The organism is Streptomyces sp. ME19-01-6, assembly GCF_033793745.1.
In the GTDB taxonomy this organism is placed as follows: Bacteria; Actinomycetota; Actinomycetes; order Streptomycetales; family Streptomycetaceae; genus Streptomyces.
Map to the genome: position 1 here is coordinate 1 of NZ_JARAXF010000022.1, position 57,473 is coordinate 57,473.

The following is a 57,473-nucleotide window of genomic DNA, read 5'->3' on the forward strand; positions in this document are numbered from 1 at the left end:
GTCTTTCGCGTGACTCTTCTTCGAGTAGTCCAGGTGATTGGAGATATGGGCGCACATCTGCAGCATGGTGTTCACCTGGGAAGTCCAGACGGACACCGTGATGCTCAGCTCATCGCCCATGGTGAGGTTGTGGTCGCTCAGCGCCTTGGCCGACTGCATGGACGACCCCACGCCGTCCTTGCCCGCCCCGGCTCCGGCGATGTCGGCCGTCTTCTGCAGCTTCCCGTGCAGGACGAAGGCCTCGTGCCCCACGGCGCCCAAGTCGTCCTGGTGAACGATGAGATCGGAGGTCTTGCCGCCGTCCTCGTCCCCGCCGCCACCGCCGGCGGCGGCAAGCTGGTTGAGCCGCGTTCGGGCGCTCTGCTGCCCGACCGCGTCGGCCTTGAGCTGAGACCACTCGCTGTCGAACGACATTTCCCCGTTACCTCCCGAAAGGAGCATCAGCGCGTTCGGTGCCGCGGCCGTCCGTCCCTTGGCCCGCCGCACCACATCGCGAACAAAAACGCATGCTAGCTGAATCGGATGACATCACTCCGGCTGCGGCCGGGCAAAGTCAGCCTCAATTCGTCAGCGGGGTTCGATTGCTGATCGATCCGGCGGTTCGCCCGCAATGGGCGCCTATGTGCTGGCCGAAGCGCTGGGCCGGGCGGAGGGTGACCACCGCGCGGCGTTCGATGACTACGAGCGGCGTATGCGGCCGTTCGTCGCGCGCAACCAGGCGCTGGCCACGGAGAATCCCGGCGGACCGGCCTCCGAGGAGTCGGTCGAGCGGGCCAAGGGCGCGATCTCGCTCGACGATTGAAGCCGCCACGCCGCCGTGTTCGGCCCCGCCGCCGTGTCACTCGGCCGCCGGGGCGGCCGTCGAGCCGCGGCGGCCGTCGCCGTCGCGCAGGCGGGTCAGGGTCTGCTCCAGCTCGGCCTGGAGCACACGGCCCGCCGTATCCGCGTCGCCGCGCTCGACGGCCCGGACCAGGGCGGTGTGGGCCTCGTCGCCCGGGTTCGGCGTCCCGGTCGCCCCGGTGCGCAGGGCGAGCAGGTCCACCAGGTCGATCAGGGCCTGCCGCAGCCGGGGAGCGAACTCGGCGTAAAGGTCGATGAGCACGGGGTTGTGCGCGGCGCCGACCACCGCCGTGTGCAGCGCGATGTCCGCGTCGACGAACGCGGCGTCGTCGCCCGCGGCGGCGGCGCTCCGGGCGTCCAGGGCCGCGTTCAGGGTGGTGAGGTCGGCGTCGGTGCGGCGCAGCGCGGCCAGGCGGGCGGCCTGGACCTCGACCAGCATGCGCACTTCGAAGACGTCGGTGACGGCCGCGCGGCGGAGCCGGGCGGGCCAGTCCTCGGCGGGTTCGGTGGCGATGACGAAGACGCCGGAGCCCTGGCGGGCCTGCACCAGCCCCGCTCCGGCCAGGACGCGGACCGCCTCGCGCACGGTGGAGCGGCCCACGCCCAGGGTCTTGGCCAGGGTGGTCTCCCCGGGGAGCCTGGTGCCGACCGGCCAGTGGCCTGCGGTGATCTCCTCGCGCAGCCGCGCGGCCGCCTGTTCGATCAGGGGAGTGGGGCGGAGGGCGCCCAGCGGCATCCGGTTCACCTTTCGGGGAGCGTCAATCTCGTTCGTTTGAGAAGGCTCATAGCTCCTCAGGTTCTCAGCTTGTCTGAGGAGCTGACCTGTGGCTAGTCTAGCTCGCATGTCGCTGCGCGGACTCCTTCTTCTCGGCTGCCGCGGCGGGGCCTGACCGGACCGGCACCCCGCCGCGGGGTGCCGTGTTTGCCGGTCGTCTCCGATCGAGTGAAGGAAATCCCGGCCTCATGGCTGTTCAGTACGACGAACCCTCCTGGAACCCGCAGCGCCCCAGCGCCATGCCGTACCACCGCTACCGGTCCGTCTACGACCGGGTCGCGGTGCCGCTGACCGACGACCGCGCCTGGCCGGCCCGCCGGATCGAGCGGGCGCCGCTGTGGGTGCCGGTGGATCTGCGCGACGGCAACCAGGCCCTGGCCGAGCCGATGGACACCCCGCGCAAGCGCCGGATGTTCGACCTCCTGGTCGCCATGGGCTTCAAGGAGATCGAGGTCGGCTATCCCTCCGCGAGCCAGACCGACTTCGACTTCGTACGCCACCTCGCGGAGAGCGACGCGGTCCCCGCGGATGTGACCGTGGTGGTCTTCACCCCGGCCCGCCGCGATCTGATCGAGCGGACGTTCGCCGCCATCGAGGGCCTGCCCCGCTCGGTGGTGCACCTGTACACCGCCACCGCCCCCGTCTGGCGCGAGGTGGTGCTCGGCCGCGGCCGCGCCGAGGTGTACGGGATGATCCGGGACGCCGCCGGGCACCTGGCCCGGCTCGCCGAGGCGCGCCCCGAGGACATCCGGTTCCAGTTCTCCCCGGAGGTCTTCAATCTCACCGAGCCCGACTTCGTACTGGAGGTCTGCAACGGCCTCACCGCGCTGTGGGACGCCTGCCCCGAGCGGCCGGTGATCCACAACCTGCCCGCCACGGTCGAGTGCGCCACCCCCAATGTGTACGCCGACCAGATCGAGTACATGCACCGCCACCTGGAGCGGCGCTCGGACGTCATCCTCTCCGTGCACCCGCACAACGACCGGGGCACCGGGGTCGCCTGCGCGGAGCTGGCCGTCCTGGCGGGCGCCCAGCGCGTCGAGGGCTGTCTGTTCGGCAACGGCGAGCGAACGGGCAATGTCGACCTGGTCACGCTCGCCCTGAACCTCTACGCCCAGGGCGTGGACCCGATGATCGACTTCTCCGACATCGACGCGATCCGCGACACCGTCGAGCACTGCAACCGGCTGCCGGTCCACCCCCGCCACCCCTACGGCGGCGAGCTGGTCTACACGGCCTTCTCCGGCACCCACCAGGACGCCATCAGCAAGGGGCTGGCCCGGCACGCCCGGCAGGCCGCCGAGTCCGGAGTACCCGAGGGGCAGGCGCCGTGGGCGGTGCCGTATCTGCCGATCGACCCGGCCGACGTGGGACGCACCTACGAGGCGGTCATCCGCGTCAACAGCCAGTCAGGCAAGGGCGGCATCGCCCACCTGCTCCAGGCGCACTACGGCCTGGACCTGCCGAAGCGGCTGCGCGCCGACTTCTCCCGCGTCGTGCAGGCCGCCACCGACGACAGCGGCCGGGAGGCCGCGGCGAAGGACCTGTGGGAGCTGTTCCGCGCGTCGTATCTCGCCCCCGGCCACGACGGCCCGGTCACCCTCGCGTCGTGGACCACCGAGGAGACCCGCCCCGGTCGGCACCGCTTCGTCTGCGAGCTGCACACGGGCGACGACAAGCGTGCGTACGAGGGCACGGGCAACGGCCCGCTGTCCGCCTTCGCCGACGCCCTGGCCGGCGCCGGGATCGCCGTGGACATCCTCCACTTCGCCGAGCACGCGACCGCCGCCGGGCCCGGCAGCCCCGCCATGGCCTACGTCGAATGCCGCGTCGGCGGAACCACCCGGTGGGGCGCGGGTCAGGACACCTCCGTGCTCACCGCCTCGGTGCACGCCGTCCTGGCCGCGGTGAACCGGGCGCGGTGACCGCCGTCAGGTAGGGGCGGTGAGGTGAGGGTGGTGAGGTGAGGGTGGTGAGGGGAGGGTGGTGAGGTGAGGGAGGCGGTGTGCTGACGCTCTGCCGGACGCTGAGCCAGATGCCGAGCTAGATCCCGAGCTTGGCGGTGTGGAGCGTGGCCACCGCCTCCTTGTCGCCCTCCAACTCGACCCGGGCGGCGTCCTGGCGGCCGAACAGGAAGACCGCCAGCTCGCCCGGGTCCGCGGTGGCCGTGACCACCGGGGTGCCGCGGTGCGCCACCACCGTACGGCCGTCCGGGCGGCGCAGCACCAGACCGACCGGGGACTTGCGGCCGACCGCCTTGGCGATCCGCTCGATCCGGGACCACAGCGCGTCGGCGAAGACCGGGTCGATCTCGCGCGGCTGCCAGTCCGGTTGGGCCCGGCGGATGTCCTCGGCGTGGACGTAGAACTCGATGGTGTTGGCCGCCTCGTCCACCTGCTTGACGGCGAACGGCGACATCCGCGGCGGGCCCTCACGGAAGAGCTGGATCAGCTCCGCGTACGGCTTCGCGGCGAACTCGGCCTGGACCCGCTCCAGCCGCCCGGCCAGCGGCTTGAGCAGCAGGCCGGCGGCCGCGTCCGCGCGGCGCTCACGGACCACCAGATGGGCGGCCAGGTCATGGGTGGTCCAGCCCTCGCACAGCGTCGGGGCCTCGGAGCCGGCGGTCTCCAACAGGTCGGCCAGAAGCAGCCGTTCGCGCCTCGCGTGAGTGGACATACCGCCCACCCTACGACCGCCGTCCGGCCCCCGCCACCGGCGCGCGCCGGGCCACCCCGACCACCACGCGGCCGGGGGCGGCCCGGATGAGGCCCCGTCACCCCGGAAGCGGCTTGCTCAGCTTCTTGCCGTTCGGGCCCGAGCTGAGCGTCAGGGCGCAGGAGACCTGATCCTCGCCCCGGATCCGGTAGGTGCCCAGTGCCGGGTAGAGGGCGTAGTAGTAATACAGTCGGCCGTCGTTCGGTATGGACTTCAGCCGCTTCTTGGCGTCCGTCTCGCACAGCGTGAGCGCCTTGTCCTGAATGGCCTTCTCGGTGGAGAAGTCCCCGGTCAGCGTCTCGTTGGCGACCACCTCACCGTCGTGCGGACCGTTGCACCCCCGCTTCTCGACCTTCGTCACGCTGCTGTCGAGCGAGGGGTGGTCGAAGCACTCGCCGGGCTTGAGCACCACATACGGCACCAGGTCGCCGGGGTCCCCGGACTCGGAGGCCGAGGGGGTCGTACCGCCGTCGGGGACGTCGCTGCCGCCACCCAGCGGCGCGCCCTGCCCGGGGTCCGCCGAGTCGGACGCTCCGTCGGAAGGAGACCCGGACTCCGCCGCCGCCGACGCGGAGGCCGAGGGGGAGCCCGACGACTTCGCGTCGGCCGACGCGTGTGCCGTCTCGTCGCCGGAGGCCTCGCTCTTGCCGCCGTCGTCGCGCGTGCCGATGAGGATTCCGCCGATGACCAGCGCGCCCGCCACCACCGCGGCGATGGCGATCGCCGCGACCTTGGCCCCGCCCGAGCCGGGGCGCGGCGGTGGCGGGGGCGGCAGGTGACCGGAGGGAAAGGCGCCGGGCGGGAGCGCGCCGGGAGGCAGTGCGCCGGGAGGCAGTGCGCCGGTGGGCGGTCCGAAGCCGCCCGACGGCGGCAGCTGGCCCTGCGGCGCGGGCGGGCCGGGCTGCGCGGGCGGCCCGAAGCCCTGCTCCGGAGGCGGCCCGAAGCCCTGCTCCTGGCCCTGCTGAGGCGGCGGTCCGAAACCTTGCTCCGGCGGCGGCCCGAACCCCCCGCCGATTCCAGGCCGGTTGGAGTCGTTCGGCGACGGCGGAAACGTCATGCCCGAAGCATGCCCCATCCCACCGACAACCGAGCCATCGGGCTCCGCGGCGGCCCCGGTCCCGGCCCCGGGGAGCGCGGAATCACCTCGCGGTCCCGGGGAGTGCAGAATGGTCGCATGACCGGCTCCGATCGCCCCTCCGCCCTCGACCCGGCCCTCGCCGTCCGCCTCAAGCGCAACGCCGACGGCCTTGTCCCCGCCATCGCCCAGCAGTACGACACCGGTGAGGTGCTGATGCTCGGCTGGATGGACGACGAGGCGCTGCACCGCACGCTCACCACCGGCCGGTGCACCTACTGGAGCCGCAGCCGCCAGGAGTACTGGGCCAAGGGCGACACCTCCGGGCACGTACAGCTGGTCAAGTCCGTCGCCCTCGACTGCGACGCCGACACCATCCTGGTCAAGGTCGACCAGGTCGGCGCGGCCTGCCACACCGGCGACCGCACCTGCTTCGATTCCGACGTCCTGCCGCTCGGCCAGTAGGCTCGCCGGCCATGACCCAGGGTGTGCACACGATGGATCTCGAGACGTTCCGCAAGCTGGCGGTCGACCGCCGCGTCATCCCCGTCAGCCGGCGGCTGCTCGCCGACGGCGACACCCCGGTCGGGCTGTACCGCAAGCTCGCCGCCGAGCGCCCCGGCACCTTCCTCCTGGAGTCCGCCGAGAACGGCCGGTCCTGGTCCCGCTACTCCTTCGTCGGCGTACGCAGCGCCGCCACCCTCACCGAGCGTGACGGCCATGCGCACTGGCTGGGCACCCCGCCCGTCGGCGTGCCCACCGAGGGCGACCCGCTGCGGGCGCTGCGCGCGACCATCGAGACCCTGCACACCCCCCGCGACCTCGCGGGACTGGTGCATCTGCCGCCCTTCACCGGTGGCATGGTCGGCTACCTCGGCTACGACATCGTGCGCCGTCTGGAGAAGATCGGCGAGAGCGGCCGGGACGATCTGCGGCTGCCGGAGCTGACCATGCTGCTCACCTCGGATCTCGCCGTGCTCGACCACTGGGACGGCACCGTCCTGCTGATCGCCAACGCGATCAACCACAACGACCTCGACACGGGCGTCGACGAGGCGTACGCGGACGCCGTGGCGCGGCTCGACGCGATGGCCGCCGACCTGGCCCGCCCCGTCCCCACGGACCCCACCGCCCTGCCGGCCTCCGAGCTCCCCGAGTACACCGCCCTGTGGGGCGGGCCGGACTTCATGGCGGCCGTGGAGGACGTCAAGGAGCGCATCCGTGCGGGCGAGGCCTTCCAGGTCGTGCCCTCCCAGCGGTTCGAGACGCCCTGCGCGGCGAGCGCCCTGGACGTCTACCGCGTGCTGCGGGCCACCAACCCGAGCCCGTATATGTACCTCTTCCGCTTCGACGGGTTCGACGTCGTGGGCTCCAGCCCGGAGGCGCTGGTCAAGGTCGAGGGCGGGCGGGCGATGGTGCACCCGATCGCCGGTACGCGCCCCCGCGGCGCCACCCCGCAGGAGGACGCCGCCCTCGCGGACGAGCTCCTCGCCGACCCCAAGGAGCGCGCTGAGCACCTCATGCTGGTCGACCTGGGGCGCAACGACCTCGGCCGGGTCTGCGAGCCCGGCAGCGTCGAGGTCGTCGACTTCATGAAGATCGAGCGCTACAGCCACGTCATGCACATCGTCTCCACCGTGACCGGCCGGCTCGCCGGGGGCCGTACGGCCTTCGACGTGCTCACCGCCTGTTTCCCCGCGGGCACCCTCTCCGGCGCCCCCAAGCCGCGCGCCATGCAGATCATCGAGGAGCTGGAGCCGAGCCGCCGCGGCCTGTACGGGGGATGCGTCGGGTATCTCGACTTCGCCGGCGACTCCGACACCGCCATCGCCATCCGTACGGCGCTGCTGCGGGACGGGACGGCGTACGTCCAGGCCGGGGCGGGGATCGTCGCCGACTCCGACCCGGCGGCGGAGGACGCGGAGTGCCGGAACAAGGCGGCGGCGGTGCTGCGGGCCGTGCACACGGCGGGGCGGCTGGAGCGGGGCTGACGCTCCGGGCCGCAGTCCCGTGTCCCCGTATCCCCGTATTCCTGCGTTCCTGTATCCCCGGGGCGGGGTTGTCCGACCCGTGGGGGATAGTGGTAGGCGTGAGTGCAGCAGCAGTACCCCAGCCCCGGGCCCACCACGAGCCCACCGACTCAGTCGCGCGCGGCCACAGACGCAGCCTCGGCGTCGCCCTGCTGTCCGGCGCGCTCGGCGCCGCGCTCGTGCTGCTGGCCACCAGCCGCACCTGGGCCAAGGGCACGGCCGCGGTCGCCAAAGGCACCCTGCCGCAGCATGCGAACGGCGACGACATCACCGGGCTGCCCGGAGCGCTGGCGGTCGTCGGCCTCGCCGCGCTCGTCGCGGTGTTCGCCGTCAACCGCCTCGGGCGCTGGGTCGTCTCCGGGCTGCTGGCCCTCAGCGGGGCGGGGATCGTGGTCAGCTCGGTGCTGGGCGCGTCCGACAAGGCGGCGCTCGAGGCGAAGGCGTCCCAGGCGACCGGCCTGGCCGACAGCGCCATCCACGACGTCGCGTACACCCCGTGGCCCTGGATCGCCATGGCGGGCGGGCTGCTGCTGCTGCTCGCCGGGGTGCTCGCGCTGGGCTACGGCCGCCACTGGCCCGCCATGTCCGGCCGGTACGAGCGCGCGGGGGGCGGCAGCGGGGAGAGCCGCGGAGCGGCCCGTGCGCGGCGCGGTGGGTCCGCGGGGGGTGCGGGGGATCCGGAGCGGCCCGAGGAGCTGTGGAAGGCCCTCGACCGCGGGGAGGACCCGACGGAGCGGTCCGGTCCGGCCTAAGCGCACCCCCGCTCAAGGCGCCTTCGCGCGTCGGGGACAATGACGTGGGAGCGTTCGCCCCGCGCGCCCGGAACCCGGGCAGTAGAGCAACGAGGAGTATTCATGGCGGGTAACAACCACGGACACACCCCGGCCGCCTGGACCGGCGTCACCATCGCCTTCATCGGCTTCTGTGTCTCCGGTGCGTTCGTCGTGCTGGCCAACCCGGTCGGCTTCTGGGCGGGCATGGTCGTGGTGGCCCTCGGTGGCGTCGTCGGCATGGCGATGCGCGCGGCCGGTCTCGGGCAGACGCCGAAGCGGCAGCCGCAGGTGCAGCGGGCCCAGCCGCAGGCGCAGACCCAGCAGTGATCCGGGGGCGGCGCTGAGGCGATCCGCCTCACCCGCCTGACCCGCGCGACCCGTCTGATCAGTTGATCTGCCTCAAGGCGCGGCGAGGGGCGGGGCGTACGGCCGTACGGGGGCGGGTACGCGGACTCTGAGCTGCGCCTTCGTGTGTCCGCGGGGAGACTCGGCGATGTGACCGAGGAAACATCCGTGCCGTCGGCCGTCCCCGAGGCCCGTGGGGCCTGTGCGTCCCGCTGGGTCCGTGGAACCGGGCTCATGCGTCGGCTGGCGGCACCCGTGGGCGCGCTCGCGGCGGTCGTGGCCGCCTTCGCCTTCGTAGGGCTCGTCAATCCGAACGAGCCGGGCCACTATCCCGCCTGCCCGCTGCTGAGGCTCACCGGCGTGTACTGCCCCGGCTGCGGCGGGCTGCGCAGTGCGTACGCGGTCGCCCACGGGGAGCCGCTCACCGCGCTCGGGGCCAATGCGCTCGCCGTCCTCGGCTACCTCGGTTTCGCCGTGGTGTGGCTGCGGTGGTGCGTGGAGTGCGCGCGAGGACGGATGGCGGTGCCGGCGGGGGCGGTGGGCCCGGTGGTGCCGCTGCGGGCCGTGCACGGGTGGGTGCTCGGCGGGATGGTTCTGGGCTTCACCGTTATCCGGAACCTCCCCTTCGGAAGTTTTCTCACGCCGTGACCGTTGAACATATGGGGTACCCGTAGGTTCCGTATCGGCCTTGGGACGGTCGAGGGCGCAGGTCCGCGTCAACCGGATGCGAGACCTCGGTCCTCCGGCAGATACCATCGCAGTGCCTGGTGAAGTGCTCGCCTCCGAGTGGAGGCCGCTGCGCCAGTAGTGATCAGAAGCTCCATCCCCGTCTGGAAGGGGGCCGCTCGCGTGAGTGTGCTCGACGAGATCATCGACGGAGTCCGTGCCGACCTCGCGGAGCGGCAGGCGCGCGTCACCCTCGACGAGCTCAAGGAGCGGGCCGCCAAGGCACGCCAGGCCAAGGACGGGGTCGCCGCGCTCAAGGGCGACAGCGTCAAGGTGATCTGCGAGGTCAAGCGGTCCAGCCCGTCCAAGGGCGCGCTTGCCGCGATCGCCGACCCGGCCGGGCTCGCCGCCGACTACGAGGCGGGCGGCGCGGCGGTCATCAGCGTGCTCACGGAGCAGCGGCGGTTCGGCGGGTCGCTGGCCGACCTGGAGGCCGTTCGGGCGAAGGTCGACATCCCGGTGCTGCGCAAGGACTTCATCGTCACCTCGTACCAGCTGTGGGAGGCACGGGCGTACGGCGCCGATCTCGCGCTGCTCATCGTCGCCGCGCTGGACCAGGAAGCGCTGGTCTCGCTCATCGAGCGCGCCCAGTCGATCGGGCTGACGCCGCTGGTCGAGGTGCACGACGAGGAAGAGGCCGCCCGAGCGGTGGACGCGGGGGCGCGGGTGATCGGCATCAACGCGCGGAACCTGAAGACGCTCGAGGTGGACCGCGGGAACTTCGCGCGCGTCGCGCCGGAGATCCCGGACCACATCGTGAAGATCGCGGAGTCGGGTGTGCGCGGCCCGCACGACCTGATCGCATACGCGAACGACGGCGCGGACGCCGTGCTGGTGGGCGAGTCCCTGGTCACCGGCCGGGACCCGAAGGGCGCGGTCGCGGACCTGGTCGCGGCGGGCGCGCACCCGGCACTGCGGCACGGGCGGGACTGACGCCCTCATGGACACGTACGCGCGCTTGGCCCGGGGGTGCCGCCCCCGTGGCTGCCGTGCGCCCGCGAGGCGGGTGCGGGGGCGGCGCGTGCGGTACCACATCGGGTGCGAGCCTGGGCAGGTCAACGGGCGTCGATGGCGTCGTGTGCTCATGTTGCGCGGGGTGCGCTGAGCGCTGCGTGGTGTGCGTCGCGCGGGTGCGCTGAGCGGTCGTGGGTGGTGCCGGGGGCGGAGCCTTAAGGGGCTGTCACCCTGGACCGCATATTTACGGCGCCGTTGACCCGAAACGTGGGGTTGCTCGGAACTTGGCGCCACACATATGCGTAAGCGTCCAGGGCGCCGCCCCTGCACCCCCGCCCCCTCCCGTCTCGTCGGCGGCTTCCCGCCGGTGATCCCTGTCGATCTTGACGTTTCGGGTGAGCCGCTGCGCGCGATCATCATGGTCATTTGTCCGTTATGAGTTGTGGGGCGTCCGCCCCGGCTGAGGAGTACGTCAGATGCCGTCTGACTTCTTTGTCCCGGACCCGGAGGGTCAGGTCCCCAGCGCCGAGGGGTATTTCGGCGCGTTCGGTGGCACATTCATCCCCGAGGCGCTGGTCGCCGCGGTGGAGGAGGTCGCCGCCGAGTACGACAAGGCGAAGGCCGACCCGGCGTTCGCCGCCGAGCTCGAGGATCTGCTGGTCAACTACACGGGGCGGCCCAGCGCCCTGACCGAGGTGCCGCGGTTCGCGGAGCACGCGGGGGGCGCGCGGATCTTCCTGAAGCGCGAGGACCTCAACCACACCGGGTCCCACAAGATCAACAACGTGCTGGGCCAGGCGCTGCTCGCCAAGCGCATGGGCAAGACCCGGGTGGTCGCCGAGACCGGCGCCGGGCAGCACGGCGTGGCCACGGCCACCGCGTGTGCCCTGTTCGGGCTCGAGTGTGTCGTTTACATGGGTGAGATCGACACCGAGCGCCAGGCGCTGAATGTCGCGCGCATGCGGATGCTGGGCGCCGAGGTCATCGCCGTGAAGACGGGCAGCCGGACGCTGAAGGACGCGATCAACGAGGCGTTCCGCGACTGGGTGGCCCATGTGGACCGTACGCACTATCTCTTCGGGACCGTCGCCGGCCCGCACCCGTTCCCGGCGCTGGTGCGCGACTTCCACCGGGTGATCGGTGTGGAGGCGCGGCGGCAGATCCTGGAGCGGGTCGGGCGGCTGCCTGACGCGGTCGCGGCGTGTGTCGGGGGCGGCTCCAACGCCATTGGGCTTTTTCACGCGTTTCTGCCGGACGAGTCCGTGCGGCTGGTCGGCTTCGAGCCGGCCGGGCACGGCGTGGAGACCGGGGAGCACGCGGCCACGCTGACCGAGGGGGAGCCGGGCATTCTGCACGGTTCCCGGTCGTATGTGCTGCAGGACGAGGACGGGCAGATCCTGGAGCCGTACTCGATCTCGGCCGGTCTGGACTACCCGGGGGTCGGCCCCGAGCACGCGTATCTGAAGGACACGGGGCGGGCCGAGTACCGGGCGGTCACCGACGATGCCGCGATGCAGGCGTTGCGGTTGCTGTCGCGCACCGAGGGGATCATCCCGGCGATCGAGAGCGCGCACGCCCTGGCGGGGGCGCTCGAGCTGGGGCGTGAGCTGGGGAGCGACGGGCTGGTGCTGGTCAATCTGTCGGGCCGTGGCGACAAGGACATGGACACGGCGGCGCGGTATTTCGGGCTCTACGAGGGAGAGAAGTGATGAGCGCAGAGCTGCTGGAATCCGTGCTGGCCAAGGCCAAGGACGAGGGGCGCGCCGCGCTCCTCGGCTATTGGCCGGCCGGTTATCCGACCGTCGACGACGCGGTGCGGGCGGCGACGGCGATGGTCGAGGGCGGCTGCGATGTGATCGAGGTCGGCCTGCCGTACAGCGATCCGGTGCTGGACGGCCCGGTCATCCAGACCGCGGACGACATCGCGCTGCGGGGCGGTGTTCGCATTCGCGATGTGATCCGTACGGTTGGTGAGGTGCATGAGCGGACCGGGGCGCCCGTTCTGTGCATGACGTACTGGAACCCGGTGGACCGGTACGGCGTCGAGCGGTTCGCCGCCGATCTGGCCGCGGCGGGCGGGGCGGGCTGCATCCTGCCCGATCTGCCGGTCCAGGAGTCGGAGGGGTGGCGGAAGGCCGCCGAGCAGCACGGTCTCGCCACGGTCTTCGTGGTGGCGCCGAGCAGCGGCGACGAGCGGCTGGCGAAGATCACCGCGGCGGGCAGCGGCTTTGTGTACGCGGCTTCGATCATGGGCGTCACCGGCACCCGCGAATCGGTGGGGCAGGGGGCGCGGGAGCTGGTGGCGCGCACCCGGGCGACGACCTCGCTGCCGGTGTGCGTGGGGCTCGGGGTGTCCGATGCCGGGCAGGCCGCCGAGGTGGCCGAGTACGCGGACGGCGTCATCGTCGGGACGGCGTTCGTACGGCGGCTGATGGACGCCGAGGACCGGGAGACCGGTCTGTCGGCCGTCCGGGAACTGGCGGGTGAGCTGGCGGAGGGCGTGCGCGTCCCCCGTTAGAGCGAATACGGGGCGGAGGAGCCCAGCTAAGGCTCCTCCGCCTCGTTGTCGAGGGCGTGAGCGAGAAAAACCGTGTGGGGAAGCGCAGCGCCCGGGAGCGGCTGCGGGAACAGCGAGAGAAGGACCAGGCCCGCGCCAAGCGCAGGCGCGCCCTGGGGATGGCCGGGGCGGTCGTGGCCGTGCTCGGGGTGGCCGCCGGGGTGGGGATGGTCGCCTCCAAGAGCGGCGGGGACTCGGGGAAGTCCGGCAGCCGGGCGGTCGCCCCCAAGGGTGCGACCGGCACGATGATCCCGACGGGGAAGGCGGGCGCGAAGAAGACGCTGACCGTGTACGAGGACTTCCGCTGCCCCGGCTGCAAGCAGTTCGAGGACGTCTTCCGCAAGACCGTGCACCAGCTGCAGGACAAGGGGCGGATGAAGATCCGCTACCACCTGGTGACGATCATCGACGGCAACATGGGCGGCACCGGCTCGCTGTACGCGGCGAATGCGGCGGCGTGCGCACAGGACGCCGGGAAGTATGTCGCATACCACGATGTGCTCTACAAGAACCAGCCGCCGGAGACCAAGGACTCGTACGCGGACAAGGCGAAGCTGATCAAGCTGGCGGGCAAGGTGCCGGGGCTGGACACCAAGACCTTCCGCAGGTGTGTGGAGGACGGCCGCCACGATGGGTGGGTGCGGAAGTCCAACGGCGTCTTCAACCGCTCGGGCTACAGCTCGACGCCGACCGTTCTGCTGGATGGGAAGCCGATCTACGGCGACCCGAACAAACCGCTCAGCCCGCGGAAGCTCAAGCGGATGGTCACAGAGAAGGGCTAGCCGTGCTCGTTATGCAGCCGTTGCGCCGGGTGGGTTGCCGCATCCGCCGCCCGGCACGGTAGCGTCGACTCCGACATGAACCTCGCATACATTCCCAGCCCGTCGTCCGGTGTGGTCTACCTCGGCCCGATCCCGCTGCGCGGCTATGCCTTCTGCATCATCATCGGTGTCTTCGTGGCGGTCTGGCTCGGCGGCCGACGCTGGGTCGCCCGGGGCGGCCGGGTCGGCACGGTCGCCGACATCGCCGTGTGGGCGGTGCCCTTCGGCCTGGTCGGCGGTCGGCTGTACCACGTCATCACCGACTATGAGCTGTACTTCACCGCCGGTCGAGACTGGGTGGACGCCTTCAAGATCTGGGAGGGCGGCCTCGGCATCTGGGGTGCGATCGCGATGGGCGCCCTCGGCGCCTGGATCGGCTGCCGGCGCCGGGGGATCCCGCTCCCGGCGTGGGCGGACGCGGTCGCGCCGGGGATCGCCTTCGCCCAGGCGATCGGCCGTTGGGGCAACTGGTTCAACCAGGAGCTGTACGGCAAGAAGACCGATGTGCCGTGGGCGCTGAAGATCGACGCGGACCCCGCCATAGGCCGCGTCGCCGGTACGTACCACCCGACGTTTTTGTACGAGTCGCTGTGGTGTGTGGGTGTGGCGCTGCTGGTGATCTGGGCGGACCGGCGGTTCAAGCTCGGGCACGGCCGGGCGTTCGCGCTGTATGTCGCCGCGTACACGGTGGGCCGCTTCTGGTGGGAGGCCCTGCGGGTGGACACCGCCCACCATGTGCTGGGCATGCGGCTGAACCAGTGGACGGCGATCGTCGTCTTCCTGGCGGCGGTGGCCTACTTCGTGATCTCCGCGAAGAAGGCCCCCGGGCGGGAGGAGGTCGTGGAGCCCGCCGCGGTGGCCGAGGCGGAGCAGGCCGAGGGCGGCGAGCCGGGCCGTGAGGACAGTGGCGAGGCGGAGCCCGAGGCGAAAGAAGCGGGGGAGGCCGCGGCGGAGTCCAAGCCGGAGGCCGAACCGGCCGAACCGGCTGAGCCGGCCAAGTAGTAACGCGCCGCTGAAGGCCGCCGGACCGCAAGGGTTCGGCGGCCTTCAGCGTTTCCGCAGGTCAGCGAGGTAAGTTCGGCCTTCCTTGCTGGCGGCGGCGGGGAATTCGCGCGTACCTTCGAACTGTTGGGTTGAGGGCGGCCGCGCCCGCACCCCCCGAAGGGAGCGCTACATCCGTCATGGGGTCTGTCATCACGAGCACCGAACCACCGCACATCGCGCACCGCGACAATCACACCCACCGCGATGTGAACGGCGGCTGGCTGCGCCCGGCCGTGTTCGGTGCCATGGACGGTCTTGTCTCCAACCTCGCGCTGATGACCGGTGTCGCGGGCGGCGCCGTGGACCGCCAGACGATCGTGATCACCGGCCTGGCGGGTCTTGCCGCCGGTGCGTTCTCGATGGCGGCCGGGGAGTACACCTCCGTCGCCTCCCAGCGTGAGCTGGTGGAGGCCGAGCTGGAGGTCGAGCGGCGCGAGCTGCGCAAGCACCCCGTGGACGAGCTGGAGGAGCTGGCGGCGCTGTACGAGTCGCGGGGTGTGGAGCCCCGTCTGGCGCGTCAGGTGGCCGAGCAGCTGTCGAAGGACCCGGAGCAGGCGCTGGAGATACACGCCCGCGAGGAGCTGGGCATCGACCCGGACGATCTGCCGTCGCCGCTGGTCGCGGCGGTGTCCTCGTTCGGCTCGTTCGCGCTGGGCGCGCTGCTGCCGGTGCTGCCGTATCTGCTGGGTGCGACGGTGCTGTGGCCGGCCGTGGTGCTGGCGCTGATCGGGCTGTTCGGGTGCGGTGCGGTGGTGGCGCGGGTGACCGCTCGTACCTGGTGGTTCAGCGGGCTGCGGCAGCTGGCGCTGGGTGGCGCGGCGGCCGGTGTGACATATGCCTTGGGCACGCTCTTTGGTACGGCCGTGGGTTGATTTACCATACGGCGAGCCGCAAGATTACGCCGTTACCCGACGGTTTCAATCCGTTTACCGACGGGCATAAGGCCGTAGCGCCGTGGGCAGCGTCGCCCGCTTCGCGCCGCGGCAGGGTGGTCGTTTGATCCCCCCTTGCCTCACTTCACACCTCGTGCCTGGTGTCCGCATGTTGGAACGAACTATCCGCTTCTCGAGAAGCATCCCATCATGTAACCTGCACGAAAATTTCTTGGCGGAGGGCCAGCGTCGTCCCTCGGCACACCCAAATGCCGTAGACGACGACGGGAGAGCCGATGCGTTCCGCGTCCCACCCCGCCCGACAGGGAATGTACGACCCGCGCGATGAGCACGACGCCTGTGGTGTCGGCTTCGTGGCGACCCTTACCGGCGAGGCCAGCCATGAGCTCGTGGAGCAGGCTCTCACCGTCCTGAGGAACCTCGAACACCGCGGGGCCACTGGTTCCGAGCCCGACTCCGGGGACGGCGCCGGCGTTCTAATCCAGGTCCCGGACGCCTTTCTGCGCACGAGCGTCAGCGGCTTCGAGCTTCCGGAGGCCGGCTCGTACGCCGTGGGCATCGCGTTCCTCCCGGATGGGGAGGCCGACGGCGCCGCAGCCGTCGACCACATCGAGCGGATCGCCGCCGAGGAGGGCCTGACCGTCCTCGGCTGGCGCGAGGTGCCGGTCGCCCCCGAACTGCTGGGCAACGGTGCGCGCGCCACCATGCCCGCCTTCTCCCAGCTCTTCGTCGCCGACGGCGCCAGCAGCGGGCTGGCCCTGGACCGCAAGGCGTTTGTGCTGCGCAAGCGTGCCGAGCGGGAGGCCGGGGTCTACTTCCCGTCGCTGTCCTCGCGCACCCTGGTCTACAAGGGAATGCTGACCACCGGACAGCTCGAGCCGTTCTTCCCCGACCTGTCCGACCGCCGCTTCGCCACCGCCATCGCGCTGGTCCACTCGCGGTTCTCCACCAACACCTTCCCGAGCTGGCCGCTGGCCCACCCGTACCGCTTCGTCGCCCACAACGGCGAGATCAACACGGTCAAGGGCAACCGCAACTGGATGCGCGCCCGGGAATCGCAGCTGGTCAGCGACCTGTTCGGAGACAAGGCCCTGGAGCGGATCTTCCCGATCTGCACCCCCGACGCCTCCGACTCCGCCACCTTCGACGAGGTCCTGGAACTGCTCCACCTCGGCGGCCGCTCGCTGCCGCACAGCGTGCTGATGATGGTCCCCGAGGCGTGGGAGAACCACCCCTCCATGGACCCGGCGCGGCGCGCCTTCTACCAGTACCACTCCACGCTGATGGAGCCCTGGGACGGCCCGGCCTGCGTCACCTTCACCGACGGCACCCAGGTCGGCGCGGTCCTCGACCGCAACGGTCTGCGGCCCGGGCGCTACTGGGTCACCGACGACGGCCTGGTCGTGCTGGCCTCCGAGGTCGGCGTCCTGGACATCGACCCGGCCAAGGTGGTGCGCAAGGGACGGCTGCAGCCGGGCCGGATGTTCCTGGTCGACACCGCCGAGCACCGCATCATCGAGGACGACGAGATCAAGGCCGAGCTCGCCGCCGAGCAGCCGTACGGCGACTGGCTGGAGGCCGGCCTGATCGACCTGGCCGACCTCCCCGAGCGTGAGCACATCGTGCACACCCACGCCTCGGTCACCCGCCGCCAGCAGACCTTCGGCTACACCGAGGAGGAGCTGCGCGTCCTCCTGGCCCCCATGGCCAAGACCGGCGCCGAGCCGATCGGCTCGATGGGCACCGACTCCCCGATCGCCGCCCTCTCCGAGCGGCCGCGGCTGCTGTTCGACTACTTCACCCAGCTCTTCGCACAGGTCACCAACCCGCCGCTGGACGCCATCCGCGAGGAGCTGGTCACCTCGCTGATCTCCTCGCTGGGTCCGCAGGGCAATCTGCTGGAGCCGACCCCGGCCTCCTGTCGCAGCGTCACCCTGCCCTTCCCGGTGATCGACAACGATGAGCTGGCCAAGCTCATCCACATCAACGCCGACGGCGACATGGCGGGCCTGAAGGCCGCGACCCTCTCGGGCCTGTACCGGGTCGGCGGGGGCGGCGAGGCGCTGGCCGCGCGCCTGGCGGAGATCTGCGCCGAGGCCGACGCCGCCATCGAGGACGGCGCCCGGCTGATCGTGCTCTCCGACCGCCACTCGGACGCCGAGCACGCCCCGATCCCCTCCCTGCTGCTCACCTCCGCCGTCCACCACCACCTCATCGGCACCAAGCAGCGCACCCAGGTGGGCCTGCTGGTCGAGGCGGGCGACGTCCGCGAGGTGCACCATGTCGCGCTGCTCATCGGCTACGGAGCCGCGGCCGTCAACCCGTACCTGGCGATGGAGTCGGTCGAGGACCTGGTCCGCGCCGGGACGTTCCTGCCGGGCGTCGAGGCCGAGACCGCGATCCGCAACCTGATCAAGGCGCTCGGCAAGGGTGTGCTGAAGGTGATGTCCAAGATGGGCATCTCGACCGTGGCCTCCTACCGCGGCGCGCAGGTCTTCGAGGCCGTCGGCCTGGACGAGTCCTTCGTGGACAGCTACTTCCACGGCACCGCCACCAAGATCGGCGGCGCGGGCCTGGACGTCGTCGCCCAGGAGGTCGCCGCCCGGCACGTCAAGGCGTACCCCGTCTCCGGCATCCCCTCCGCCCACCGGGCGCTGGAGATCGGCGGCGAGTACCAGTGGCGCCGCGAGGGCGAGCCGCACCTCTTCGACCCCGAGACGGTCTTCCGGCTGCAGCACTCCACGCGCTCCCGCCGCTACGACATCTTCAAGAAGTACACCGAGCGGGTGAACGAGCAGTCCCAGCGGCTGATGACGCTGCGCGGTCTGTTCGCCTTCAAGAGCGACCGGCCCTCGATCCCGATCGAGGAGGTCGAGTCCGCGGCTGAGATCGTCAAGCGCTTCTCCACCGGCGCCATGTCGTACGGCTCCATCTCCATGGAGGCGCACGAGACCCTGGCGATCGCCATGAACCAGCTGGGCGCCAAGTCCAACACCGGCGAGGGCGGCGAGGACCCGGAGCGCCTGTACGACCCGGCGCGCCGCTCCGCGATCAAGCAGGTCGCCTCCGGCCGCTTCGGCGTCACCAGCGAGTACCTGGTCAACGCCGACGACATCCAGATCAAGATGGCGCAGGGCGCCAAGCCCGGTGAGGGCGGCCAGCTGCCCGGCCACAAGGTCTACCCCTGGGTCGCCAAGACCCGGCACTCCACCCCGGGTGTCGGCCTGATCTCCCCGCCGCCGCACCACGACATCTACTCCATCGAGGACCTCGCCCAGCTGATCCACGACCTGAAGAACGCCAACCCGAAGGCGCGCATTCACGTCAAGCTGGTCTCCGAGGTCGGCGTCGGCACCGTGGCCGCGGGCGTCAGCAAGGCGCACGCCGATGTGGTGCTGATCTCCGGCCACGACGGCGGCACCGGCGCCTCGCCGCTCACCTCGCTCAAGCACGCGGGCGGCCCCTGGGAGCTCGGCCTGGCCGAGACCCAGCAGACGCTGCTGCTCAACGGCCTGCGCGACCGCATCGTGGTGCAGACCGACGGCCAGCTGAAGACCGGCCGCGACGTCGTGATCGCCGCGCTGCTCGGCGCCGAGGAGTTCGGCTTCGCGACCGCCCCGCTGGTGGTCTCCGGCTGTGTGATGATGCGCGTCTGCCACCTGGACACCTGCCCGGTCGGCATCGCCACCCAGAACCCGGTGCTGCGCGAGCGGTTCAGCGGCAAGCCGGAGTTCGTGGTGAACTTCTTCGAGTTCATCGCCGAGGAGGTCCGCGAGCTCCTGGCCGAGCTGGGCTTCCGCAGCCTGGACGAGGCCGTCGGCCACGCCGAGCTGCTGGACACCGCCCGGGCCGTGGCGCACTGGAAGGCGCAGGGTCTGGACCTCGCCCCGCTGCTGCACGTCCCGGACCTGCCCGAGGGCGCGGTACGCCACCAGGTGGTGGGCCAGGACCACGGCCTGGAGAAGGCGCTGGACAACGAGCTGATCAAGCTCGCGGCCGACGCGCTGAACGCGGAGAGCGCCGAGGCGGCCCAGCCGGTCCGCGCCCAGGTCACCATCCGCAACATCAACCGCACCGTGGGCACCATGCTCGGCCACGAGGTGACGAAGAAGTTCGGCGGCGCGGGCCTGCCCGAGGACGCCATCGACATCACCTTCACCGGCTCGGCCGGCCAGTCCTTCGGCGCCTTCCTGCCGCACGGCGTCACCCTGCGGCTGGAGGGCGACGGCAACGACTACGTCGGCAAGGGCCTGTCCGGCGGCCGGGTGATCGTCCGGCCGGACCGGGGCGCCGACCACCTCACCGAGTACTCCACCATCGCGGGCAACACCCTCGCGTACGGCGCCACCGGCGGCGAGATGTTCCTGCGCGGCAGCGTCGGCGAGCGGTTCTGCGTCCGTAACTCGGGCGCGACCGTCGTCTCCGAGGGCGTGGGCGATCACGGCTGTGAGTACATGACCGGCGGCCGGGCCGTGGTGCTCGGTCCGACCGGCCGCAACTTCGCGGCGGGTATGTCCGGTGGCATCGCCTACGTCGTCGACCTGGACCGGGACAACGTCAACGTCGGCAACATCGACGCGATCGAGGCGCTCGATGAGGCCGACCAGCGGTGGCTGCACGATGTGGTGCGCCGCCACCACGAGGAGACCGGCTCCACCGTCGCGGGCACGCTGCTCGCCGACTGGGAGGCGGCCCTGGCCCGCTTCAGCAAGATCATCCCCACCACGTACAAGGCAGTGCTCGCCGCCAAGGACGCCGCCGAGCGAGCCGGGCTCTCCGAGTCCGAGACCACCGAGAAGATGATGGAGGCGGCGACCAATGGCTGATCCCAAGGGCTTTCTGAGCACGGACCGCGAGGTCGCCAAGACCCGCCCGGTGGCCGAGCGCGTCCAGGACTGGAACGAGGTCTACGTCCCCGGCTCGCTGCTCCCGATCATCAGCAAGCAGGCCGGCCGCTGCATGGACTGCGGCATCCCGTTCTGTCACAACGGCTGTCCGCTCGGAAACCTGATCCCCGAGTGGAACGACTACGCCTACCGCGAGGACTGGCGGGAGGCCAGCGAGCGGCTGCACGCGACCAACAACTTCCCGGAGTTCACCGGGCGGCTGTGCCCCGCCCCGTGCGAGGCCGCGTGTGTGCTGGGCATCAACCAGCCCGCGGTGACCATTAAGAACGTCGAGGTCACCATCATCGACAAGGCCTGGGAGACCGGCGACGTCACCCCGCAGCCGCCTGAGCGGCTGTCCGGCAAGACCGTCGCCGTCATCGGCTCCGGGCCGGCCGGGCTGGCCGCCGCCCAGCAGCTGACCCGGGCCGGCCACACGGTCGCGGTGTACGAGCGCGCCGACCGCATCGGCGGGCTGCTGCGCTACGGCATCCCCGAGTTCAAGATGGAAAAGCGCCACATCAACCGCCGGATCGAGCAGATGCGCGCGGAGGGCACCAAGTTCCGCACCGGCGTGGAGATCGGCCGCGACATGGACGCCGCCAAGCTGCGCAAGCGGTACGACGCGGTGGTCATCGCGGCCGGCGCCACCACCGCCCGTGACCTGCCGGTGCCCGGGCGCGAGCTGGGGGGCGTCTACCAGGCCATGGAGTTTCTGCCGCTGGCCAACAAGGTGCAGGAGGGCGACTACGTCACCGCCCCGATCAGCGCCGAGGGCAAGCACGTCGTGGTGATCGGCGGCGGCGACACCGGCGCCGACTGCGTCGGCACCGCCCACCGCCAGGGCGCCGCCTCGGTCACCCAGCTGGAGATCATGCCCCGGCCGGGCGACGAGCGCGCCGCGGGCCAGCCCTGGCCGACCTTCCCGATGCTCTACAAGGTCACCTCGGCGCACGAGGAGGGCGGCGAGCGGGTCTACTCCGTCTCCACCACCCACTTCGAGGGCGATGAGGACGGCAATGTGCAGTGGCTCCACCTGATCGAGGTGGAGTTCAAGGACGGCAAGCTGGAGCAGAAGCCGGGCACGGAGCGGAAGATCCCGGCCCAGCTGGTCACCCTGGCCATGGGCTTCACCGGCACCGACCAGGAGAACGGCCTGGTCCAGCAGTTCGGCCTGGAGCTGGACGCGCGCGGCAACATCGCCCGCGACGCGGACTTCGCCACCAACGTCGACGGCGTCTTCGTGGCCGGCGACGCGGGCCGCGGCCAGTCGCTGATCGTCTGGGCCATCGCCGAGGGCCGCTCGGCCGCCCGCGGCGTGGACCGCTATCTGGCGGGGACCAGCGCCCTGCCCGCCCCGATCCGCCCGACCGACCGCGCGCTGACCGTCTGACCCCTTCCACACCTCCAGGCACTTCCTGGACTCCGCCCGTACAACGGCGTACGGACCGGCCGCACGGCGCCTGCCCCCATCCCTGACCGGGGGCAGGCGCCGCGTGGTTTCCGCGCCCTTTTCATACCCTTTTTTGTAGCTATTGCCGCCAGCCTGCCTTGACAATGCCCGGGGATCGTCACACCATCATTCCACTAACTGATTAGTGAAAGGGTGGTGCGGGGGTGGTGGAATACCGCATCGACCGCCGCAGCGGCATCGCCACCTATCTGCAGATCGTCCAGCAGACCAAGCAGGCGCTGCGCCTGGGCCTGCTCCAGCCGGGGGACCGGCTGCCCACGGCCAAGGAGGTCGTCGCGGCCACCGCGATCAACCCCAACACCGTCCTGAAGGCCTACCGCGAACTGGAGCGGGAGGGCCTGGTCGAGCCGCGGCCCGGCCTCGGCACCTTCGTACGGCGCTCCCTGGCCCGGCCCGGCGCGGCCGCCGACTCTCCGCTGCGCGCCGAGCTGGCCGCCTGGGCGGACCGGGCGCGCGCCGAGGGGCTCGAGCGCGAGGACGTCGCGGCGCTGATCGCCTCGGTCCTCGACGAGCGCTTCCCCGACGGCCCGACCGCCCCCCAAGCCGACACCAGCGAGAGCACAGCCCCGAACAGGGAGCACGGGTGACCGACCGACACGAACCCTCCACCGCCCTGCAGGCCACCGGGCTGGGCAGGAAGCACCGGCGCGGCTGGGCCCTGCGGGACCTCACCTTCCGGTTGCCCGCCGGGCGCATCTGCGCCCTGGTCGGCCCCAACGGTTCGGGCAAGAGCACCCTGCTGTCCCTGGCCGCCGACCTGCTCGCGCCGACCACCGGGACCGTACGGGTCTTCGGCGCCGATCCGCGGTCCCCCGAGGCACGGCGGCGCATCGCCTTCGTCGCCCAGGACAAGCCGCTCTACCCGCGCTTCACCGTCGCCGAGACCCTGCGCCTGGGCCGCGAACTCAACCCCGGCTGGGACCAGTCCGCCGCCGAGCGCGTCGTGGCCGAGGCGGAGGTACCGCTGACCGCCCGGGTCGGCTCCCTCTCCGGCGGCCAGCGCACCTGTGTGGCCCTGGCCCTCGCCCTCGGCAAACGCGCCGACCTGCTGCTGCTCGACGAGCCGATGGCCGATCAGGACCCGCTGCGGCGGCACCGGATGATGGGCGCCCTGATGGCGGAGGCCGCCGAGCACGGCACCAGCGTGGTCATCTCCACGCATGTGCTCGCCGAACTCGACGGCGTCTGCGACTTCCTGCTGCTGATCGGCGGCGGCCGGCTCCGCCTGGCGGGCGAGACCGACGCCGTCCAGGCCGCCCACCGCCTGATCACCGGCCCGCGCGGCACCGACGACGGAACAGACGGAACACCGGACGAGGTCGCCCGCCACACCGTGGTCGAGACCCGGACGACGGGCCGTCAGCTCACCGCGCTGATACGCCCGTCAGCCGTACCGACCGAGGAAGGCTGGATCGTCAGGGAACCCTCCCTGGAGGAGGTCCTGCTCGGCTATCTGCGCGCGCCCGACGCCCCGCCGCTGATCACGGCCGGCGCGCGCCCGCCCGCCACGGAGGAGCGAGCAGTGACGAGGGAAGCCCGCGCGTGGGAGCGCGCCGAGACTGAGCGAGGGGAAGGCGCGTGAGCACGGCCGCTGTCAGGCTCGCCGGGCCCGGTGAGCGGCCGCGCACACGAGGACTGGTCTGGCTGGTGTGGCGGCAGCACCGGGCGGCGCTCTGGGCGGGCCTGGCCCTGGTCGCGGCGGTCGCCGTGTACATCGTGTGGCAGCGCGCCCAGATGGTCGGCTATATGCGCACGCACGGCATCGAGGGCTGCGCCGACTGGCAGACGTCCTGCCACGGCAGGCGGACGGCCCTCCGCGGCGCAACCGAGCCGGTCACCGACGCGTTCTTCCACCTCCGGGACGTCTACCGGACGCCGCTGCTCAACACGGGACGGCTGCTCATCGCGCTGCCCGCGCTGATCGGCGTCTTCGTGGGCGCGCCGCTGTTCGCCCGGGAGCTGGAGACGGGCACCCACCAGGTGGTGTGGACCCAGTCCGTCAGCAGGACCCGCTGGCTCCTCGCCAAGCTCGCGCTTCCCCTCGCCGCCGTCCTGGCCGGCACCACGGTCCTCGCGGTCCTCTACACCTGGTGGTGGCGGGCGGCCCGTACCCAGTTCTCGGACATCTCCTGGGGCACCGCCGTGCCCTTCGACGCGACCGGCCCGGCGGCGGTCGCCCTCGCCCCGCTGTCCTTCCTCCTCGGCGCGGCGGCCGGACTGCTGCTGCGGCGCATCCTGCCCGCCATGGCGGCCACCTTGGGCATCACCGCCGGCGTCCAGTACGGACTCGACGCCCTGCGCCCCCACCTGATGACCCCGCGGACCATCGTCTCCGACGCCACCGGCGACTACGGGGGCACCCCCGCCCAGGTCTTCTACACCTCGTGGCGCGGCATGGGCGAAGGCAATCTGACCCCCGCCGGGGAGAAAGTCCCCTCAAACCGCTGCTCGTCCGCGGTCGGTGAGGACGCCTGGAACCGCTGCCTCGCCCGGCTCGGCGCCACCACGAGACAGTACGAGGAACTGCATCCGGCGAGCCACTACTGGCCCATGCAGGGGATCCAGACCGGGATCTGCCTGGCCACGGCCGCCGCGCTCGCCGCGTTCTGCGTGTGGTGGATCCGGCGCCGGCCCACCCTGAGGGAGACGGCGTGAGCATCGTGAGCACGGGCCGGCCCAAGCCCGGGGGCCCGAGCGTCGGCCGGCGGTCCACCGCCGGCCGCCTTGGCCCGCGCGGCCCGCTCTGGCCTGCGTGGCGTCAGCAGCGCGCCGTCATCTGGGCGGGCGCGGCGCTGCTGGTCGTAGCCGCCGGGTACATCCTGTGGTGGCGCGCCGATATGGCCGCGTACATCGAAGCCCATCCCCTCAGCGCATGCGATCCGACACAGACGTGCGACGTCGTCGGCGACCCCGCGCACCAGGGACCGGCCCCGTTCCTGCGGCGGTACGGGACGGCCCTGGAGGACACCGCCGGGCTGCTCGTCGTCGTACCGGCCCTCATCGGCGTGTTCCTGGGCGCGCCGCTGGTCGCACGCGACGCGGAGGCCGGCACCCACAAGCTGTTGTGGACCCAGTCGGTGAGCCGGTCCCGCCTGCTGGCGGTCAAGCTCGGCCTGGCCGCTTCGGCCACCGCCGCAGGCACCGGGGCTCTCTCCGCCGTCTTCGCCCGGTGGTGGTCACCCGCCCTCCCCGAACTCGCCAAGGCGCGCACCTACGGCCTGGCCGAGAACTACGTGTGGTACGAAGCGGTGCCCTTCCACTCCACCGGGCCCGTCTTCGTCGCCCTCTCGCTGCTCGCGCTGACGGTCGGCGTGACGGCCGGGCTACTGCTCAGGCGCACCCTGGTCGCCATGGCGGCCACCCTGGCCGTCGTCGCAGCCGGGCAGTGGGGCCTGGGACACCTGCTGCCGCGGCTGGCCCGTCTGATGCCGGTCCGGACCGGGACCGCGCGGGTGGCCGACCCCGCGAGCCCCGCGGCGGACCCCATCGGTATCAAGGCGCCGGTGCCCGGCGACGGCTGGATGGTGCGGGACGGGTTCCTCACCGGCTCCGGCGACAAGCTCTCCGACCAGGAGTGGGGCCGCGTCCTCGACGCGTGCCCGGTCGGCCGCGAAGGACCCTGCGCGGCCCGGCACGGCGTGGTCGGAAGGTTCGCCGAATACCACCCGGTGGGCCAGTACTGGCCGCTGCAGTGGATCGAGGCCGGGATCTGCCTGGCCGCGGCCGCCGCGCTCGCCGCCTTCTGCCTGTGGCGGATCCGGCGCAGACGGGACTGACCGGCGGGCGCGCCCGCCGGCGCCCCCTCATGTTCCGCTTACCGACTTCCCGTTCTGCTCCGCACTTCCCGCTCCGAACTCTCCGCTCCGATCGGAGTCCCTTTCCCATGGCCGTTTCGCCCGCCCTCGACGCCCCCCGGGCCGCCCCGGACACCCGCCCCGCACCCGCGCCTCCGGTACCCCGCCGCCCCGGGCGGCGCGCCGCCGTCGCGCTCGTCCCGGCCGGGCTGACGCTGGCGCTCGGCCTGTGGGGGATCCGCCGCGAGAACAGCATGTGGCGCGACGAGTCGACGACGTATCAGGTCGCGCACCGCAGCGTCGCCGAGATCTGGCATCTGCTCGGCGCCGCCGATGTCGCCCACGGCCTGTACTACCTGCTCATGCACGGCGTCTTCGCCCTCTGGGACGGCGGGCTGCTCGCCCTGCGGCTCCCCTCGACGCTGGCCATGGCGGCGGCGGCCGCCGGAGTGGCGCTGCTCGGGCTCCGGCTCGCGGGGCCCCGGGCCGGGCTGGCCGCGGGGGTCGTCTTCTCGCTCGCCCCGGCGGTGCAGCGGTACGCGCAGGAAGGGCGCTCGTACGCCCTGGTCTGCGCCGCGGTCGTATGGTGCACCCACCTGCTGCTCTCGGCCGTCGCCCATCCCCGCAAGCGGACTTGGGCCGGGTACGCCGCTGCCGCGTCGGCGACCTGTCTGCTGCACGAGTTCGCGGTCCTGGCGGTGCTGGCGCACGGCCTCACGCTGCTCCTGACCCGGGTCCCCGTGCCGGTCCGCTGGGCCTGGGCCCGGGCGGCGTCCGCCGCGGCCGTGGTCCTGGCGCCACTGGCGATAGTCAGCCAGCAGCAGGCGGCCCTGGTGGGGTGGATAGGCTCTCCGGGCCCGCCCGAACTGCTGGGCTTCGCGGTACCGGCTCTGGTGGGGCTCGGCTGCGCCACGGTCCCGTCGGCCGTGGCCGGTCCGGTCCCGCTGCGCGCGCTCGCGCTGCCCCTGCTGGTCCTGCCGGGGGCCACGCTGCTGGCGGTCTCCTTCGTCCACCCGATCTACGTCGACCGGTATGTCCTCTACTCCTACGCCGGATTCGCCCTGCTGGCGGGCGCGGCGCTGGAGGCCGCGCTGCGCGCCACCCCCTACCCGAGGGCCGCGGCCGTCGCGCTGGCCGCCGTCGCGGTGGCCGCCCTGCTGCCCTACTCCATCCATCTGCGGACGCCGCAGAGCCGCCTGGACGACCCGATGGCCGCGGCGCGCGCCGTGCGGGAGCTGACCCGGCCCGGGGACGGGGTGCTGTTCATGCCCGCGCGGCGGCGCGAGCCCATCATGTCGAGCCCGGGGGAGTTCCGCGGCCTCAAGGAGCTGGCCCTGGCCCGGCACGCGGTGCCCTCCGGCACCCTGCACGGCATCGAGCTGCCCGCGCCCCGCATCCGCGCCCGGATGCTGGCCGCCCAGCGGATCGCCGCGGTGACCGACCCGCCCGGCAAGCCGCCGGCCGGCACCCCGCAGGAGCGGGTGAAGCGCGAGGTGCTCGACCGGCACTTCCGCCGGTGCGCGGAGCGGGAGGTCCAGGGAATGGTGGTCGTCCTGTACACCCGCCCCGGCGCCTGCTGACCCGGGCGCGGCAGGGCGCCCCTTTCGAAGACGGGCCCTGCCGCGCCCGGGTCGGCATCCCTACCCTTCGTCCTCGGCCAGGCGGGCGGGGAAGCCGCCGGTGGCGATCGGGCCCCAGCGCTCGGGCGTGATCCGGATCAGCGACTTGCCCTGCTTGACCATGGCGGCCCGGTACTCGTCCCAGTCCGGGTGCTCGCCCGCGATGTTGCGGTAGTACTCGACCAGCGGCTCCACGGACTCGGGGGTGTCGATCACCTCGGCGGTGCCGTCGATCTGCACCCACGGCCCGTTCCACTCGTCGGAGAGCACGAGGACGCTGACGGCCGGGTCGCGCCGCGCGTTGCGGACCTTGGCGCGCTCGGGGTAGGTCGACACGACGACGCGCCCCGCGTCGTCGACGCCGCACGTCAGCGGCGAGGCCTGGGGCGAGCCGTCGGCGCGGCGGGTCAACAGGATGGCGCGGTGGCGCGGCCTGACGAACTCCAGCAGTTCGTCGCGGCCCACCCGGGTGTTGGTGGCGATGGAGGGGCTCATGCGGCCGAGCCTACGACGTCGGACGCGCGGCGCGGCATGGACGGTTCAGGTGTCGCACTCCAGCACCGTGCGGCACAGCCCGCAGCGGGCCCGCATCCTGCCGCTCACCGGGACCCGGATGCGCTGCCGGCAGGTCGGGCAGGGGAAGGAGACGCGCAGCGGGGAGCCGCTTTCGAAGGCGTAACCGGCCGGGCCGGCCGGCGGCGGCGCCTCGGGATCGACCTGCGCGAACCGGCGGTCCCGCGCATACCGGCGGCGGCCCGCCCAGCCGCACGCGGCCAGCGGCGGCTGCTGCTCGTCGCGCCGCGCCACGTCCAGGCCCTTGGCGTACGCCTCGTACGCCTGCGGGCTGGTGAACCAGATGGCGGGGTCCTCGCCGAACGCCAGCGCCCGCTTGGCCAGGACGTACCCGAACTCCTCCGGGGTCAGATAGCCGAGCTTCTGGCTGGAGACGGAGTCCTGGCGGTACGCGTCGAGCAGCAGCCAGCCCGCGCCGAGGTAGGCGGCGGTGGTGTCGGTGAGGATCTCGTTGGCGCGGGTGCCGGGGAACGCCAGGTCGAGCCGGTGCAGATACACATGGGTGACCTCGTGGGCGAGGGCCGCGCCGATGTCCCGGCGGTGGGTCTTGAAGCGGGAGTTGAGCTCGATGAAGTACTCCGGTCCCGCGGCCAGCTCGATGTTCCCCGCGTGCCGCATCTCGCGGAAGCTCACGATCATGCGCGCGTCGGGGAGGCGCAGCTGCCGCACCATGACCCGGGCGACGCGCTGGACGCCGAGGTAGAGGTCGTCCTGGTCGCAGAAGGCCACATCGCCCGGGGCCACGCTGAGCTCGTAGGTCCGCACCCCTTCGTACGACAGGCGCTTGTAGAGCGCGGTGAGCGCCGCCCGGACGGTGTCCAGGTGCGGGAAGCCGTGCTCGATGTCGCTGCCAGGTGCCGCCACGCCGTCACCCCGTACCCGTTGTCCGCCGTGTCCCCTGTCTCCACCTTACGGGCGCCGGACCCGGCCATGGCGCAGGCCGATCCGGTCGGTGTGGCTGGAAACCGACCCTTGTCACGCCGATCGGCTCATCCAGATAATCGCAACGCTGCTTGGCATGAGCCTGGCAAGCAGCCCAACCCCCCACGAAAGGAACTCCGTTGCGGAATCTCCGGAAGCCCGTCAAGAGATCGGCCGCCGTCGGAGCTGTCGCTCTCGCCGCGTTCAGTCTGATGCCCGGCACCTCCCTGGCCCAAGCCAAGAGCGCCGAGCCCCGCCCCTCCGTGGCCCAGGCCAAGAGCGCCGAACCCCGCCCCTCCGTCGTCGGCGGCACCCGGGCCGCCCAGGGCGAATTCCCCTTCATGGTGCGGCTGTCCATGGGTTGTGGCGGCGCCCTCTACACCCAGGACATCGTGCTCACCGCCGCCCACTGCGTCTCCGGCAGCGGCGCCAACACCTCCATCACCGCCACCGCCGGCGTGGTGGACCTCCAGAGCTCCAGCGCCGTCAAGGTCAAGTCCACCCGGGTCCTGCAGGCCCCGGGCTACAACGGCACCGGCAAGGACTGGGCCCTGATCAAGCTCGCCAAGCCCATCAACCAGCCCACCCTGAAGATCGCCGAGACCACCGCCTACAACAAGGGCGACTTCACCGTCGCGGGCTGGGGCGCCGCCGTCGAGGGCGGCGGCCAGCAGCGCTACCTGCTCAAGGCCACCGTGCCGTTCGTCGACGACACCACCTGCAAGAGGGCGTACAGCGACCTCGTCGCCGGCGAGGAGATCTGCGCCGGCCTCATGGACACCGGCGGCATCGACACCTGCCAGGGCGACTCCGGCGGCCCGATGTTCCGCAAGGACGACTCCGGCGCGTGGATCCAGGTCGGCATCGTCAGCTGGGGCGACGGCTGCGCCCGCCCCGGCAAGCCCGGTGTCTACACCGAGGTGAGCACCTTCGCCAAGGACATCAAGGCGGGCGCCACCCAGCTCGGCGGCTGACCCACCGCACCGGGGCCGGCTCCCCGCCGGCCCCCGCGTTCGCCCCTGGCGTGTCCGCCAGGGGCACAAACGCCCCGGCACGCCGTGCCCCGCTCCCTACCGTCTGCGGCATGGAGATCACAGACATCACCCCGGACATCCGGATGCTGCGCTTCCCGGTCGGACAGGCCTACGCCGTACGGCTCCCCGACGGCTACGCGCTCGTCGACTGCGGCTGGGCGGGCCACGAGCGCCGGATCCTCGACGCACTGCGCGGACTCGGCGAGCTGCGCGAGATCCTGATCACCCACGGCCACGCCGACCACTACGGTGCGGCCGCCGGCCTGGCCGAGGCCCGCTGGGAGGTGCCCCCGCCAGGGCGCCTCAGCCCCTGCCGACGGTCGACCGTGCTCGGCCCTTCGCGCGGCGGAGCCGCATATCGATCGCAGCCTCAGGGCCACCGCGCGCTCTCCCTTTCACGGCGCACATCAGCGCCTCCGGCGCGGGCGGCCGCGCCCCTTCGGCTCACTCGCCAGGGGCGTACTCGCCGACTGGGAGAGGCCCCTCTTCGAGGCCCACCCCCCCAGGTCCCGCCGGCCCGCCCGGTCCCGGTCGAGGGGCCAGGAGGGCGGATCGTGCAGGTGCCCGGCCATACGGCGGGCAGCGTCGCCCTGCATCTGCCGTCCTCCCGCGTCCTGTTCACGGGCGACCCGCTCCTCTCCGGCGCGGGAGCGGCGCTGCGCGCGGCCGCGGCTCAGCCCTGTCCGTAACAGAGACAGAAAGGATGCCCCGCGGGGTCGCTGAAGACCCGGAACCCCGACCGCTCGCCGCCGCTGTCGTGCAGGAACGTCGCGCCCAGAGCGATCACCTCCCGCTGCGCGCGCTCCACGTCCTCGATCGTGTCCACGTCGAAGTCCAGATGGAACTGTTGCGGATGGTCCGGGTCCGGCCAGCGCGGCGGCTTGTGGTCGGGGGCCGCCTGGAAGGCGAACCGCCGGCCCTCCGCAGAGGTGAGCCACACCCACTCCGGATCGCCCGCGTCCACCCGCCAGCCCAGGATCTCGGCGTAGAAACCGGCCAGCGCGACGGGGTCGGGGCAGTCGATGACGGTGCACTGGAGCTTCGCAATCATGCCCCCGACGATAGGCCGGGGCGCACCCAGAAAAACCGAGCACAGAGGGAACCCTCGAATCCATAAGCCACTCCTTCACGGTGGAGGCGCTCGACCGGGGAGAGCACTCCAAGGGGAACGACCGCCTTCGGCCCCTCACCAACCCCCCACAGGGGCCGAGGGCGGTCTCCGTGACCGAGCCCCGGCCCACCCACTGGTCACCGGAGCCCGCCGGGCCGCATAGGGTCACTGGTCATGACGCACACCGAGACCGAGGGGACCGACGGGACCGCCACCATGAGCACCAACGACGAGATCGACGAGTCAGTCCGCGCCGAGCTGATCCGGCTGCGCGACTCCATCGACAACATCGACGCGGCCGTGGTCCACATGCTGGCCGAGCGCTTCAAGTGCACCCAGCAGGTCGGCTACCTCAAGGCCGCCCACAAGCTCCCCCCGGCCGACCCGGCCCGGGAGGCCCGCCAGATCAAGCGGCTCCGTGACCTCGCGGAGAGCGCCAAGCTCGACCCGGCCTTCGCGGAGAAGCTCCTCAACTTCATCATCGCGGAGGTCATCCGCCACCACGAGACGATCGCGCGCTCCTGAGCCGTGGGTGCCTGAACGAGAGGGCCTGAAGCAACGACCGCCGACGAGGAGCCGCTGCCCGGCGGGTTCGTCACCGAGGTCGTCCGGGTCGGGAACACGGTCCGGCGCCGCCCGGCCGAGCGGGCCGGCTGCGTACGCGCCCTCCTCACCCATTTCGCCCGGCGCGGCCGGCCCGGCGCGCCCCGCCACCTCGGCACCGACGAACACGGCCGCGAGGTGCTCTCGTATCTCGACGGTCATGTGGCGTGGGAGCCGGTCCAGCCGGCGTCCATCGGCGACGACGACAGCCTGGCCGCGATGGCACGCCTGGTGCGCGAGTTCCACGACCTGACCGCCGGGACGCCGCTCGCCGAGGGCGCCGAGGTGGTGTGCCACAACGACCTGTCCCCGAAGAACACGGTCTACCGCGGCCCCCGCCCGGCCCCGGTCGCCTTCATCGACTGGGACACCGCCGCCCCGGGCCGGCACGTCCACGACGTGGCACACGCCTGCTGGCAGTTCTGCGGCACCGGCCCCGACGGGCCGGGCCCGGACGAGACGGGCCGCCGCATGGCCGTGGTCCGCGACGCGTACGGGCTCGCCGCCCCCGACCGGGCCCGGCTCGTCGAGACGGTCCTGTGGTGGCAGGACCGCTGCCGGCGCGGCATCGAGGCACAGGCGGCGGCCGGCGACCCGGCCGTGGCGCGGCTGCGCGACCTCGGCGCGTCCGCGACCGTACGCGCCGCCCACGCCTGGACCACGGCCCACCGCCCCGCGCTGGAGCGACGCCTGGCCGCGCCCTGACGCCCCCGGTGGGCCCAGCCGCAGCCCCGGCGCACGACCCCCAAACCCGCACAAAGTCCCTCCGCTCCGGGGAACCTCCTCCCGTGCGTGTGACGCCCAGAGGCAGTAGGGCAGCATGTCTCCATGTCCGTACTGACGCGCGACGAAGCGCAGACCCGAGCTCGCCTCATCGAGGTCCACCGCTACACCCTCGACCTCGACCTGACCCGTGGCGACGAGATCTTCGGCTCCACCACCACCATCCGCTTCAGCGCGCGCCAATCGGACGTGGACACCTTCGCCGAACTCAGCCCGGCCGCCCTGCACCGCGTCGTGCTCGACGGCCAGGAGCTCCCCCTCGACGACGCCGACGACGTGATCGCCGACGGGCGGCTGCCGCTCACCGGACTCGCCGAGGGCGAGCACGAGCTGCGCGTCGAGACGGACATGAGCTACTCCCGCACCGGCGAGGGCATGCACCGCTTCACCGACCCCGCCGACGGTGAGACGTACCTCTACACCATGTGCTGTATGTCCGACGCGGGCGGCGTCTTCGTGGGCTTCGACCAGCCCGACCTCAAGGCCGTCTTCGAGGTGCACGTCACCGCCCCGCCCGAGTGGACCGTCCTCGGGAACGGCATCGCCACCCGCGTCGGTGAGCCGCACGAGGGCCGCTGGCGGCTCGCGCCGACCCCGCCCATCAGCACCTACCTGGTGGCGCTGGCCGCCGGTCCGTACCACTCGGTGCGCACCGAGCACGCCGGGCTGCCGTTCGGCCTGCATGTGCGCCGCTCCCTCGCGCAGTATCTCGACGCCGACGCCGACGAGCTCTTCGACATCACCCGCCGCTGCTTCGACCGCTACCACGAGATCTTCGACGAGCCGTACCCCTTCGACTCCTACGACCAGGCGTTCGTCCCGGAGTTCAACTCCGGCGCCATGGAGAACCCCGGCCTCGTAACCTTCCGCGACGAATTCGTCTACCGCTCCGCCGTCACCGACGCCGAACGGCAGACCCGCGCCATGGTCATCGCCCACGAGATGGCCCATATGTGGTTCGGCGACCTGGTCACCATGGAGTGGTGGGACGACATCTGGCTCAACGAGTCCTTCGCCGAGTACATGGGCTACCAGACGCTCACCGAGACCACCCGCTACACCGACACCTGGGCCGACTTCGGCGTCCGCCGCAAGAACTGGGGCTACGACGCCGACCAGCGCCCCTCCACCCACCCCGTGGCCCCCGAGCCCGAGCAGGTCCCCGACACCGCCGCCGCCCGCCTCAACTTCGACGGCATTTCCTACGCCAAGGGTGCCTCCGCGCTGCGCCAGCTCGTCGCCTGGCTCGGCGAGAAGAACTTCCTCGACGGCATCAACACCCACTTCGCCCGGCACCGCTTCGCCAACGCCACCCTCGCCGACTTCATCGACTCCCTCGCCGAGGCCTCCGGCCGGGATGTGCACGCCTGGGCCGACCGATGGCTGCGCACCACCGGCGTGGACACCCTCACGCCCGTGGTCACCGCGAGCGGCGGCCAGTGGACCGCGGAGATCCACTACAAGGGAAGCCACGCCGGGAGCGACGGCGGCAGCGGCACCAGCCGCCCGCACCGCGTCGCCATCGGCCTGTACGACCACGAGCCCGCCGCCCCGCACAAGCTGGTGCTGCGCGACCGGGTCGAGGCCGAGCTGACCGACGGCGGCTCCCCGCTGACCCTCCCGTTCACCGGACCCCGCCCCGACCTGCTGCTCCTCAACGACAGCGACCTCACCTACGCCAAGATCCGCCTCGACCCCGGATCCTGGAAGACCGCCCTGCGCTCCCTGTCCGGCCTCCCCGACGCCCTCAGCCGCGCCGTCGTATGGAACGCCGCGCGCGACATGGTGCGCGACGGCGAACTGGCGCCCGGCGCCTACCTCGACGCCGCCCGCGCCCACCTCCCGCACGAGACCGACATAGCCGTCGTCCAGGGCGTCCTCGCCTTCGCCCGCACCCAGATCGCCGACCGCTACCTGCCCGCCCACCGGCGTGCCGCCGCCCTCGCCACCATCACCGCCACCTGCCGCGACCTGCTGCGCCGCACCGAGGACGGCTCGGGACCCGGGCTGCGGCTCGCCGCCGTGCGCACCTTCGTCGACAGCGCCACCTCGGCCGCCGAGCTGAGCGACTGGCTCGACGGCGACACCGTCCCCGGCGGCCCGGCCCTCGACCCCGAGCTGCGCTGGCAGATCCTCCGGCGCCTCGCCGTCCTGGGCGCCGTCACCCCCGGCGACATCGACGCCGAACTCGCCCGGGACTCCAGCGCCACCGGCCAGGAGGGCGCCGCCCGCTGCCGCGCCGCGCTCCCCGAGCCCAGCTCCAAGCGCGCCGCCTGGGCCGCGCTCTTCGACGCCGACGGCGGCCCCGAGCTGTCCAACTACCTCGTCACCGCCACGGCCCTGGGCTTCTGGCAGCCCGAGCAGCACACCCTCCTCAACGAGTACGTCCCCGCGTACTTCCCGGCCGCCGTCGCCCTGGCCGCCCGCCGCGGCCCCGCCATCGCCGACGCCGTCGCCCGCTGGTGCTTCCCGACAACGGTGGACGAGACGACCCTGCGGCTGGGGGAGGAGTGCCTGAGCGCCGACGACGGGTCCGTGTCCCCGGCGCTGCGCCGCCGCTTCGCCGACCAGATCGACGACCTGCGCCGGGCGCTGCACGTCCAGCAGGTCCAGGAGGCCCAGGAGGCGGTGGCCGCCGCGGGGGGCGAGGTGTAGAAGATCGGGTCACGCCCCCTTCCGAGGGGGCGTTCACCTGTTCGCGGCCCCGTTCGCGACAGCCGTTCGGGCCGCCCGGTGTGCCCGGGGCGGCCCGGCGGCCCGCCGGGTATCGCGTAGCTCTGCATAGCGCCAAGCAATCACCAAGACGCCATGGCCAGATCATGGGATGTCTTTGGCCGAACACACCCTCGCCGACGGTCTGCCCGGCCGAGCCCCGGCGTCGGCGGGCCGGGCCGGTGGCAGCCTCCTGGCGTGATGTGGATGAAATGTGTGCGGATGGACCGGGAGCTGCCGCCGGGCGGCTTCGCACCGGTGATGGCGACCGGGATCGTCTCGCAGGGGGTCGGCGCGGCGGGTGCGCGTTGGATGTCGGACGGGCTGCTGGCGGTGGCCCTGGCGCTGTACGGACTGCTGCTGGCGGCCTGGGCGCGGCGCGTGACCAGGCACCGGCACGAGGTGGCGGCGCAGCTGAGAGACCCGGCGAAGGTGTTCGGCTTCTTCACCTTCGTCGCGGGCTCCGATGTGCTCGCCACCCGGCTGGCGGCCGGTCCGTGGCGGCCGGTGGCGGCGATTCTGCTGGCCGTGGCCCTGCCCGTATGGCCGGCGCTGATGTGGTGTGCGGCGCGGGTGGTGCGGGGACTCGGGCCCGGGGGTGTGCTGCGGCACGTCGACGGCAGCTGGTTTCTGTGTGTGGTGGGCCTGCAGTCCCTGGTGCTGGCGGGCGCCGCGCTGGAACCGCACCGGGCCCTGGCGGCGAAGGCGGCCGGATGGGCCCTCGGAGTGGCGCTGTACGCCGTGGTGGCCGTGGCGGTGGCGGGCCGGCTGGTGCGCCTCGGCGTACGGCCGCGGGAGCTGTCACCGCCGTACTGGGTCACCATGGGCGCCTGCGCGATCAGCCTGCTGGCCGGTGCCCGGCTCGTCCCGCAGGGGCTCGACGACTCGCCCCACGGGGGCGTTGTCGCGAAGTTTCTCCTGGTCATGTGGGGCTGGGCCACTTTTCTGCTGCCGGTGCTGCTGGCCGCCGGGGTCTGGCGGCACGGGGTGCGCCGGGTGCCGGCGGCCTATGAGCCGACGTGGTGGACGATCGTCTTCCCGTTGGGCATGTACGCCGTGTCCACGGCCGCTCTGGGCGGCGTCGAGGGGCCGCGCCGCCTGGTGGCCGTGGGGCATGCGATGGCCTGGGCTGCCTCCGGGGCATGGGCGTTGGTCGCGCTCGGCGCGGTGTGCGGTCGAGGAATCGGCCAGAAGAACCAGAAAAAGAGGTCAAGAGACGGCAAGGTCCGCCGTCCGGCGCCGCGCGGGCGGTGAGGAGGGCCGCGCCGGACCGATCAGCCAGGCAGGTTTGATGCCTCGTCAACTCCCGTTAACTTTTGCCCAAGGGGCAAGTCATACGCCTGAGGCAAGCATTGCAAAGTGCAAGAAAAAACAGTTTCAGGTGATGCTAAATGGCCGAATGCGGTCAGACGGTGTGGCTGAGACGCGAGCGATGCTGTGGCGCGAACCCAAGGAGGTCACGTCCGCTGCCGGGGGAAGCGGCACGGGGCCCGCCCCCCTTCCAGAGGAGTTGTTGGTCCGTGGCGCGTCGCACAACACGATCGGAGGCCGAGGCAGCCGCGTCAGCGGTGACCGAGCGCCTCCTGCGGGCCGGGGCGTCCCTGAGGCGCACCCCGACCACCCGGGACCTGCGGGCCGTGTACCGGACCGACCAGGCCGTGGAGGACTCCCCCTACCGGGAGCGCTGGGCACACGACAAGGTGGTGCGCTCCACACACGGCGTGAACTGCACCGGCTCCTGCTCCTGGAAGGTGTACGTCAAGGACGGGCTGATCACCTGGGAGACGCAGCAGACCGACTACCCCTCGGTGGGCCCCGACCGGCCGGAGTACGAGCCCCGGGGCTGCCCGCGCGGCGCCTCCTTCTCCTGGTACACCTACTCGCCCACCCGGGTGCGCTACCCGCACGCCCGCGGCGTCCTGGTCGAGCTCTACCGGGAGGCCAAGGCGCGGCTGGGGGACCCGGTGGCCGCCTGGGCGGAGATCACCGGCGACCCCGACAAGCGCCACCGCTACCAGTCGGCCCGCGGCAAGGGCGGGCTGGTCCGCATCGGCTGGGACGAGGCGCTGGAGATCGCGGCGGCCGCCCATGTGCACACCCTGAAGGCCTACGGCCCGGACCGGATCGCCGGCTTCTCCCCCATCCCCGCCATGTCCATGGCCTCGCACGCCGTCGGCGCCCGCTTCATGTCGCTGATCGGCGCGCCGATGATCTCCTTCTACGACTGGTACGCCGATCTGCCCATCGCCTCCCCCCAGGTGTTCGGCGACCAGACCGACGTCCCCGAGTCGGGCGACTGGTGGGACGCCGCCTATCTGATGCTGTGGGGATCGAACGTCCCGGTCACCCGGACCCCCGACGCCCACTGGATGGCCGAGGCCCGCTACCGGGGGCAGAAGGTGGTGGTGGTCTCGCCGGACTACGCGGACGCCACCAAGTTCGCCGACGAGTGGCTGCACCCCCACCCCGGCACCGACGGCGCGGTCGCCATGGCGATGGGACACGTCATCCTCAAGGAGTTCTTCGCCGAGCGCGAGGTCCCCTACTTCACCGACTACATCAGGCGCTTCACCGACCTGCCCTTCCTGGTGGAGCTCGTGGAACGGCCGGGGCGGGAGCCGTCCGGGGACCGCGTGCCCGGCAAGTTCCTCACCGCCGCCGACCTGGAGGCGACCGATCCGGGCCTGGCCGCCCACGCCGACGAGGCGGCCCGGCGCTGGATGCCGGTGCTCTACGACACGGAGAGCGACCGCCCGGTCGTCCCGGGCGGCACCCTGGGCGACCGGTGGAGCAAGAGCGGCGAGGGCCGCTGGAACCTGGACCTGGCCGGCATCACCCCCCGGCTGACCCTCCATGAGGCCACCGGCGCCGAGACCGCCCTGGTCGAACTGCCCCGCTTCGATACGCCCGGCGCCACCGTCCGGCGCGCCGTCCCCGTGCGGCGGCTCGGCGGACGGCTGGTCACCACGGTCTTCGACCTGCTCATGGCCCAGTACGCGGTGGGCCGCCCCGGCCTCGCCGGCGGGTGGCCGACCGGCTACGACGACGCCTCGGTGCCCGGCACCCCCGCCTGGCAGGAGGCCATCACCTCGGTGCCGGCCGCCGCCGTGATCCGCGCGGCACGCGAGTTCGCGGGCACCGCCGAGAAGAGCAACGGGCGCTGCATGATCGTGATGGGGGCGGGCACCAACCACTGGTTCCACTCCGACACCATCTACCGCTCCTTCCTCACCCTGCTGCTCCTCACCGGCTGCCAGGGCGTCAACGGCGGAGGCTGGGCGCACTACGTGGGCCAGGAGAAGGTGCGGCCCTTCACCGGCTGGCAGCAACTGGCCACCGCCGCCGACTGGGTACGGCCCTCCCGGCAGATGGCCGGCACCCCGTACTGGTATCTGCACACCGACCAGTGGCGCTACGAGCGGTACGGCGCCGACGCGCTGGCGTCCCCCACCGGCCGCGGCCTGTTCGCCGGCCGGCACACCGCGGACCTGGTCGCCCAGTCCATGCGGCTCGGCTGGATGCCCTCGTACCCCACCTTCTCCGCCAACCCGCTCGACCTGGGCCGCCGGGCGAAGGAGAGCGGGCAGCCGGCGGGGGAGTGGGTCGCCGGACAACTGGCCACCGGCGGACTGGACTTCGCCTGCGAGGACCCGGACGCGCCGGAGAACTGGCCGCGCGTGCTGACCGTCTGGCGGGCCAACCTCATCGGCTCCTCGGCCAAGGGGAACGAGTACTTCCTGCGCCATCTGCTCGGCGCCCGCGACAACGCCACCGCCGAACAGGCCCCGCCCGGCAACCGCCCGGCGGAGGTGACCTGGCGCGATACGGCGCCGCGCGGAAAGCTCGACCTGCTGATGGCGCTGGACTTCCGGATGACCTCCACCACGCTCTTCGCCGACCTCGTCCTGCCCGCCGCCACCTGGTACGAGAAGCACGACCTGTCCAGCACCGACATGCACCCCTACGTCCACGCCTTCACCCCGGCGATCATCCCGCCCTGGCAGGCCCGCACCGACTTCGAGATCTTCCACGGCCTCGCCCGCAAACTGAGCGAACTCGCCGCCGGCCGACTGGAGGTCGCCCACGACCTGGTGGCCAGTGCCCTGATGCACGACACCCCCGGCGAAACCGCCCAGCCCGGCGGCACCGTACCGGACTGGCGCGAGCCGACGACCGGCTCCGTGACGGGCGCCGTGCCCGGCGTGAACCTGCCGGACTTCGCCCTCGTCGAGCGCGACTACACCGCCGTCGCCGACCGGCTCGCCGCCTTCGGCCCCCTCGCCGAACGGCAGGGGCTGCGGGTCAAGGGCATCAGCGTCGACCCCACGCCGGAGGCCGCCTGGCTGGCGGACCGCTGCGGCACCGCCGCGCGGGGCGCCGCGAAGGGGCGGCCGCTGCTGGACACCGACACCAAGATGTGCGAGGCGATCCTCGCCCTCTCCGGCACCACCAACGGTCGCGTCGCCGCCGAAGGGTTCAGGCGGCTCGCAGACCGCTGCGGCCCGGGCTCGGGCCTCACCGAGCTGGGCGCCTCGGTGGCCGAGCGCCGCGTGGTGTTCTCCGACACCCAGACCCGCCCGGTGCAGGTCGGCGCCAGCTTCGAATGGTCCGGCAAGGAGGCCCCCGACCGCCGCTACGCGCCGTTCACCATCAACACCGAACACCGCAAGCCCTGGCACACCCTCACCGGCCGCCAGCACTTCTACCTGGACCACGACTGGATGGCCGAACTCGGCGAGCAACTGCCCGTCTACCGGCCCCCGCTGGACATGGCCGCCCTCGGCGAGGCCCCGCCGCCCGGCACCGGCGGCACCGGCACCGGCCACACCGGCCGCTCGGTCACCGTCCGCTATGTCACCCCGCACTCCAAGTGGTCCATCCACTCCGAGTACCAGGAAAACCTGATCATGCAGACCCTGGCCCGCGGTGGCCCCGTCATCTGGCTCAGCGTGCCCGACGCCCAGGCCATCGACGTGGCCGACAACGACTGGATCGAGGCGGTCAACGCCAACGGCGTCGTCGTCGCCCGGGCCGTGGTCTCCCACCGCATGCCCGAAGGCACCGTGTTCATGTACCACGTGCAGGAACGCATGGTGAACGTGCCCAAGTCCGAGGCCACCGGCGGCCGCGGCGGCGCCCACAACGCCCTCACCAAGCTGCTCATCAAGCCCACCCACCTCATCGGCGGCTACGCCCAGCTCTCCTTCGCCCCCAACTACTACGGACCGACCGGCAACCAGCGCGACGCGATCACCGTCATCCGGCGCCGGTCCCAGAACGTGGAGTACTGACATGCCCCGCCGCCAGCCGCCCCGGCCCAGGGTGATGGCCCAGGTCGCCATGGTCATGAACCTCGACAAGTGCATCGGCTGCCACACCTGCTCGGTCACCTGCAAACAGACCTGGACCAACCGGTCCGGCACCGAGTACGTCTGGTTCAACAATGTCGAGACCCGCCCCGGCCAGGGCTATCCCCGCGGCCACGAGGACCAGGACAAGTGGAAGGGCGGCTGGCAGCTGAAGGGCGGCCGGCTCGTGCCGCGCACCGGCGGCCGCGCCCGCCGCCTGGCCCGCCTGTTCGCCAACCCCGAACTCCCCTCCCTCGACGACTACTACCAGCCCTGGACCTACGACTACGACAACCTCACCACCGCCCCCCTCGGCGAGGACCTGCCCACCGCCCCGCCCCGCTCCCTCATCGACGGCCGGCCCACGGCCGTCACCTGGGGCCCCAACTGGGACGACGACCTCGGCGGCGGCCCCGAGCACCTCGCCGGCGACCCCGTCCTCGCCAAGATGACCGAGAAGGTCCGCCTGGAGTACGAGCAGGCGTTCATGTTCTACCTGCCGCGCATCTGCGAACACTGCCTCAACCCCTCCTGCGTCGCCGTCTGCCCCTCCGGAGCCATGTACAAGCGGATCGAGGACGGCATCGTCCTCGTCGACCAGGACCGCTGCCGCGGCTGGCGGATGTGCGTCAGCGGCTGCCCGTACAAGAAGGTCTACTTCAACCACCGCAGCGGCAAGGCCGAGAAGTGCACCTTCTGCTACCCGCGGATCGAGGCCGGAGAGCCCACCGTGTGCTCCGAGACCTGCGTGGGCCGGCTGCGCTACCTCGGCGTACTGCTCTACGACCCGGACAAGGTCGGCGAGGCCGCCGCCGTCCCCGACGAGAAGGACCTGTACGAGGCGCAGCTCGGCTGCTTCCTCGACCCCGAGGACCCGGCCGTGGCCCGCGCCGCCGAGGAGTCCGGCATCCCGCACGACTGGATCGAGGCCGCCCGCCGCTCCCCGGTCCACGCGCTGATCACCCAGTACAAGGTGGCACTGCCGCTGCACCCCGAATACCGCACCATGCCCATGGTCTGGTACATCCCCCCGCTCTCCCCGGTCGTGGACGCGCTCACCGCCACCGGCCACGACGGCGAGGAACCGGCCAACCTCTTCGGCGCCATCGACACCCTGCGGATCCCCGTCTCCTACCTCGCCGAACTCTTCACCGCGGGCGACCCGGAACCGGTCGAGGCGGCCCTGTGCCGGCTCGCCGCCATGCGCAGCCATATGCGGCGGATCAACCTCGGCGAGGAACGGGACCCCGCGATCGCCCGCGCGGTCGGCATGGACCAGGATGCCATCGAGGCCATGTACCGGCTGCTGGCCCTGGCCAAGTACGAGGAGCGGTACGTCATCCCCACCGGCTACGCCGCCGGCTCGGGCGGCGACGGCCCCACCGACACCTGCAGCCTCGACGGCGACGGGCTGCCCGGCATGATGCCGGACGGCTTCCCCGGCGCCGACGACTTCCACGCCCCACCGGTGCCCGCACCCGCCGGAGCCGGAGCCGGTGCAGGAACGGGGCTCGCCGGCCGGCTCAACCTGCTCAACTGGAACGGTCGCGGACGCCCCAGCGGACTGTTCCCGCACCGTGGCGAGGAGCAGCGGTGAGCTCAATGAACCCGCTGAGCCCGGCGAACCCGGCGGCCCCCGTCGTACACCAGGCCGCCGCCCTCCTCCTCGGCTACCCCAACCGGCACTGGCCCGCACGCCTGACCCTGGTACGGGACGCCCTCGGCGAGGTGACCGGCCCCGGCACGGCACCGCTGCTGCGGTTCTGCGCCGCCGTACGGGACATCCCCGTGCTCGACCTGGCCGCCCGCTACGTCGTCACCTTCGACCGCAGCCGACGGCGCACCCTGCACCTCACCTACTACACCGACGGCGACACCCGGCGCCGGGGCGGCTCGCTCGCCGACTGGAAGGCCCGCTACCGCGCCCATGGCTGGGAGCCCCCCGAGGACGAACTGCCCGACCATCTGCCCCTGGCCCTGGAGTTCGCCGCCCGCTGCCCCGCGCCGGGGGCGCGGCTGCTGCGGGACCACCGTCCCGCGATCGAGCTGCTGAGGATGGCCCTGGCCGACCACGACAGCCCCTACGCCGACGTCCTGCGCGCCGTCTGCGACACCCTGCCCGGCCCCTCGCCCGCCGACCGCGCCACGGCCCTGGCGCTCGCCCGCAGCGGCCCGCCCGCCGAGGCGGTCGGCCTGGCCCCCTTCTCCGCCGCCGCCCCCGAGCGCGCCGGCCACCTTCCGGGAGGAACCGGCCGATGAAGCACCTGAACATCGCCCTGTGGGGCGTACTGCCCTACCTCGTGCTCGTCCTCTTCGCCGCCGGCGCCGCCTGGCGCTACCACTACGACCGCTTCGGCTTCACCACCCGCTCCAGCCAACTGCACGAACACCGCCTGCTGAGCATCGGCGGGCCGCTCTTCCACTTCGGGCTGCTGTTCGTGGCCGCGGGCCACGTCGTCGGCCTCGTCGTCCCCGAATCGCTGACCGAGCGGCTGCGCGTCAGCGAAGGGTTCTACCACGCCAACGCGCTGCTGGTGGGCGGCACCGCGGGCCTGGCCACCGCCGCCGGCCTGGGGCTACTGCTCTACCGGCGGCTGCGGGTGCCGGCCGTACGGGCGGCGACCAGCCGAAGCGACCGGGCCGTGTACCCGGTGCTCGCCGCCGTCCTGCTGGCCGGGCTCACCGCGACCGCCACGGGCGTGAGCAACGACGCCTACGACTACCGGCGGGGCGTCTCCGTGTGGTTCCGCAGCCTGTTCACCCTCGACCCCGACGTCCCGGCCATGACCCACGCGCCCCTCGTCTACCGGCTGCACGCCCTGCTGGGCCTGGCGCTGTTCGCGCTGTGGCCCTTCAGCCGGCTCGTGCACGCCTTCGCCGCCCCCCTCGGCTACCTGGCCAGGCCGTACGTGGTCTACCGCTCCCGCACCCCGGCCCGGCCGTACCGCCACCCGGCGCTCACCGGGCCGGACGAGGCGGACGGACCTCTCCGGAAGCGGCGGCGAGCACATCGCTGACCCGGGCGGGCCCGGCCCCGGCCGGGCCCGCCGCGCGCAGGTCCGGCTCGTCCGCGACCGCGCTCAGCGCCCGCAGGCCACGGGCCAGCCCGGCCCGCACCTCGGCGGGCAGCCGCTCCACCAGGACGGAGATCTCGCCGCGCCGGTACTCCAACACCTGCGCCACCACCTCCGCGCCCCGGTCGGACACCCGCAGCACCACCTCCCGGCGGCTGTCCGGATTGACCCGCCGGTCCACCAGGCCCAGGGACTCCAGCCGGTCCACCGTCCGCATGGCGGTGGACGGGTTGACCCCCAACCCGGACGCCAGCGCCGCCAGCTTCGTGGGGCCACAGCTGTCCAGCACCACCAGGGTGCGCAGTTGGGTCACCGTCAGTGTCTCGTCGATCGAGGCGAGCGCCCGCGCGGAGATCGCCGCCAGCAGTCGCGTCGCGGTCAGCAACGAGGCGATGAGCTCTTCGGTCAGACCGCTGTCGTCCGGCTGCCGGTCCATGGCGCCCCTGCTCCCTCGTCGTCCCAGTCCCCGGCCCGGTCCCGTCCCCGGCCCGGTCCCGTCCCCGGGCATCCTACGGAGACGTACTTCCAGACGCCCCCACTCTCCGTCCCACTCCGTGGCGTTACCACGTACGAGTGGACCTGCCGCGACCCCCGGCCGAACGGCTTGCGCCCGAAGTACTTTTAGGCCACTTCCACCCGCCCGACCCCGAGACAAGGGGCACATCCATGCCTGTGCCCGCTTCCGCGACCGCCCGCCTCCTGGCCGGTGGTATCGAAGGCCCGCGCGCGCTCCGCCCGATGCTCGACACCGTCCTCCACGCCCTCGCCACCGGCGCCGCCGACCGCGGCGGCCCCCTCCCGCCCGGCGGCCCTGGGGCCGTCGCCCGCCGCGTACGGGCCGCCGCCGAGCCCGTCCTCCCCGCCGTCGGCATCGGCGCCCACCAGGCCCTGCACACCCTCGTCCGGACCCTCGCCGCGGGCGCCGCCGACCCCGCCGAGCCACACTGCACCGCCCATCTGCACTGCCCGCCCCTCGCCGTCGCGGCCGCCGCCGACCTCGCCGCCAGCGCCCTCAACCCCTCCCTCGACTCCTGGGACCAGGCCCCCGCCGCCGGTGAACTCGAGACGCTCACCTGCCGCGCCCTGGCCCGGCTCGTCCACCCCCACCGCCCGGCCCCCGACGCCCTCGCCACCACCGGCGGCACCGAGGCCAACCAACTCGCCCTGCTGCTCGCCCGCGAGGCCGCCCGCACCGCGGGTGCCACCACCCCCCTCCAGATCGTCTGCGGCGCCAACGCCCACCACAGCGTCCACCGCGCCGCCTGGCTCCTCGGCCTCCCCGCGCCCCGCACCATCCCCACCCCCACCGGCGTCCTCGACCCGGCCCGCCTCCACGACACCCTCGTCGAACCGCCGGGCCCGACACACCCCCTGCTCGTCGTCGCCACCGCGGGCACCACCGACACCGGCGCGATCGACCCCCTGCCGCGCATCGCCGACCTCTGCGACCGCCACGCGGCCACCCTCCACATCGACGCCGCCTACGGCGGGCCGCTCCTGTTCAGCGACACCCTCCGAACCCGGCTCGACGGCCTCGACCGGGCCCGCACCGCCGCCCTCGACCTGCACAAACTCGGCTGGCAGCCCGCCGCGGCCGGCCTCCTCGCCGTCCCCGACAGCGCCACCCTCGCCCCGCTCGCCCACCGCGCCGACTACCTCAACGCCGACGACGACACCGCCGCCGGCCTCCCCGACCTCCTCGGCCGCTCCCTGCGCACCACCCGCCGCCCCGACATCCTCAAAATCGCCGTCACCCTGCGCGCCCTCGGCCGCCGCGGCCTCGGCGACCTCGTCGAACGAGCCTGCGCGGCCGCCCAGCACCTCGCCGACCTCATCGACACCCGCCCCGGCCTCGATCTCTACGCCCGCCCCACCATCAGCACCGTCCTCTTCCGGCCCGCCGGAGCCGACCCGGCCGCCGTCGCCGCCGTACGACGCCGCCTCCTGCGCGAGGGCCGGGCCGTCCTCGGCCGCGCCACCACAAGCGAAGGGCTATGGCTCAAGGCCACCGTTCTCAACCCGCACACCCAGCCCAGCGACCTGCGGGCGCTGGTCGAACTCGTGGAAGGCAGCACCCCATGAGCACCGCCCCACCCCCCACCCCCGCCGCCGGACCCGAACAGCCCCTGGACCTCGCCGGCATCGGCATCGGACCGTTCAACCTCTCCCTGGCCGCCCTCGCCCACCGCGTCCCCTGCCTGCGCACCGCCTTCTACGAACAGCGCCCCGCCTTCCAGTGGCACCCCGGCCTCCTCATCGAGGGCGCCAAGGTCCAGGTCCCGTTCCTCGCCGACCTCGTCACCCTCGCCGACCCGGCCAGCCCCTGGTCCTTCCTGAACTACCTCAAGGCCCACGAACGGCTCTTCCCCTTCTACATCGCCGAGCGCTTCCACATGGAACGCGCCGAGTACGACGCCTACTGCCGCTGGGTCAGCCGCCACCTCCCCGGCCTCCACTTCGGCCACCAGATCGACGCCGTCCGCTGGAACCACGACCACCTGCTCTTCGAAATCGACTTCACCGAACTCGACGCCACGGGCGAGGCCCGGCACATGGGCCGCAGCTACGCCCGCGCCCTGGTACTCGGCGTCGGCACCGAGCCCCACGTCCCCGCGCCCCTGTGCCCCCTCGTCGACACCCCCGGCGTGCCCGTCATCCACTCCGCCGACTACCTCGAACACCGCGAAGCGCTGCTGGCCACCGGCCATGTCACCGTCGTCGGCTCCGGCCAGTCCGGCGCCGAGGTCTTCCTGGACCTGCTCCGCAACCGGCCCCCGGGCGCCGAAGGCCTCCACTGGCTCACCCGCACCCCCGCCTTCGCCCCCATGGAGTACAGCAAGCTCGGCCTCGAACACTTCACCCCCGACTACGCCCGCTACTTCCACGCCCTGCCCGAATGCGTACGCGACCAACTGCTGCCCCGCCAATGGCAGCTCTACAAGGGCATCGCCCACGACACCATGACGGAGATCCACGACGAGCTCTACCGCCGCACCCGGCACGGCGGCTGGCCCGACACCGTGCTCACCCCCGGCGTCACCGTCCGCACCGCCGGCCGCATCGCCGCCGCCCGCCTCGAACTCCACCTCGAACACGCCCAGCAGGGCACCCGCAGCCGCCACACCACCGAAGCCGTCGTCCTCGCCACCGGCTACCGCGAACGGCGCATCGACACCCTCATCGCCGCCCTCGACCCCTACATCCGCCGGGACTCCCGCGAGCGCCCGCGCATCGACGAACACCACCGCATCGTCCTCGACCCCATCGTCAAGGGCCCCATCTACGTCCAGAACGCCCAGCGCCACGCCCACGGCGTGGGCGCCCCCGACCTCGGCCTCGCCGCCTGGCGCTCCGCCACCATCCTCAACTCGCTGACCACCGAACCCGTCTACGCCCTCCCGCCGCGCACCGCCTTCACCACCTTCGGCCTCCAGCCCGCCCACCCCGGCAGCACCGGCGGCGGACACCTCCCCGAGCAGCGCGACAGCTTTCGATCATCCGACACCCGGGCCATGCTTGGGCGATGACCAACAGACAGCTCCGAGTCGCCGCCTACGCCGTGTGCATCCAGGACGGCAGAATCCTCCTCGCCCGATGGGTCGGCCCCGACGCCAAACAGTGGACGATGCCCGGCGGCGGCATCCGGCACGGCGAAGACCCGTACGACGCCGCCATCCGCGAGGTCGAGGAGGAGACCGGCTACACCGTCGAGATAGACGACCTCCTCGGCATCGACTCCGTCCACCACCGCTACGCCCGCCGCCGCGGCCGCGACGCCGACTTCCACGGCCTCCGCGTCATCTACACCGCGCATGTCATCGGCGGGCACCTGCGCCACGAGACCAACGGCTCCACCGACCAGGCCGCCTGGGTCGAACTCGACCGCGTCGCCGAGCTGCCGCGGGTCCCGCTCGTGGACATCGCCCTGTCGCTGCACCACACCCGCCCCGCCCAGGGCCGGGCCCAGACGCCCGCCTGACGCGGCGGCCGCGACCGCCTCGCACACGATCCGCCACCAGCTCGCCGCACATCACCCCACCCGCACAGCCCCTCATCACGCACATCCCCTCACCAGCGCGCAAGGAGCCACCCCATGGACCACGCCTCCCCCGAGCCCACGACCGCCGTGCCCTACGGCACCCCCGAAACCCCGCGCGTCGCCGTCCGCGGCGAGGCCCGCCTCGAAGTCGACCCCGAGATCGCCCGCCTCGGCATCACCGTCAGCGCGCGCGGCAGCGACCGCCGCACCGCCCTCGAAGACCTCACCCGCCGCAACGCCCAGGTCCTCGACCTCGTGAAGTCCTACGGCCAGGCGGTCGAGAAACTGGAGACCGGCGCCTTCGCCATCACCCCGCAGCTCACCGCCAAGGGCCGTCACGAGCGCATACACGCCTACCACGGCCGCGTCCACCTCTCCATCACCGTCGCCGACTTCACCGCCCTGGGCGAGCTCACCACCCGTCTCGCCAACCTCGAGCTCACCCAGGTCAACGGCCCCGCATGGGCCCTGCGCCCCGACTCGCCCGCCCACGCCGAGGCGCGCCGCCAGGCCGTACGGGAAGCGGTCCAGCGCGCCCGCGAGTACGCGGGCGCGCTCGACGCCCGGCTCACCGCCCTCGTCGAGCTCGCCGACCTCGACTCGGAGGGCGCCCAGCAGCCCTACCCGGTCGCGTACGGGGCCTCGCGCAGCGCCGCCGGCTACGGCGGCGCGCCCGAGGCCGCCCCCGCCCTGGACCTCGAACCCCAGCGCCAGACCGTGTACGCCCAGGTCAACGCCCGTTTTACGATGTCGCCCCCGCGGCTCTGAGCGACCCGCGCACCGACGTGCGCGGGTCCGATAAACCGCTCATCGGAGCACACCCGCGCACGTTTCATTAGTTGTCGACGACCGGCCACCCAAAGGCCATGGGGGAGTGGCTGGTTCCCGGTTCTTTACCCGCCGGTAAGTCATAGGCTCGCCGCATGCGCCGAGCAAAAATCGTCTGTACTTTGGGACCCGCAACCGACTCGTACGAGCAGATCAAGGCGCTCGTCGAAGCCGGAATGGACGTGGCCCGCTTCAACCTCAGCCACGGCACGTACGCCGAGCACGAGGAGCGTTACCGGCGAGTCCGAAAGGCCTCGCTCGAAACCGGTCGCAGCGTCGGCATCCTCGCCGACCTTCAAGGCCCGAAGATTCGTCTCGGCCGCTTCCACGAAGGCCCCGTACTCCTTGAACGCGGCGATGAATTCACCATCACCGTCGAACCCATCGAAGGCGACCGCCTGCGCTGCGGCACCACCTACAAGGGCCTGGCCACCGACGTCAGCCGGGGCGAGCGCATCCTCGTCGACGACGGCCGGGTCACCCTTGAAGTTGTGGACGTCGAAGGCCCCCGCGTGCACACCATCGTCATCGAAGGCGGCATGGTCTCCGACCACAAGGGCCTCAACCTCCCCGGAGTCGCCGTCTCCGTCCCGGCGCTCTCCGACAAGGACATCGAAGACCTCCGCTGGGCGCTGCGCACCGGCGCCGACATCATCGCCCTGTCCTTCGTCCGCAACGCCAACGACGTCGTGGACGTCCACCGGGTCATGCGGGAGGAGGGCATCCGGCTCCCGGTCATCGCGAAGGTCGAGAAGCCGCAGGCGGTCGAGAACCTGGAAGGCATCGTCGACGCCTTCGACGGCATCATGGTCGCGCGCGGCGACCTGGGCGTCGAGATGCCGCTGGAGCAGGTGCCGATCGTCCAGAAGCGCGCGATCAAGCTCGCCAAGCGGAACGCGAAGCCGGTCATCGTCGCGACCCAGATGCTGGACTCCATGATCGACAACTCCCGCCCGACCCGCGCCGAGGCCTCCGACGTCGCCAACGCGGTCATCGACGGCACGGACGCGGTGATGCTCTCCGGAGAGACCAGCGTCGGCAAGTACCCCATCGAGACGGTCAAGACCATGGGCCGCATCGTCGCGGCGGCCGAAGAGGACATCCTCGCCAAGGGCCTCCCCCCACTCACCGAACACAACAAGCCCCGCACCCAAGGTGGCGCCGTCGCCCGCGCGGCCGCCGAGATGGGCGACTTCCTCGGCGCGAAGTTCCTGGTCGCCTTCACCCAGAGCGGCGACACCGTCCGCCGCCTCTCCCGCTACCGCTCACCCATCCCCCTCCTCGCCTTCACCCCCGAACCCGCGACCCGCTCCCAGCTGAACCTCACCTGGGGCGTGGAGACCTTCCTCGGCCCGATGGTCGACTCCACGGACGAGATGGTCGCCCAGGTCGACGAGGAGCTTCTGCGGATCGGCCGCTGCCAGAAGGGCGACCTCGTCGTCATCACCGCCGGCTCCCCGCCCGGCGTCTCCGGCTCGACAAACCTGGTGCGCGTGCACCACATCGGTGAGGACGATTTGCGGTAGGGCTCTGATGCGGGCCGGAGTGCGGGGCGCTGGGCGCGCTCAGTACTTCGGCCCGATGTGGGTGTCCATGAGGGCGACGGAGGCGCGCTTGGCGATGGAGATGTTCCAGGCATTCGACCGTTTCCACTCAACGCCCAGCCGGTCGAGAGTGTCGGTGTAGAGCTTCCGGATGTCGTCCGACTTGTTGGTGAAGAAGTACCTCGGGTACTCGTACCGCTTCCGCACTCCGCCGACGTCCTTCGCCGTCCAGTTGGTGATTCGGCAGCCGTCGGAATGCACGAGCCCTCGGACGAACTCCCACGGATTCGCCTCCACGATCTCAAGTTGCCAGGGTTCGAGAACGATCGGCCTCTCGTGCTTCTTCCCTGGCCCGTGCTGAGGGAACAGACACGGCCAGTGCTTGCTGTAGCCGGTCACCATGACGCATCCCTGTTGCTGAACGCGGCACACACTGTTGTCGGGCCGCACGGCCCGCACAGCCGTCGCACAGGCATCAATGAGGCCCGGCCAGACATCCGCGCACGCGATGCGCAGGAAGTACGCGCCTTTCTTGAGTCGGCTTATGCAGCCGTCGCCGAGGTACAGGCCGAGTAGATAGGCATAAGCGGCGGGCTTTTCCGGCAGCCGTGGCTCGGGTGCGCATCTGAGACATGTGTCGCCCCGGGAGAGAGGTTCGATCCGGATCTGCCACGCACTGATCGCGGCTCGGGATATCCCGGTCTGCTTGCTTACGGAATTGAGGCTGCGGCCTTGGCCGACGAGAGCGAGGGCTCGCTTGCGCGTTTCGAGGTCGTACACACCGTCGAGCCTGGCTAGTGCTGGGTCGCCTGTTGCCCGTTCGAAGCGATGTTCACTTCATCGAGTGAAGAGCAGCGATTCTGCTGTGACCTTGGAATCGAAGGAAAAGTGCCCCGGGTCGGACTCGAACCGACACTGTATGGGTTTTGAATCCATTGCCTGCTGCCAATTGGGCTACCGGGGCCTGCAGTTTCGAAGGTCACCAACGACCCGCTGCGCGTCTACCTTACCGCAGCTAGGTAGGCTCATGGTGCCCGACCTGTTAAGGAGCGAGGAGCACGGTGAGCACCACTGACGCCCCCGACGCGCAGTCGCACGTCCCCCCGCACACCACCCGCGTGGTCATCGCCGAGGATGAGGCCCTCATCCGCCTCGACCTCAAGGAGATGCTCGAGGAGGAGGGGTACTCCGTCGTCGGCGAGGCGGGCGATGGCGAGACGGCCGTCGCGCTCGCTCAGGAGCACCGGCCCGACCTGGTGATTCTCGATGTGAAGATGCCGGTCCTCGACGGGATCTCCGCCGCCGAGCGGATCGCCGCCGACCGTATCGCCCCGGTCCTCATGCTCACCGCGTTCTCGCAGCGCGAACTGGTCGAGCGGGCCCGGGACGCGGGGGCCATGGCCTACCTCGTGAAGCCGTTCAGCAAGAGCGATGTGGTCCCGGCCATCGAGATGGCCGTCTCCCGCTTCACGGAGCTGAAGACGCTGGAGCAGGAGGTCGCCGACCTCGCCCAGCGCCTGGAGACCCGCAAGCTCGTCGACCGCGCCAAGAGCGTTCTGCAGACGCAGTACGGGCTGACCGAGCCCGCCGCCTTCCGCTGGATCCAGAAGACCTCGATGGACCGCCGGCTGTCGATGCAGCAGGTGGCCGAGGCCGTCATCGAGGACGCGGCGGAGAAGAAGCAGCAGCAGTCGGAGTAGCGGGAGCAGCAAGGGCGGGCTCGCCGAGCAGCGCCCGTACGTCCTCGGCCTCCGCCGCGCCCAGCAGCTCGTGGATGGCGAGCGCCTCGCGCCAGCAGGCGTGGGCCCGGACGGCATGGCCGATCTCCATCAGTGCCCTGCCGAGCACGGTCAGGACGGTGGCGCGCCGCCATTCGCCGCCGATGCCGCCCCGGATGAGGGCCTGCTCCGCGTGCGTGGCGGCCTGCGCCGGGCGGCCCATGGCCAACCATGCCTCCGCCAGCCGCTGATGGGCCATTCCCTCCCATAGCTGCTGGCGGTTCGCCACAAAGCGGTCGAGCGCGCCCGCGAGCTGTGCGACCGCTTCCGGGCCCTGCCCGGTCCGGGTCAGCGCGACCCCGAGGGCGTACTGTCCGTTGGCGAGGCGCAGGGTGAGTCCCAGGCTCTCGTACAGGGCGACTCCCCGCCGGGCCAGCTCGACGGCGCCGGCCGTACGGCCCAGCGCGAGGTGGACCTGGGACAGGACGCACAGCGCGTCCGCTTCGCCCGGCCGGTCGTGGGCGGCGCGGAAGGCCTCGATCGCCTGGCGCAGATGACCCTCCGCCTCGTCGACCCGCCCCAGGCTGAGCGCGGTGGTGCCGCGCTGGTTCAGGACGTGGCCGGCGATGCCGGCGTCCGGTGCCCGCAGGCCCGCGTTCCTGGCGAGCCGTGCCTGCTCGTCCGCCTGCTCGTACGCTCCCCGCAGGCTGAGTGCGAGGGACAAGGCGATCCGGGCACGGCCCTCGGCCTGGTGGTCCCCGGCGGCCTCGGCGGCTGTGCTGAGGGTGTCGGCGACGGCTTCGTACTGGCCGGGGTTGGCTCCGGACTCCACGAGGTCGGAGACGGTCAGGAGCAGATCGGCGGCGCGGCGCGGCATGGTGCCGGGGGCGGGGCCGGACGCGGCCTGGGCGACGCACGCGAGCAGGCAGCTCGCTTCGCCGTAGAGCCAGTCGAGTGCGGCGGTCCGGTCCGGGAAGTCGAGGCCCGGGTGGTCGGTGGGCGTCAGGTGGTCGACGAGGCGGTCACCGGGCCGCCCCAGGGCGTAGGCCCGGGCCGCCGTCGCGAGGTAGAAGTCGAGGAGGCGGGACAGGGCCGCGTCCCGCTCCTGCGGTGGCTCGTCGCGCTCGGCGCAGGCGCGCGCGTAGAGGCGTACGAGGTGGTGGTACCGGTAGCGGCCGGGGGCTGCGGAGTCCAGCAGTGAGGCATCGACCAGTGACTCCAGCAGATCCTCCGTGTCGAGCACGTCCATGTCGAGCAGGGCGGCCGCTGCCGGGAGGGAGAGATCCGGCCCGTCGGCCAGTCCCAGCAGCCGGAACGCCCGGGCCTGCCGGGGCTCCAACTGTTCGTAGCCCAGCTCGAAGGTGGCCTTGACCGCCAGGTCGCCCGCCCGTAGCTCGTCGAGCTGCCGTCGCCCGTCGGCGAGCTTGGCCGCCAGGACGGACACGGTCCAGGTGCGGCGCGCGGCGAGCCGGGAGGCGGCGATGCGGATGGCCAGGGGCAGGAAGCCGCAGGCTGCCACCACGTCCAGGGCGGCCTCGCGCTCCGCGCGCACCCGTTCTTCGCCGACGATGCGGGTGAAGAGGGTGAGTGCCTCCTCGGGACTCATCACATCGAGGTCGACGAGGTGGGAGCCGGCCAGGTCGACCATGCGGACGCGGCTGGTGATGATGGTGGCGCAGCCTTCGGTGCCTGGCAGCAGCGGCCGTACCTGGGCGGCGTCGCGGGCGTTGTCGAGGAGGACCAGGACGCGACGGCCGCCGAGGAGGGAGCGGAAGAGGGCGGCGCGGTCCTCCATGCCGTCGGGGATGTCGGAGTCGGGGGTGCCCAGGGAGCGCAGGAAGGAGCCCAGCACCGTCTCGGGGACGGCGGGGGTGGGGCTCGCGCCCTGGAGGTCGACGTACAGCTGCCCGTCGGGGAACTGGTGGCGCACGGCGTGCGCCAGATGGACGGCGAGCGTCGTCTTGCCGATGCCACCGATTCCGGCGACGGCCGAGATGGCCATGACCCCGCCCTCGGCCGTGGTGAGCTGTTCGCCCAGCTCGTGGACGAAGGCGTCGCGCCCGGTGAAGTCGGGGATGGTGGCGGGGAGTTGCCGAGGCACCGGCGGCGGGGGAGGCATGGCGTGGTCCGCCACCGCGACGGGGGTCGCGAGGGCCGAATCGGCCTGGAGGATGCGCTGCTGGAGATCACTGAGCTCCGCTGACGGGTCCACGCCGAGTTCGTAGGCCAGCAGCCGCCGGGTGTCGGCGTAGACGGCCAGCGCCTCGGCCTGCCGTCCGCTGCGGTAGAGGGCCAGCATCAGCAGTTCGCGCAGCCGCTCGCGCAGCGGGTGTGCGGCGGTCAGCGCGGTGAGTTCGGAGACCGCCTCGGCGTGGAGGCCGAGCTCCAGGTCGAGGGCGAGCCGCGTCTCCAGCAGCGACAGGCGCCATTCCTCGAGGCGGAGGCGCTGCCCCTCCGCGTACGGACCGGGCACGTCGGCCAGCGGTTCGCCGTCCCACCGCGCCAGTGCCTCGTTGAACAGCTCGCGGGCCCGCGCGCGGTCCCCGGCGTGTCGTGCTTCTTCCGCCTCGGCGGCCAGGTCCTGGGCCACGGCGAGGTCCAGGGCCCCGGCCTCGGTGCGGATCGCGTATCCGCCTGATTCGCTGATGAGTACGTCTGGCCCGAGGACCTTCCGCAGCCGTGAGGCGTAGGTTCGCAGCGCGGCGATGGCGGCGTGGGGTGGGTTCTCGCCCCATAGGGCGTCGGTCAGCTCGGGCGCGGTCGCGGTCCGGCCGCCGCGCAGCAGCAGTGCGGCGAGCAGCGCGCGCTGCTGCCGGGAACCGGTGCTGAGCTGCTCCTCGCCCCGCCAGATCCGGACCGGTCCGAGCACGGCGAAGCGCAGCTGTCCCGAGGGTCGCGGCTCGCGGGGCACGAGGATGGGCGGCTGGGGGTGTGGGGGAGCGGGGGCGGGGGGCTCGGCCGCCCGGGGCGGCGGCGTGGGTTGGTCCCCGGTGGCGGGGGTGGGGGACAGCTTTCGGAGGACGTCCAGCGCCTCTGTCGTGCGGTTCGCGTCGTGGAGGGCGCGGCCCAGTTGGGCGCGGAACGGCTCGTGGTGGGGGTGCTCGTCGGTGAGTGCGCGGAGCTCGGGGATGACTCGGCCGGGCCGGCCGAGCCGCAGGTCGGCCTCGATGCGCAGGGACAGCGCCTCCATGCGCTCGGCTTCCAGCCGCCGTGCGTGCGCGGCGAGGCGGGAGCCCGCGGCGACGCCGGCGAGGGCGGGGCCGCGCCACAGTTTCACCGCGGTGGCCAGCAGGTCCCGGGCGCGTTCGTAACGGGCCTCGCTCAGCCGGCTTCTGGCGTCGTCGAGCAGCGCGGTGAACCGGAACAGGTCTACGTGCTGGGGGTCGATCAGGAGGGTGTAGCCGATGGGGTGGGTAACCAGCAGGCGCCCTCCTGCTCCGGGCCCGCCCGCCTGGACGATGCGCCGGCGCAGCTGGCTGACGTAGGTGTGCACTTGGGATCGGGCGGTGGCCGGCGGGGAGTCGCCCCACAGTTCTTCGCAGAGCGTATCCACGGGTACGGGGTGTCCGCTGCGGAGCAGGAGGGAGGTGAGGAAGGTGCGGGCGCGCACCGAGGTGGGGGTGACGTCGGTGTCGTTCACGAGAAGTTCGACGGGGCCGAGGAGCCGTGCTTCGGTTCTCATGGGACGGCTCCGGCGCGGCCGGCGCTGTGGACGAGGCTGTCGCGCTGGTCCAGGAGCGCGGGGGGCAGCAGGCCGTATTCGCGCTCCCAGCGCTCGAGTTCGTCGGTCAGCAGCCGCAGGGCGCGGGTGTGGGCTCCGGTGGCGTGCAGGGCACGGGCCAGCAGGACGACGATGCTCTCGTCGCCGGGGTGATGGGCGTGGAGGTCCTGTAGTTCGGCCGTGGCGCGGGCGGCGGCGCCGAGGTGGAGCAGCGCGGCGGCGTGGCGCTTGCCGAGGTCGAGGCGGATTTCGGCGAGGCTGAGGCGGACGCTGCGGACGTAGGCGGAGGGCTGGAGGTCGGCGACGGGCTCGCCGCGCCACAGGTCCAGCGCGGTGTCGTAGTGGGTGAGCGCGGTGCGGGTGTCGCCGCTGCTCTGGGCGCTCTCGCCGTCCTCGAGGAGGCGGCGGAAGACGGCCGCGTCGACGGCTTCCGGGGCGCTGTGCAGGACGTAGCTCACCTGGTCGGGGGCGTGTCCGGGGTGGGTGGTCAGGAGCGGCGCGCCATCGGTGAACTGGCTCAGCAGCCGCCGCAGATGGCAGATGTGCACATGGACGGCCTGGGTGGCGGAGGCGGGGGGAGGGCCTGCCCAGATGCGCTCGCGCAGGGTGGCGATGGTGACGGCCTGTCCGGGCGAGAGCAGCAGGATGGCGAGCACGGCCCGCCGCTGTGGGGGGCCGAGGGTGATGTCCGTACCGTCGTGGGCGGCCCGGACAGGCCCCAGAAGCCCGAATTGAAGCGTTATCGCCCCCACCCCTCCCGTGATTGGCGATCGATGAAAGCCAGCCTAGCAGTACGCTTAGTGGACGTTAAGTGGCTGTAGAGCGGATGCAGAGCGGAAACAGAGCGGAGAGGGGAGAACGGCGAAGGACGCTGCCTCATCGGGACGTTCATCAATCGTCCATAGGCGGCGGGCACTCTAGTTGGCCAGTGCGCTTGCGACATGCCTAGTCCAGCGTGCGCTCAGGCAGGGCCTCCGGGGGTGGTAGCCCGGGGCGCCCTGCCTTGTTGTGCTTTCGGCTAACTCTGGCCTAACTGGGGTCACTTCGGCTACCGTCATGCCCAACTCGCCGCGTACAGCACGTGACTCCGGGCTCTCCTACCAAGGGTCCCGCGAGGAGTCCCCTGCCGTCCGCGTGCCGAGAGCTGGACTAGGCAGAGTCGAAGGAGAGTGTGCTGCGGTGTATCCGAATGCCTTTGTGTGGTTGCTGGCCGGGGTCGTGGTGATCCTGGCCTTCTTCGTACTGGTCGGCTATCTGGCCAGGGTGCTGAGGGCGGCGCAGCGGCTGCCCGGGGTGATCAGCGCCCTCGGGGTGTTCGTCGGGGTGCTGCCCGCGATCCTTTACGCGCTGTACCGCGTGGTCGGCGTGGCCTGAGCCGGAGGCTGCTGGCTCGTCGAGACGGGCGAGGGCCTGTCCGTACCGCGGTGGTACGGACAGGCCCTCGGGGTCGTGCGGGTGAGTGGCGTCAGTCCTCGCCCAGGTAGGCCTTGCGCACCGATTCGTCGTGCAGCAGCTCCGAGCCTGTCCCCGACAGCACGATCTTGCCGATCTCCATCACATGGCCCTGGTCGGCGAGCGACAGGGCGGCCTGGGCGTTCTGCTCCACGAGCAGGATCGTGGTGCCCTGGGCCTTCAGTTCGGCGATCGTCTGCATGATCTTCTGCATCATGATCGGGGAGAGGCCCATGGAGGGCTCGTCGAGCATGAGCAGCTTGGGGCGGGACATCAGGGCGCGGCCCATGGCGAGCATCTGCTGCTCACCGCCGGACAGGGTGCCCGCGGCCTGGGAGTGGCGCTCGCCGAGGATGGGGAAGAGGTCGTACGCCTTCTGGACGTCCGCGGCGATGCCGGCGGAGTCCTTGCGCAGGAACGCGCCGAGTTGGAGGTTCTCGGCGATGGTCAGGCGCGGGAAGATGTGCCGGCCCTCGGGGGAGTGGGCCAGGCCCAGGGCGACGATCTTGTGGGCGGGGATCCCGGTCAGCGGCTTGCCCTCGAAGCGGATGGAGCCGCCGAGCGGTTGGAGGAGGCCCGACAGGGTGCGCAGGGTGGTGGTCTTGCCCGCGCCGTTGGTGCCGATGAGGGTGACGACCTGGCCGGCCTCGACGGCGAACGAGATGCCCTTGACGGCCTCGATCTTGCCGTA

At 72.2% G+C, this 57,473-nt stretch carries 50 protein-coding genes, 1 tRNA gene and 1 pseudogene (1 of these 52 running past the window's edge); 38 read left to right on the forward strand and 14 right to left on the reverse strand.

Going from position 1 to position 57,473, the window contains the following annotated elements; all coding sequences use genetic code 11:
• A partial coding sequence (locus tag PV419_RS35935; RefSeq protein ID WP_319696159.1) for a hypothetical protein occupies positions 1-414 on the reverse strand: 414 nt, incomplete at its 3' end.
• Between the two features lie 196 nt (positions 415-610).
• Here PV419_RS35935 and PV419_RS35940 point away from each other — a divergent pair.
• The gene (locus tag PV419_RS35940; RefSeq protein WP_319696161.1) at positions 611-802 is read left to right on the forward strand and encodes a hypothetical protein; all 192 of its coding nucleotides are present in this window, start codon (positions 611-613) and stop codon (positions 800-802) included.
• 36 nt (positions 803-838) lie between these two features.
• Here the strand turns inward: PV419_RS35940 and PV419_RS35945 are convergent, their stop codons facing one another.
• Positions 839-1,576, reverse strand: a complete 738-nt coding sequence (locus PV419_RS35945) for a FadR/GntR family transcriptional regulator (RefSeq protein WP_319696163.1) — start codon at positions 1,574-1,576, stop codon at positions 839-841.
• 227 nt (positions 1,577-1,803) lie between these two features.
• On the opposite strand from PV419_RS35945, the gene leuA reads away from it, so the two are divergent.
• Positions 1,804-3,540: a 2-isopropylmalate synthase gene (gene leuA / locus PV419_RS35950; protein ID WP_319696165.1), complete on the forward strand. Its 1,737-nt coding sequence runs from the start codon at positions 1,804-1,806 to the stop codon at positions 3,538-3,540.
• 118 nt (positions 3,541-3,658) lie between these two features.
• On the opposite strand, the gene PV419_RS35955 is transcribed toward leuA, so the two are convergent.
• Positions 3,659-4,291 carry a TIGR03085 family metal-binding protein gene (locus PV419_RS35955; RefSeq protein WP_319696166.1) on the reverse strand — a complete coding sequence of 211 codons (633 nt, stop codon included), beginning with the start codon at positions 4,289-4,291 and terminating at the stop codon, positions 3,659-3,661.
• Between the two features lie 97 nt (positions 4,292-4,388).
• Positions 4,389-5,387: a hypothetical protein gene (locus PV419_RS35960; RefSeq protein WP_319696168.1), complete on the reverse strand. Its 999-nt coding sequence runs from the start codon at positions 5,385-5,387 to the stop codon at positions 4,389-4,391.
• A 117-nt stretch (positions 5,388-5,504) separates the two neighbouring features.
• Between PV419_RS35960 and hisI the strand changes: the two genes are divergently transcribed.
• The 19 genes from hisI to PV419_RS36050 all read left to right on the forward strand — a co-directional run bounded on the left by hisI (position 5,505) and on the right by PV419_RS36050 (position 27,282).
• Positions 5,505-5,870 (forward strand): phosphoribosyl-AMP cyclohydrolase, encoded by a 366-nt coding sequence (gene hisI, locus PV419_RS35965; RefSeq protein WP_319696169.1) that lies wholly within the window; start codon positions 5,505-5,507, stop codon positions 5,868-5,870.
• Positions 5,871-5,881: 11 nt separating this feature from the next.
• Positions 5,882-7,396 (forward strand): anthranilate synthase component I, encoded by a 1,515-nt coding sequence (locus tag PV419_RS35970; protein WP_319696171.1) that lies wholly within the window; start codon positions 5,882-5,884, stop codon positions 7,394-7,396.
• Positions 7,397-7,494: 98 nt separating this feature from the next.
• Complete coding sequence (locus tag PV419_RS35975) at positions 7,495-8,187, forward strand: TIGR02234 family membrane protein (protein ID WP_319696172.1); 693 nt, start codon at positions 7,495-7,497, stop codon at positions 8,185-8,187.
• Between the two features lie 102 nt (positions 8,188-8,289).
• Positions 8,290-8,535, forward strand: coding sequence for an HGxxPAAW family protein (locus tag PV419_RS35980; protein ID WP_319696174.1), 246 nt, complete (start codon positions 8,290-8,292; stop codon positions 8,533-8,535).
• 252 nt (positions 8,536-8,787) lie between these two features.
• Entirely contained in the window at positions 8,788-9,201 is a 414-nt protein-coding gene (locus tag PV419_RS35985) for a DUF2752 domain-containing protein (protein ID WP_319696375.1), read from the forward strand.
• Positions 9,202-9,402: 201 nt separating this feature from the next.
• Entirely contained in the window at positions 9,403-10,212 is an 810-nt protein-coding gene (trpC, locus tag PV419_RS35990; protein WP_319696175.1) for an indole-3-glycerol phosphate synthase TrpC, read from the forward strand.
• Positions 10,213-10,219: 7 nt separating this feature from the next.
• Positions 10,220-10,384 carry a tryptophan biosynthesis modulator TrpM gene (gene trpM / locus PV419_RS53505; protein WP_415925451.1) on the forward strand — a complete coding sequence of 55 codons (165 nt, stop codon included), beginning with the start codon at positions 10,220-10,222 and terminating at the stop codon, positions 10,382-10,384.
• A 325-nt stretch (positions 10,385-10,709) separates the two neighbouring features.
• Positions 10,710-11,942 carry a tryptophan synthase subunit beta gene (trpB, locus tag PV419_RS35995; protein WP_319696177.1) on the forward strand — a complete coding sequence of 411 codons (1,233 nt, stop codon included), beginning with the start codon at positions 10,710-10,712 and terminating at the stop codon, positions 11,940-11,942.
• Positions 11,942-12,751: a tryptophan synthase subunit alpha gene (gene trpA, locus PV419_RS36000; RefSeq protein WP_319696179.1), complete on the forward strand. Its 810-nt coding sequence runs from the start codon at positions 11,942-11,944 to the stop codon at positions 12,749-12,751. The genes trpB and trpA overlap by 1 nt, the downstream gene beginning before the upstream one ends.
• 56 nt (positions 12,752-12,807) lie before the next feature.
• Positions 12,808-13,572, forward strand: coding sequence for a DsbA family protein (locus tag PV419_RS36005; RefSeq protein WP_319696181.1), 765 nt, complete (start codon positions 12,808-12,810; stop codon positions 13,570-13,572).
• A 75-nt stretch (positions 13,573-13,647) separates the two neighbouring features.
• Positions 13,648-14,613 (forward strand): prolipoprotein diacylglyceryl transferase, encoded by a 966-nt coding sequence (gene lgt, locus PV419_RS36010; protein WP_319696182.1) that lies wholly within the window; start codon positions 13,648-13,650, stop codon positions 14,611-14,613.
• A gap of 179 nt (positions 14,614-14,792) precedes the next feature.
• A complete protein-coding gene (locus tag PV419_RS36015) occupies positions 14,793-15,527 on the forward strand; it encodes a VIT1/CCC1 transporter family protein (RefSeq protein WP_319696183.1) in 735 nt (244 codons plus the stop codon).
• A gap of 296 nt (positions 15,528-15,823) precedes the next feature.
• Entirely contained in the window at positions 15,824-20,374 is a 4,551-nt protein-coding gene (gltB, locus tag PV419_RS36020) for a glutamate synthase large subunit (RefSeq protein WP_319696185.1), read from the forward strand.
• Positions 20,367-21,827, forward strand: a complete 1,461-nt coding sequence (locus PV419_RS36025; protein ID WP_319696186.1) for a glutamate synthase subunit beta — start codon at positions 20,367-20,369, stop codon at positions 21,825-21,827. The genes gltB and PV419_RS36025 overlap by 8 nt, the downstream gene beginning before the upstream one ends.
• Before the next feature lie 224 nt (positions 21,828-22,051).
• Complete coding sequence (locus PV419_RS36030; RefSeq protein ID WP_319696188.1) at positions 22,052-22,495, forward strand: GntR family transcriptional regulator; 444 nt, start codon at positions 22,052-22,054, stop codon at positions 22,493-22,495.
• Positions 22,492-23,490: an ABC transporter ATP-binding protein gene (locus tag PV419_RS36035; protein ID WP_319696190.1), complete on the forward strand. Its 999-nt coding sequence runs from the start codon at positions 22,492-22,494 to the stop codon at positions 23,488-23,490. The genes PV419_RS36030 and PV419_RS36035 overlap by 4 nt, the downstream gene beginning before the upstream one ends.
• Positions 23,487-24,563 (forward strand): translation initiation factor IF-2, encoded by a 1,077-nt coding sequence (locus tag PV419_RS36040; protein WP_319696192.1) that lies wholly within the window; start codon positions 23,487-23,489, stop codon positions 24,561-24,563. The genes PV419_RS36035 and PV419_RS36040 overlap by 4 nt, the downstream gene beginning before the upstream one ends.
• Positions 24,560-25,684 (forward strand): hypothetical protein, encoded by a 1,125-nt coding sequence (locus PV419_RS36045; RefSeq protein ID WP_319696193.1) that lies wholly within the window; start codon positions 24,560-24,562, stop codon positions 25,682-25,684. Before PV419_RS36040 ends, PV419_RS36045 begins: the two co-directional genes overlap by 4 nt.
• 107 nt (positions 25,685-25,791) lie before the next feature.
• Positions 25,792-27,282: a glycosyltransferase family 39 protein gene (locus tag PV419_RS36050; RefSeq protein ID WP_319696195.1), complete on the forward strand. Its 1,491-nt coding sequence runs from the start codon at positions 25,792-25,794 to the stop codon at positions 27,280-27,282.
• Between the two features lie 60 nt (positions 27,283-27,342).
• On the opposite strand, the gene PV419_RS36055 is transcribed toward PV419_RS36050, so the two are convergent.
• Positions 27,343-27,816, reverse strand: coding sequence for a PPOX class F420-dependent oxidoreductase (locus PV419_RS36055; protein ID WP_319696197.1), 474 nt, complete (start codon positions 27,814-27,816; stop codon positions 27,343-27,345).
• A gap of 45 nt (positions 27,817-27,861) precedes the next feature.
• Positions 27,862-28,758 (reverse strand): hypothetical protein, encoded by an 897-nt coding sequence (locus tag PV419_RS36060; protein ID WP_319696199.1) that lies wholly within the window; start codon positions 28,756-28,758, stop codon positions 27,862-27,864.
• Positions 28,759-28,955: 197 nt separating this feature from the next.
• Between PV419_RS36060 and PV419_RS36065 the strand changes: the two genes are divergently transcribed.
• Both PV419_RS36065 and PV419_RS36070 read left to right on the forward strand, forming a co-directional pair.
• Entirely contained in the window at positions 28,956-29,789 is an 834-nt protein-coding gene (locus PV419_RS36065; RefSeq protein ID WP_319696201.1) for a serine protease, read from the forward strand.
• Between the two features lie 110 nt (positions 29,790-29,899).
• Positions 29,900-30,538 carry an MBL fold metallo-hydrolase gene (locus tag PV419_RS36070; RefSeq protein WP_319696202.1) on the forward strand — a complete coding sequence of 213 codons (639 nt, stop codon included), beginning with the start codon at positions 29,900-29,902 and terminating at the stop codon, positions 30,536-30,538.
• Here PV419_RS36070 and PV419_RS36075 read toward each other — a convergent pair.
• Positions 30,523-30,900 carry a VOC family protein gene (locus tag PV419_RS36075; RefSeq protein ID WP_319696204.1) on the reverse strand — a complete coding sequence of 126 codons (378 nt, stop codon included), beginning with the start codon at positions 30,898-30,900 and terminating at the stop codon, positions 30,523-30,525. The genes PV419_RS36070 and PV419_RS36075 overlap by 16 nt on opposite strands.
• 276 nt (positions 30,901-31,176) lie before the next feature.
• Between PV419_RS36075 and PV419_RS36080 the strand changes: the two genes are divergently transcribed.
• The 8 genes from PV419_RS36080 (at position 31,177) to narI (ending at position 43,423) form a co-directional block, all read left to right on the forward strand.
• Entirely contained in the window at positions 31,177-31,485 is a 309-nt protein-coding gene (locus PV419_RS36080; protein ID WP_319696377.1) for a chorismate mutase, read from the forward strand.
• 216 nt (positions 31,486-31,701) lie between these two features.
• Positions 31,702-32,268, forward strand: coding sequence for a phosphotransferase (locus PV419_RS36085; protein ID WP_319696206.1), 567 nt, complete (start codon positions 31,702-31,704; stop codon positions 32,266-32,268).
• 123 nt (positions 32,269-32,391) lie between these two features.
• A complete protein-coding gene (gene pepN / locus PV419_RS36090) occupies positions 32,392-35,001 on the forward strand; it encodes an aminopeptidase N (protein WP_319696207.1) in 2,610 nt (869 codons plus the stop codon).
• Between the two features lie 258 nt (positions 35,002-35,259).
• The gene (locus PV419_RS36095; RefSeq protein ID WP_319696379.1) at positions 35,260-36,312 is read left to right on the forward strand and encodes a tellurite resistance/C4-dicarboxylate transporter family protein; all 1,053 of its coding nucleotides are present in this window, start codon (positions 35,260-35,262) and stop codon (positions 36,310-36,312) included.
• A 266-nt stretch (positions 36,313-36,578) separates the two neighbouring features.
• Positions 36,579-40,349, forward strand: coding sequence for a nitrate reductase subunit alpha (locus tag PV419_RS36100; RefSeq protein WP_415925452.1), 3,771 nt, complete (start codon positions 36,579-36,581; stop codon positions 40,347-40,349).
• Between the two features lies 1 nt (position 40,350).
• Complete coding sequence (narH, locus tag PV419_RS36105; protein ID WP_319696209.1) at positions 40,351-42,003, forward strand: nitrate reductase subunit beta; 1,653 nt, start codon at positions 40,351-40,353, stop codon at positions 42,001-42,003.
• A gap of 5 nt (positions 42,004-42,008) precedes the next feature.
• On the forward strand, positions 42,009-42,665 hold the full coding sequence (narJ, locus tag PV419_RS36110; protein WP_319696383.1) for a nitrate reductase molybdenum cofactor assembly chaperone: 657 nt from the start codon (positions 42,009-42,011) through the stop codon (positions 42,663-42,665).
• Positions 42,662-43,423 carry a respiratory nitrate reductase subunit gamma gene (gene narI / locus PV419_RS36115; RefSeq protein ID WP_319696211.1) on the forward strand — a complete coding sequence of 254 codons (762 nt, stop codon included), beginning with the start codon at positions 42,662-42,664 and terminating at the stop codon, positions 43,421-43,423. The genes narJ and narI overlap by 4 nt, the downstream gene beginning before the upstream one ends.
• Here narI and PV419_RS36120 read toward each other — a convergent pair.
• Positions 43,365-43,916, reverse strand: coding sequence for a MarR family winged helix-turn-helix transcriptional regulator (locus PV419_RS36120; protein ID WP_319696213.1), 552 nt, complete (start codon positions 43,914-43,916; stop codon positions 43,365-43,367). The genes narI and PV419_RS36120 overlap by 59 nt on opposite strands.
• A gap of 230 nt (positions 43,917-44,146) precedes the next feature.
• Between PV419_RS36120 and PV419_RS36125 the strand changes: the two genes are divergently transcribed.
• The 5 genes from PV419_RS36125 (at position 44,147) to pyk (ending at position 49,873) form a co-directional block, all read left to right on the forward strand.
• The gene (locus PV419_RS36125; protein ID WP_319696215.1) at positions 44,147-45,562 is read left to right on the forward strand and encodes a pyridoxal phosphate-dependent decarboxylase family protein; all 1,416 of its coding nucleotides are present in this window, start codon (positions 44,147-44,149) and stop codon (positions 45,560-45,562) included.
• The gene (locus tag PV419_RS36130) at positions 45,559-47,007 is read left to right on the forward strand and encodes a lysine N(6)-hydroxylase/L-ornithine N(5)-oxygenase family protein (RefSeq protein WP_319696216.1); all 1,449 of its coding nucleotides are present in this window, start codon (positions 45,559-45,561) and stop codon (positions 47,005-47,007) included. The genes PV419_RS36125 and PV419_RS36130 overlap by 4 nt, the downstream gene beginning before the upstream one ends.
• Positions 47,004-47,459, forward strand: coding sequence for an NUDIX hydrolase (locus PV419_RS36135; protein WP_319696217.1), 456 nt, complete (start codon positions 47,004-47,006; stop codon positions 47,457-47,459). The genes PV419_RS36130 and PV419_RS36135 overlap by 4 nt, the downstream gene beginning before the upstream one ends.
• A gap of 114 nt (positions 47,460-47,573) precedes the next feature.
• The gene (locus PV419_RS36140) at positions 47,574-48,287 is read left to right on the forward strand and encodes an SIMPL domain-containing protein (RefSeq protein WP_319696218.1); all 714 of its coding nucleotides are present in this window, start codon (positions 47,574-47,576) and stop codon (positions 48,285-48,287) included.
• 155 nt (positions 48,288-48,442) lie between these two features.
• Complete coding sequence (gene pyk / locus PV419_RS36145; protein ID WP_319696220.1) at positions 48,443-49,873, forward strand: pyruvate kinase; 1,431 nt, start codon at positions 48,443-48,445, stop codon at positions 49,871-49,873.
• 39 nt (positions 49,874-49,912) lie between these two features.
• Here pyk and PV419_RS36150 read toward each other — a convergent pair whose 3' ends face one another.
• Together PV419_RS36150 and PV419_RS36155 are read right to left on the reverse strand one after the other, a co-directional pair.
• Positions 49,913-50,671: a transcriptional regulator gene (locus tag PV419_RS36150; RefSeq protein ID WP_319696221.1), complete on the reverse strand. Its 759-nt coding sequence runs from the start codon at positions 50,669-50,671 to the stop codon at positions 49,913-49,915.
• 109 nt (positions 50,672-50,780) lie between these two features.
• Positions 50,781-50,855, reverse strand: a tRNA-Leu gene (locus PV419_RS36155).
• Between the two features lie 97 nt (positions 50,856-50,952).
• On the opposite strand from PV419_RS36155, the gene PV419_RS36160 reads away from it, so the two are divergent.
• On the forward strand, positions 50,953-51,591 hold the full coding sequence (locus PV419_RS36160) for an ANTAR domain-containing response regulator (protein WP_319696222.1): 639 nt from the start codon (positions 50,953-50,955) through the stop codon (positions 51,589-51,591).
• Here PV419_RS36160 and PV419_RS36165 read toward each other — a convergent pair.
• The 3 genes and pseudogenes from PV419_RS36165 to PV419_RS36170 all read right to left on the reverse strand — a co-directional run bounded on the left by PV419_RS36165 (position 51,548) and on the right by PV419_RS36170 (position 56,082).
• The gene (locus PV419_RS36165; RefSeq protein ID WP_415925456.1) at positions 51,548-54,526 is read right to left on the reverse strand and encodes a BTAD domain-containing putative transcriptional regulator; all 2,979 of its coding nucleotides are present in this window, start codon (positions 54,524-54,526) and stop codon (positions 51,548-51,550) included. The two genes, PV419_RS36160 and PV419_RS36165, sit on opposite strands and share 44 nt — an antisense overlap.
• 150 nt (positions 54,527-54,676) lie before the next feature.
• Positions 54,677-55,291: pseudogene (locus tag PV419_RS53510) on the reverse strand (AfsR/SARP family transcriptional regulator); the annotation flags it as partial.
• The gene (locus PV419_RS36170) at positions 55,288-56,082 is read right to left on the reverse strand and encodes an AfsR/SARP family transcriptional regulator (RefSeq protein WP_319696226.1); all 795 of its coding nucleotides are present in this window, start codon (positions 56,080-56,082) and stop codon (positions 55,288-55,290) included. The gene PV419_RS36170 and the pseudogene PV419_RS53510, both read right to left, overlap by 4 nt.
• Positions 56,083-56,509: 427 nt before the next feature.
• Between PV419_RS36170 and PV419_RS36175 the strand changes: the two genes are divergently transcribed.
• Positions 56,510-56,704, forward strand: coding sequence for a hypothetical protein (locus PV419_RS36175; RefSeq protein ID WP_319696228.1), 195 nt, complete (start codon positions 56,510-56,512; stop codon positions 56,702-56,704).
• A gap of 91 nt (positions 56,705-56,795) precedes the next feature.
• Here the strand turns inward: PV419_RS36175 and PV419_RS36180 are convergent, their stop codons facing one another.
• Positions 56,796-57,473 carry the 3' portion of an ABC transporter ATP-binding protein gene (locus tag PV419_RS36180; RefSeq protein WP_319696230.1) on the reverse strand. The gene runs 39 nt beyond the window's last position, so 678 of the gene's 717 nt are visible here — the last part of the coding sequence; its start codon lies off the right edge, out of view; it ends in the stop codon at positions 56,796-56,798.

Coding starts and splice junctions, on each gene's coding strand:
- PV419_RS35955 (WP_319696166.1), bottom strand. CDS start 4,291: ATGTCCACTCACGCGAGGCGCGAACGGCTGCTTCTGGCCGACCTGTTG.
- PV419_RS36120 (WP_319696213.1), bottom strand. CDS start 43,916: ATGGACCGGCAGCCGGACGACAGCGGTCTGACCGAAGAGCTCATCGCC.
- trpA (WP_319696179.1), top strand. CDS start 11,942: ATGAGCGCAGAGCTGCTGGAATCCGTGCTGGCCAAGGCCAAGGACGAG.
- leuA (WP_319696165.1), top strand. CDS start 1,804: ATGGCTGTTCAGTACGACGAACCCTCCTGGAACCCGCAGCGCCCCAGC.
- PV419_RS36130 (WP_319696216.1), top strand. CDS start 45,559: ATGAGCACCGCCCCACCCCCCACCCCCGCCGCCGGACCCGAACAGCCC.
- PV419_RS35945 (WP_319696163.1), bottom strand. CDS start 1,576: ATGCCGCTGGGCGCCCTCCGCCCCACTCCCCTGATCGAACAGGCGGCC.
- hisI (WP_319696169.1), top strand. CDS start 5,505: ATGACCGGCTCCGATCGCCCCTCCGCCCTCGACCCGGCCCTCGCCGTC.
- narJ (WP_319696383.1), top strand. CDS start 42,009: ATGAACCCGCTGAGCCCGGCGAACCCGGCGGCCCCCGTCGTACACCAG.
- PV419_RS36095 (WP_319696379.1), top strand. CDS start 35,260: ATGTGGATGAAATGTGTGCGGATGGACCGGGAGCTGCCGCCGGGCGGC.
- PV419_RS36025 (WP_319696186.1), top strand. CDS start 20,367: ATGGCTGATCCCAAGGGCTTTCTGAGCACGGACCGCGAGGTCGCCAAG.
- pyk (WP_319696220.1), top strand. CDS start 48,443: ATGCGCCGAGCAAAAATCGTCTGTACTTTGGGACCCGCAACCGACTCG.
- PV419_RS36050 (WP_319696195.1), top strand. CDS start 25,792: ATGGCCGTTTCGCCCGCCCTCGACGCCCCCCGGGCCGCCCCGGACACC.
- narI (WP_319696211.1), top strand. CDS start 42,662: ATGAAGCACCTGAACATCGCCCTGTGGGGCGTACTGCCCTACCTCGTG.
- PV419_RS36015 (WP_319696183.1), top strand. CDS start 14,793: ATGGGGTCTGTCATCACGAGCACCGAACCACCGCACATCGCGCACCGC.
- pepN (WP_319696207.1), top strand. CDS start 32,392: ATGTCCGTACTGACGCGCGACGAAGCGCAGACCCGAGCTCGCCTCATC.
- PV419_RS36125 (WP_319696215.1), top strand. CDS start 44,147: ATGCCTGTGCCCGCTTCCGCGACCGCCCGCCTCCTGGCCGGTGGTATC.
- PV419_RS36080 (WP_319696377.1), top strand. CDS start 31,177: ATGAGCACCAACGACGAGATCGACGAGTCAGTCCGCGCCGAGCTGATC.
- PV419_RS35980 (WP_319696174.1), top strand. CDS start 8,290: ATGGCGGGTAACAACCACGGACACACCCCGGCCGCCTGGACCGGCGTC.
- PV419_RS35985 (WP_319696375.1), top strand. CDS start 8,788: ATGCGTCGGCTGGCGGCACCCGTGGGCGCGCTCGCGGCGGTCGTGGCC.
- PV419_RS36070 (WP_319696202.1), top strand. CDS start 29,900: ATGGAGATCACAGACATCACCCCGGACATCCGGATGCTGCGCTTCCCG.
- trpM (WP_415925451.1), top strand. CDS start 10,220: ATGGACACGTACGCGCGCTTGGCCCGGGGGTGCCGCCCCCGTGGCTGC.
- PV419_RS35940 (WP_319696161.1), top strand. CDS start 611: ATGGGCGCCTATGTGCTGGCCGAAGCGCTGGGCCGGGCGGAGGGTGAC.
- PV419_RS36055 (WP_319696197.1), bottom strand. CDS start 27,816: ATGAGCCCCTCCATCGCCACCAACACCCGGGTGGGCCGCGACGAACTG.
- PV419_RS36075 (WP_319696204.1), bottom strand. CDS start 30,900: ATGATTGCGAAGCTCCAGTGCACCGTCATCGACTGCCCCGACCCCGTC.
- PV419_RS36135 (WP_319696217.1), top strand. CDS start 47,004: ATGACCAACAGACAGCTCCGAGTCGCCGCCTACGCCGTGTGCATCCAG.
- PV419_RS36140 (WP_319696218.1), top strand. CDS start 47,574: ATGGACCACGCCTCCCCCGAGCCCACGACCGCCGTGCCCTACGGCACC.
- PV419_RS35970 (WP_319696171.1), top strand. CDS start 5,882: ATGACCCAGGGTGTGCACACGATGGATCTCGAGACGTTCCGCAAGCTG.
- trpB (WP_319696177.1), top strand. CDS start 10,710: ATGCCGTCTGACTTCTTTGTCCCGGACCCGGAGGGTCAGGTCCCCAGC.
- narH (WP_319696209.1), top strand. CDS start 40,351: ATGCCCCGCCGCCAGCCGCCCCGGCCCAGGGTGATGGCCCAGGTCGCC.
- lgt (WP_319696182.1), top strand. CDS start 13,648: ATGAACCTCGCATACATTCCCAGCCCGTCGTCCGGTGTGGTCTACCTC.
- gltB (WP_319696185.1), top strand. CDS start 15,824: ATGCGTTCCGCGTCCCACCCCGCCCGACAGGGAATGTACGACCCGCGC.
- PV419_RS35960 (WP_319696168.1), bottom strand. CDS start 5,387: ATGACGTTTCCGCCGTCGCCGAACGACTCCAACCGGCCTGGAATCGGC.